Annotated in this window: 48 protein-coding genes, 3 rRNA genes and 4 pseudogenes (2 of these 55 only partly in view); 40 read left to right on the plus strand and 15 right to left on the minus strand. The window is 71.6% G+C overall.

The window, feature by feature from the left end; all coding sequences use genetic code 11:
• The 3 genes from AC5L3C_RS29855 to AC5L3C_RS29865 form a co-directional block, all read left to right on the plus strand.
• On the plus strand, positions 1–380 hold the 3' end of the coding sequence (locus tag AC5L3C_RS29855) for a GAF domain-containing sensor histidine kinase (protein WP_493652068.1). The gene continues 766 nt to the left of window position 1, outside the view; only the last 380 of its 1146 coding nucleotides appear in the window; the start codon falls outside the window, past its left edge; it ends in the stop codon at positions 378–380.
• Positions 373–1014 carry a response regulator gene (locus tag AC5L3C_RS29860; protein WP_493652070.1) on the plus strand — a complete coding sequence of 214 codons (642 nt, stop codon included), beginning with the start codon at positions 373–375 and terminating at the stop codon, positions 1012–1014. The genes AC5L3C_RS29855 and AC5L3C_RS29860 overlap by 8 nt, the downstream gene beginning before the upstream one ends.
• Before the next feature lie 158 nt (positions 1015–1172).
• Positions 1173–1418: a chaplin gene (locus AC5L3C_RS29865; RefSeq protein WP_103542920.1), complete on the plus strand. Its 246-nt coding sequence runs from the start codon at positions 1173–1175 to the stop codon at positions 1416–1418.
• Positions 1419–1743: 325 nt separating this feature from the next.
• Here AC5L3C_RS29865 and AC5L3C_RS29870 read toward each other — a convergent pair whose 3' ends face one another.
• Positions 1744–2535, minus strand: a complete 792-nt coding sequence (locus tag AC5L3C_RS29870) for an Rv1486c family protein (RefSeq protein WP_493652072.1) — start codon at positions 2533–2535, stop codon at positions 1744–1746.
• 163 nt (positions 2536–2698) lie between these two features.
• Between AC5L3C_RS29870 and AC5L3C_RS29875 the strand changes: the two are divergent.
• The 3 genes and pseudogenes from AC5L3C_RS29875 to AC5L3C_RS29885 all read left to right on the plus strand — a co-directional run.
• Positions 2699–3229: pseudogene (locus tag AC5L3C_RS29875) on the plus strand (ABC transporter ATP-binding protein); the annotation flags it as partial.
• Positions 3230–3588: 359 nt separating this feature from the next.
• Complete coding sequence (locus AC5L3C_RS29880; RefSeq protein WP_125507638.1) at positions 3589–4020, plus strand: NfeD family protein; 432 nt, start codon at positions 3589–3591, stop codon at positions 4018–4020.
• A 147-nt stretch (positions 4021–4167) separates the two neighbouring features.
• A complete protein-coding gene (locus AC5L3C_RS29885) occupies positions 4168–5124 on the plus strand; it encodes an SPFH domain-containing protein (protein WP_493652073.1) in 957 nt (318 codons plus the stop codon).
• Between the two features lie 101 nt (positions 5125–5225).
• On the opposite strand, the gene AC5L3C_RS29890 is transcribed toward AC5L3C_RS29885, so the two are convergent.
• From AC5L3C_RS29890 to AC5L3C_RS29900, 3 genes are all read right to left on the minus strand, one after another.
• Positions 5226–5732, minus strand: coding sequence for an HNH endonuclease (locus AC5L3C_RS29890; protein WP_493652074.1), 507 nt, complete (start codon positions 5730–5732; stop codon positions 5226–5228).
• 208 nt (positions 5733–5940) lie between these two features.
• Positions 5941–6480, minus strand: coding sequence for a YbhB/YbcL family Raf kinase inhibitor-like protein (locus tag AC5L3C_RS29895; RefSeq protein WP_493652075.1), 540 nt, complete (start codon positions 6478–6480; stop codon positions 5941–5943).
• 41 nt (positions 6481–6521) lie between these two features.
• Positions 6522–7304, minus strand: a complete 783-nt coding sequence (locus AC5L3C_RS29900) for a sporulation protein (RefSeq protein ID WP_493652076.1) — start codon at positions 7302–7304, stop codon at positions 6522–6524.
• Positions 7305–7459: 155 nt separating this feature from the next.
• On the opposite strand from AC5L3C_RS29900, the gene AC5L3C_RS29905 reads away from it, so the two are divergent.
• The 6 genes from AC5L3C_RS29905 to AC5L3C_RS29930 all read left to right on the plus strand — a co-directional run bounded on the left by AC5L3C_RS29905 (position 7460) and on the right by AC5L3C_RS29930 (position 15481).
• Positions 7460–8101, plus strand: a complete 642-nt coding sequence (locus AC5L3C_RS29905) for a DNA-3-methyladenine glycosylase (RefSeq protein ID WP_493652078.1) — start codon at positions 7460–7462, stop codon at positions 8099–8101.
• Positions 8102–8620: 519 nt separating this feature from the next.
• A 16S ribosomal RNA gene (locus AC5L3C_RS29910) occupies positions 8621–10148 on the plus strand.
• A gap of 308 nt (positions 10149–10456) precedes the next feature.
• Positions 10457–13579: ribosomal RNA gene (locus tag AC5L3C_RS29915) — 23S ribosomal RNA — on the plus strand.
• A gap of 107 nt (positions 13580–13686) precedes the next feature.
• Positions 13687–13803: ribosomal RNA gene (rrf, locus tag AC5L3C_RS29920) — 5S ribosomal RNA — on the plus strand.
• Together the 16S, 23S and 5S rRNA genes form the textbook arrangement of a ribosomal RNA operon.
• A gap of 209 nt (positions 13804–14012) precedes the next feature.
• Positions 14013–14867: a hypothetical protein gene (locus AC5L3C_RS29925; RefSeq protein WP_493654080.1), complete on the plus strand. Its 855-nt coding sequence runs from the start codon at positions 14013–14015 to the stop codon at positions 14865–14867.
• A complete protein-coding gene (locus AC5L3C_RS29930) occupies positions 14759–15481 on the plus strand; it encodes a tetratricopeptide repeat protein (RefSeq protein ID WP_206302354.1) in 723 nt (240 codons plus the stop codon). Before AC5L3C_RS29925 ends, AC5L3C_RS29930 begins: the two co-directional genes overlap by 109 nt.
• A 62-nt stretch (positions 15482–15543) precedes the next feature.
• On the opposite strand, the gene AC5L3C_RS29935 is transcribed toward AC5L3C_RS29930, so the two are convergent.
• Positions 15544–16890, minus strand: a complete 1347-nt coding sequence (locus tag AC5L3C_RS29935) for a DUF1015 family protein (RefSeq protein WP_493652079.1) — start codon at positions 16888–16890, stop codon at positions 15544–15546.
• Between the two features lie 72 nt (positions 16891–16962).
• On the opposite strand from AC5L3C_RS29935, the gene AC5L3C_RS29940 reads away from it, so the two are divergent.
• The 4 genes from AC5L3C_RS29940 to AC5L3C_RS29955 all read left to right on the plus strand — a co-directional run bounded on the left by AC5L3C_RS29940 (position 16963) and on the right by AC5L3C_RS29955 (position 21022).
• Positions 16963–17991, plus strand: a complete 1029-nt coding sequence (locus AC5L3C_RS29940) for an HAD hydrolase-like protein (RefSeq protein ID WP_493652080.1) — start codon at positions 16963–16965, stop codon at positions 17989–17991.
• A gap of 66 nt (positions 17992–18057) precedes the next feature.
• Positions 18058–19101, plus strand: a complete 1044-nt coding sequence (locus tag AC5L3C_RS29945; protein WP_493652082.1) for a FecCD family ABC transporter permease — start codon at positions 18058–18060, stop codon at positions 19099–19101.
• On the plus strand, positions 19098–20135 hold the full coding sequence (locus AC5L3C_RS29950) for a FecCD family ABC transporter permease (protein ID WP_493652084.1): 1038 nt from the start codon (positions 19098–19100) through the stop codon (positions 20133–20135). Before AC5L3C_RS29945 ends, AC5L3C_RS29950 begins: the two co-directional genes overlap by 4 nt.
• Positions 20132–21022 carry an ABC transporter ATP-binding protein gene (locus AC5L3C_RS29955; RefSeq protein WP_493652086.1) on the plus strand — a complete coding sequence of 297 codons (891 nt, stop codon included), beginning with the start codon at positions 20132–20134 and terminating at the stop codon, positions 21020–21022. The genes AC5L3C_RS29950 and AC5L3C_RS29955 overlap by 4 nt, the downstream gene beginning before the upstream one ends.
• A 3-nt stretch (positions 21023–21025) precedes the next feature.
• On the opposite strand, the gene AC5L3C_RS29960 is transcribed toward AC5L3C_RS29955, so the two are convergent.
• Positions 21026–21373, minus strand: coding sequence for an SCP2 sterol-binding domain-containing protein (locus AC5L3C_RS29960; protein ID WP_125507661.1), 348 nt, complete (start codon positions 21371–21373; stop codon positions 21026–21028).
• 42 nt (positions 21374–21415) lie between these two features.
• On the opposite strand from AC5L3C_RS29960, the gene AC5L3C_RS29965 reads away from it, so the two are divergent.
• The 5 genes from AC5L3C_RS29965 (at position 21416) to AC5L3C_RS29985 (ending at position 26879) form a co-directional block, all read left to right on the plus strand.
• Complete coding sequence (locus AC5L3C_RS29965; RefSeq protein WP_493652087.1) at positions 21416–21742, plus strand: hypothetical protein; 327 nt, start codon at positions 21416–21418, stop codon at positions 21740–21742.
• 7 nt (positions 21743–21749) lie between these two features.
• The gene (locus AC5L3C_RS29970; RefSeq protein ID WP_493652089.1) at positions 21750–22565 is read left to right on the plus strand and encodes a TlyA family RNA methyltransferase; all 816 of its coding nucleotides are present in this window, start codon (positions 21750–21752) and stop codon (positions 22563–22565) included.
• Entirely contained in the window at positions 22562–23467 is a 906-nt protein-coding gene (locus AC5L3C_RS29975) for an NAD kinase (RefSeq protein ID WP_493652091.1), read from the plus strand. Before AC5L3C_RS29970 ends, AC5L3C_RS29975 begins: the two co-directional genes overlap by 4 nt.
• Before the next feature lie 300 nt (positions 23468–23767).
• A complete protein-coding gene (gene recN, locus AC5L3C_RS29980) occupies positions 23768–25486 on the plus strand; it encodes a DNA repair protein RecN (protein WP_493654081.1) in 1719 nt (572 codons plus the stop codon).
• 271 nt (positions 25487–25757) lie between these two features.
• The gene (locus AC5L3C_RS29985; protein WP_125507670.1) at positions 25758–26879 is read left to right on the plus strand and encodes a glycosyltransferase family 4 protein; all 1122 of its coding nucleotides are present in this window, start codon (positions 25758–25760) and stop codon (positions 26877–26879) included.
• A 15-nt stretch (positions 26880–26894) separates the two neighbouring features.
• Here the strand turns inward: AC5L3C_RS29985 and AC5L3C_RS29990 are convergent, their stop codons facing one another.
• Complete coding sequence (locus AC5L3C_RS29990) at positions 26895–28526, minus strand: PucR family transcriptional regulator (RefSeq protein ID WP_125507672.1); 1632 nt, start codon at positions 28524–28526, stop codon at positions 26895–26897.
• An 83-nt stretch (positions 28527–28609) separates the two neighbouring features.
• Here AC5L3C_RS29990 and AC5L3C_RS29995 point away from each other — a divergent pair, with 83 nt between their 5' ends.
• Entirely contained in the window at positions 28610–29566 is a 957-nt protein-coding gene (locus AC5L3C_RS29995) for an LLM class F420-dependent oxidoreductase (RefSeq protein ID WP_125507674.1), read from the plus strand.
• 19 nt (positions 29567–29585) lie between these two features.
• Here AC5L3C_RS29995 and AC5L3C_RS30000 read toward each other — a convergent pair whose 3' ends face one another.
• Positions 29586–31388, minus strand: a complete 1803-nt coding sequence (locus AC5L3C_RS30000; RefSeq protein WP_493654082.1) for a glycoside hydrolase family 15 protein — start codon at positions 31386–31388, stop codon at positions 29586–29588.
• A gap of 461 nt (positions 31389–31849) precedes the next feature.
• Between AC5L3C_RS30000 and pyrG the strand changes: the two genes are divergently transcribed.
• The 12 genes from pyrG to AC5L3C_RS30060 all read left to right on the plus strand — a co-directional run bounded on the left by pyrG (position 31850) and on the right by AC5L3C_RS30060 (position 45971).
• Positions 31850–33517, plus strand: a complete 1668-nt coding sequence (gene pyrG / locus AC5L3C_RS30005; protein WP_125510451.1) for a CTP synthase — start codon at positions 31850–31852, stop codon at positions 33515–33517.
• 111 nt (positions 33518–33628) lie between these two features.
• Complete coding sequence (locus tag AC5L3C_RS30010) at positions 33629–34255, plus strand: NUDIX domain-containing protein (RefSeq protein ID WP_493652094.1); 627 nt, start codon at positions 33629–33631, stop codon at positions 34253–34255.
• 222 nt (positions 34256–34477) lie between these two features.
• Complete coding sequence (locus AC5L3C_RS30015; protein WP_493652095.1) at positions 34478–36667, plus strand: tetratricopeptide repeat protein; 2190 nt, start codon at positions 34478–34480, stop codon at positions 36665–36667.
• Between the two features lie 136 nt (positions 36668–36803).
• Positions 36804–37928 (plus strand): alanine dehydrogenase, encoded by a 1125-nt coding sequence (gene ald, locus AC5L3C_RS30020; RefSeq protein WP_493652097.1) that lies wholly within the window; start codon positions 36804–36806, stop codon positions 37926–37928.
• Positions 37929–38340: 412 nt separating this feature from the next.
• Positions 38341–39477 (plus strand): ParA family protein, encoded by a 1137-nt coding sequence (locus tag AC5L3C_RS30025; protein WP_125507684.1) that lies wholly within the window; start codon positions 38341–38343, stop codon positions 39475–39477.
• The gene (locus tag AC5L3C_RS30030; protein ID WP_125507686.1) at positions 39462–40013 is read left to right on the plus strand and encodes a hypothetical protein; all 552 of its coding nucleotides are present in this window, start codon (positions 39462–39464) and stop codon (positions 40011–40013) included. The genes AC5L3C_RS30025 and AC5L3C_RS30030 overlap by 16 nt, the downstream gene beginning before the upstream one ends.
• A 708-nt stretch (positions 40014–40721) precedes the next feature.
• Positions 40722–41699, plus strand: coding sequence for a segregation and condensation protein A (locus tag AC5L3C_RS30035; RefSeq protein WP_493652098.1), 978 nt, complete (start codon positions 40722–40724; stop codon positions 41697–41699).
• A complete protein-coding gene (scpB, locus tag AC5L3C_RS30040; RefSeq protein ID WP_493652099.1) occupies positions 41696–42361 on the plus strand; it encodes an SMC-Scp complex subunit ScpB in 666 nt (221 codons plus the stop codon). Before AC5L3C_RS30035 ends, scpB begins: the two co-directional genes overlap by 4 nt.
• Entirely contained in the window at positions 42361–43398 is a 1038-nt protein-coding gene (locus AC5L3C_RS30045) for a pseudouridine synthase (protein WP_493652101.1), read from the plus strand. Before scpB ends, AC5L3C_RS30045 begins: the two co-directional genes overlap by 1 nt.
• 78 nt (positions 43399–43476) lie before the next feature.
• Positions 43477–44196 carry an NUDIX hydrolase gene (locus tag AC5L3C_RS30050; protein WP_493654084.1) on the plus strand — a complete coding sequence of 240 codons (720 nt, stop codon included), beginning with the start codon at positions 43477–43479 and terminating at the stop codon, positions 44194–44196.
• Entirely contained in the window at positions 44193–45215 is a 1023-nt protein-coding gene (locus AC5L3C_RS30055) for an ADP-ribosylglycohydrolase family protein (protein WP_493652102.1), read from the plus strand. The genes AC5L3C_RS30050 and AC5L3C_RS30055 overlap by 4 nt, the downstream gene beginning before the upstream one ends.
• A 3-nt stretch (positions 45216–45218) precedes the next feature.
• Complete coding sequence (locus AC5L3C_RS30060; protein ID WP_493652104.1) at positions 45219–45971, plus strand: nucleotidyltransferase domain-containing protein; 753 nt, start codon at positions 45219–45221, stop codon at positions 45969–45971.
• Here AC5L3C_RS30060 and AC5L3C_RS30065 read toward each other — a convergent pair.
• Positions 45897–46640 (minus strand): nucleotidyltransferase domain-containing protein, encoded by a 744-nt coding sequence (locus AC5L3C_RS30065; RefSeq protein WP_493652105.1) that lies wholly within the window; start codon positions 46638–46640, stop codon positions 45897–45899. The genes AC5L3C_RS30060 and AC5L3C_RS30065 overlap by 75 nt on opposite strands.
• Before the next feature lie 22 nt (positions 46641–46662).
• Positions 46663–47088 carry a Rieske (2Fe-2S) protein gene (locus AC5L3C_RS30070; RefSeq protein WP_493652107.1) on the minus strand — a complete coding sequence of 142 codons (426 nt, stop codon included), beginning with the start codon at positions 47086–47088 and terminating at the stop codon, positions 46663–46665.
• Positions 47089–47306: 218 nt separating this feature from the next.
• Between AC5L3C_RS30070 and aroH the strand changes: the two genes are divergently transcribed.
• The 5 genes from aroH (at position 47307) to der (ending at position 52039) form a co-directional block, all read left to right on the plus strand.
• Positions 47307–47669, plus strand: a complete 363-nt coding sequence (aroH, locus tag AC5L3C_RS30075) for a chorismate mutase (RefSeq protein ID WP_493652108.1) — start codon at positions 47307–47309, stop codon at positions 47667–47669.
• Positions 47666–48751 (plus strand): prephenate dehydrogenase, encoded by a 1086-nt coding sequence (locus AC5L3C_RS30080; protein WP_493652110.1) that lies wholly within the window; start codon positions 47666–47668, stop codon positions 48749–48751. The genes aroH and AC5L3C_RS30080 overlap by 4 nt, the downstream gene beginning before the upstream one ends.
• Positions 48752–49142: 391 nt before the next feature.
• The gene (cmk, locus tag AC5L3C_RS30085) at positions 49143–49829 is read left to right on the plus strand and encodes a (d)CMP kinase (RefSeq protein WP_125507706.1); all 687 of its coding nucleotides are present in this window, start codon (positions 49143–49145) and stop codon (positions 49827–49829) included.
• On the plus strand, positions 49826–50473 hold the full coding sequence (locus tag AC5L3C_RS30090; protein WP_493652113.1) for a lysophospholipid acyltransferase family protein: 648 nt from the start codon (positions 49826–49828) through the stop codon (positions 50471–50473). Before cmk ends, AC5L3C_RS30090 begins: the two co-directional genes overlap by 4 nt.
• Before the next feature lie 75 nt (positions 50474–50548).
• Complete coding sequence (der, locus tag AC5L3C_RS30095; RefSeq protein ID WP_493652115.1) at positions 50549–52039, plus strand: ribosome biogenesis GTPase Der; 1491 nt, start codon at positions 50549–50551, stop codon at positions 52037–52039.
• Between the two features lie 69 nt (positions 52040–52108).
• On the opposite strand, the gene AC5L3C_RS30100 is transcribed toward der, so the two are convergent.
• Both AC5L3C_RS30100 and AC5L3C_RS30105 read right to left on the minus strand, forming a co-directional pair.
• Positions 52109–52558, minus strand: coding sequence for a hypothetical protein (locus AC5L3C_RS30100; RefSeq protein ID WP_493652117.1), 450 nt, complete (start codon positions 52556–52558; stop codon positions 52109–52111).
• A gap of 107 nt (positions 52559–52665) precedes the next feature.
• Positions 52666–53445 carry a DUF8842 C-terminal domain-containing protein gene (locus AC5L3C_RS30105; RefSeq protein ID WP_493652118.1) on the minus strand — a complete coding sequence of 260 codons (780 nt, stop codon included), beginning with the start codon at positions 53443–53445 and terminating at the stop codon, positions 52666–52668.
• Positions 53446–54001: 556 nt separating this feature from the next.
• On the opposite strand from AC5L3C_RS30105, the pseudogene AC5L3C_RS30110 reads away from it, so the two are divergent.
• Positions 54002–54657, plus strand: a pseudogene (locus tag AC5L3C_RS30110) (transglycosylase family protein).
• A gap of 11 nt (positions 54658–54668) precedes the next feature.
• Here the strand turns inward: AC5L3C_RS30110 and AC5L3C_RS30115 are convergent.
• The 3 genes and pseudogenes from AC5L3C_RS30115 to AC5L3C_RS30125 all read right to left on the minus strand — a co-directional run.
• A complete protein-coding gene (locus AC5L3C_RS30115) occupies positions 54669–55322 on the minus strand; it encodes an ABC transporter ATP-binding protein (RefSeq protein ID WP_493652120.1) in 654 nt (217 codons plus the stop codon).
• Positions 55319–56203, minus strand: a pseudogene (locus AC5L3C_RS30120) (ABC transporter ATP-binding protein); the annotation flags it as partial. The gene AC5L3C_RS30115 and the pseudogene AC5L3C_RS30120, both read right to left, overlap by 4 nt.
• Positions 56204–56779: 576 nt before the next feature.
• Positions 56780–57671, minus strand: a pseudogene (locus tag AC5L3C_RS30125) (ABC transporter permease subunit); its annotated part runs 1075 nt beyond the window's last position; the annotation flags it as partial.

A 57671-nucleotide genomic window follows, 5' to 3' on the forward strand; every position in this document is an offset into this window, starting at 1 on the left:
TCGCCACCCTCCGCACCCAGATCCAGGTCCTGGACCGCGCCCACAGCGCGCGCGTGACCTTCGCGGGACACGGCGTGCGCGCCCTGCCCGCCGCCCAGGAGGAGGCGGTGCTGCGGGTCGCCCAGGAGGCGCTGCACAACGCCCTGCGGCACTCCGGGGGCGACCACGTGGACGTCACCCTGGACCGCAGGGGCGGCGGAGTGGTGCTGCGGGTCAGCGACGACGGCAGCGGGTTCGACCCGCGGATCGTGCGTCGCGCGGGCCGTCATCTGGGCCTCGTCTCCATGCGGGACCGGGCGAGCGGGGTCGGCGGCATGCTGACCGTGGAATCGGCGCCCGGCAAGGGCACCACGATCGAGATGGAGGTCCCCGGTGGCTGACGCAATCAAGGTGCTGCTGGTCGACGATCACCAGGTGGTACGCCGGGGCCTGCGCACCTTCCTCGAGGTGCAGGACGACATCGAGGTCGTCGGCGAGGCCGCGGACGGTGCCGAGGGAGTCGCCCTGGCCCAGGAGCTGGGCCCCGACGTCATCCTCATGGACGTCAAGATGCCGGGCATGGACGGCGTCGACGCGCTGCGCCGGCTCCGCGAGCTCGGCCACCCCGCGCGCGTGCTGATCGTCACCAGCTTCACCGAGCAGCGCACCGTGGTCCCGGCCCTGCGCGCGGGCGCCGCCGGCTATGTGTACAAGGACGTCGACCCCGACGCGCTCGCCGGGGCCATACGCTCCGTGCACGCCGGGCACGTGCTGCTCCAGGCAGAGGTGGCCTGCGCACTGCTGTCACAGGAGGAGACCGGCTCGGGCCCGGGGCGCGCGGGCTCCCTCACCGAACGGGAGCGCGAGGTGCTCGGGCTCATCGCGGACGGCCGCGCCAACCGGGAGATCGCCCGCGCGCTGGTGCTCTCCGAGAAGACTGTGAAGACCCACGTCTCGAACATCCTGATGAAACTCGACTTGGCGGACCGCACCCAGGCCGCGCTCTGGGCCGTACGGCACGGGATCAGCGGCTGATGCCGGACGCCGCGGCCGGACGGAAGGTTCCCCTCCGGTCCGAGATTCATACCGTAGTGGGAATGTCCCCCGGACGGCCGTATCCATCGTCGGCGCCGACCGTTCTCCAGTGCACGCTGCGGCGCCTGCCGCAGTCATCGCAAGGAGGGCTTTCGAAAGTGAAGAACCTGAAGAAGGCAGCGGCCGTGACGATGGTGGCCGGCGGTCTGCTCGCCGCCGGTACCGGCATGGCCTCCGCCACCGAGGGCAGCCACGCGCACGGCGAGGCCGTGGGCTCCCCGGGCGTCGTCTCCGGCAACGTCATCCAGGTCCCGGTCGACGTCCCGGTCAACGTGTCGGGCAACAGCGTCAACGTCATCGGCCTGCTGAACCCGGCCTTCGGCAACACCGCCGTCAACCACTGACGCCCCCAGCACCAGCCCCGGCCGCCCACCCCACGAGCGCAGCCGGGGCTCCTGCGTACGCGCATGCCGCACGCCGCGCAATCCGCGGACAGCCGCGCCGCGCAATCCGCGGGCAGTCGTGCCTCCCCCAGAGCCTCAAGGGCCTGGGAGGTACCCCCATGGGCGATGGGGGTCCCCCCACTCATGGGGGTACCTCCCGCTCGAGCGAAGCCGAGAGTGGGGGAGGAGCCGAGAGTGGGGGAGGCACCCCGCAAGCGCCGGGCTGCGCAAACCACCCCCCGGCCCACCCCCACCCCGGCCACCGAAACAGCGCACCGGGCCGAACTCACCCCACCCCCCGCTCCTCCACAACGGAGTTGTACGCAGCGACCTGCGCCCGCCGAGCCGTCCGCTCCACCGGCCGCAACGCTCCCGCCCGCGCCGCCATCTCCGACGCACTCACCGCACCCCACGCGCCCCCATGCCCCCGCGCCCCCGCCAGCGACACCAACGCCCCCACCCGCTGCGCCAGCTCCAGCACCCGAACCGCCCGAGACGGATACCCCGGCGCCAGCACCTCCCGCCCCCGCATCGCCCGCGCCCGGTACGCCTCGACCGCCGCCTCCGCCACCGGCCCCGACCCGGCCACATCCAGCCGCGTCAGCACCTCCGTCGCCTCCCGCAGCGCCTCCGCCAGCTCCCGCTCCGCCTCCCCGAGCGACGGCACATCCGCCGGCGGCGCCTCCCGCACCGGCAGACAGTGCCAGACCACCTCGACATGCACATCACCCGAAGGCCCGGCCTCGTACACCTCCGGCACCAGCCCCAGCGCGGCACCGGAGCACACCACCGCCTCCTCCGCCTCCAGCGCCCGCGCATTGAACTCCGGCGGCCCGCTCAGCCCCAGCGGATGCCCCGGCGCAGGCAGCGCCACCCGCAGCCCGGTCACCCCGAGCGCCCGCAGCCGCCCCAGCGCCAGCGTGAGCCCCACCGGCGCGGACTCGCCCGGCAGCCCCTCCACCCGGTGCACCGCGTCCTCCCCGACGATGGCGGCCGCGGCGTCATCCGGAGAGACAAGTCCGGCAAGCAGGGCGTTTCCCCAAGCGGCAAGGAGTCCAGAGCGAGGTTCCGAGAGCATGCGTACACCCTAGACAGAGCCCAAGAACCGGACCGAGGCGATGCCCCGCCCGACCGGTGGCGTAGATTTCATGGAGGGCTGCGCCCACGGGTGCGGCGGACCAGCCCACAGGCGTACGCGACAGCCGAGACCCGGCCACACTGCAAGGGGAGACAACGCGCTCATGAGCGATGTTCTGGAGCTTCAGGACGTATCCGTGGTCCGCGAGGGCCGGGCTCTGGTGGACCAGGTCTCCTGGTCGGTCAAGGAGGGCGAGCGCTGGGTCATCCTCGGCCCCAACGGCGCCGGCAAGACCACCCTCCTCAATATCGCGTCCAGCTACCTCTACCCCAGCAAGGGAACCGCCACCATCCTCGGCGAGACCCTCGGCAGGCCCGGTACGGACGTCTTCGAGCTGCGCCCCCGCATCGGCATGGCCGGCCTCGCCCTGGCCGACAAGCTCCCCAAGAAGCAGACGGTCCTGCAGACCGTGCTCACCGCCGCCTACGGCATGACCGCGGGCTGGCAGGAGGAGTACGAGGACATCGACGAACAGCGCGCCCGCGCCTTCCTCGACCGCCTCGGCATGTCCGAGTACCTGGACCGCAAGTTCGGCACCCTCTCCGAGGGCGAGCGCAAGCGCACCCTCATCGCCCGCGCCCTGATGACCGACCCCGAGCTGCTGCTCCTCGACGAGCCCGCCGCCGGCCTCGACCTCGGCGGCCGCGAGGACCTCGTGCGCCGCCTCGGCCGGCTCGCCCGCGACCCGATCGCCCCCTCCATGATCATGGTCACCCACCACGTCGAGGAGATCGCCCCGGGCTTCACCCACGTCCTGATGATCCGTCAGGGCAAGGTTCTCGCGGCCGGCCCCCTGGAGCTGGAGCTCACCTCCCGCAACCTCTCCGTCTGCTTCGGCCTGCCGCTCGTGGTCGAACAGGTCGGCGACCGCTGGACTGCCCAGGGCCTCCCGATGACCTGAGGCCTCCCGGCAGCAAGAACCGCCGCAACACGGCGCGTTCAAACTGGTCGGCGCCCTGTCCGCGACCGGGTGCGCGGTTTTACCATGACCAGGTGGACATCGACGCATGGCTGTGGTGGCTGATCGGCGCGGCGGCACTCGGCATCGGGCTCGTGATCACCGCGATGCCCGAACTCGGCATGCTCGCGGTGGGCGCCGTCGCCGCGGCAGTGGTCTCGGGCTTCTTCGGTGGCGGCGCGGTCGCCCAGGTCGCGGTCTTCGCGATCGTCTCCACCGCGCTCATCGCCGTCGTACGGCCCATCGCCAACAGACACCGGGCCCAGCGGCCCCAACTCGCCACCGGCGTGGACGCCCTGAAGGGCAAACAGGCCGTGGTGCTGGAGCGCGTCGACTCCTCCGGTGGCCGGATCAAGCTGGCCGGCGAGGTCTGGTCGGCGCGCGCCCTCGACGCCGGCCGCGCCTATGACGTAGGCCAGGAAGTGGACGTCGTGGACATCGAGGGAGCCACCGCGATCGTCATGTGACCCCCGCGACACAACTGGGGCGAACAACCTCCCAGTTGCACCGATCGTCTGTCAGACTCGACCGGAAAGATCTTCAACGGCGGGATCCGTCACTGGTGCGGGATCCGCCGCAGGCGCCGAGGCGAAGAAGGGTTCGGGGAACCGACGATGCAACCGATCATCATCGTCCTGATCATTCTGGTGGTGTTGGTCTTCATCGCCCTGATCAAGACGATCCAAGTCATCCCGCAGGCCAGCGCGGCCATCGTCGAGCGCTTCGGCCGCTACACGCGGACACTCAACGCGGGCCTCAACATCGTCGTCCCGTTCATCGACACCATCCGCAACCGCATCGACCTGCGCGAACAGGTCGTGCCGTTCCCGCCGCAGCCGGTCATCACCCAGGACAACCTGGTCGTCAACATCGACACCGTCATCTACTACCAGGTGACCGACGCCCGCGCCGCCACCTACGAGGTCGCCAGCTACATCCAGGCCATCGAACAGCTCACCGTCACCACGCTGCGCAACATCATCGGCGGCATGGACCTCGAACGGACCCTCACCTCCCGCGAGGAGATCAACGCGGCCCTGCGCGGCGTCCTCGACGAGGCCACCGGCAAGTGGGGCATCCGCGTCAACCGCGTCGAACTCAAGGCCATCGAACCGCCCACCTCCATCCAGGACTCGATGGAGAAGCAGATGCGCGCCGACCGCGACAAGCGCGCCGCCATCCTCCAGGCCGAGGGCGTCCGGCAGTCCGAGATCCTGCGCGCCGAGGGCGAGAAGCAGTCCCAGATCCTGCGCGCCGAGGGTGAGGCCAAGGCGGCGGCCCTGCGCGCCGAGGGCGAGGCCCAGGCCGTCCGCACGGTCTTCGAGGCCATCCACGCCGGCGACCCCGACCAGAAGCTGCTCTCCTACCAGTACCTCCAGATGCTCCCGAAGATCGCCGAGGGCGATGCCAACAAGCTCTGGATCGTCCCCAGCGAGATCGGCGACGCCCTCAAGGGCCTCTCCGGAGCCGTGGGCAACTTCGGCTCCAGCCTGGGCGGCAACGGAGGCAACGGCGGCTCAGGAAGCACCGTCCCCGCCCAGGAACGCCGCGAGAAGCCCTCGATCGACTGACCGGGGGACCCGGGGAGAGCACGGGGTCCCCGTACCCTCTCAGGGGCGCGGGGATCCATCGATGCGGCTCCGCCGCGTGGGCGCGAGAAACGGCGAAGCCGTCACGCCGCGGCCGACGCCAGCCAATCGGGCAGCGCCTCGAACTCCTCCGTGCCAAGCGCCAGCAGCATCGCGTCCGCGGGCGTCGGCTCGAACGGCTCCCGCAGCAACGGCATACCGGCCTGCTCCGGCGTCCGGTTCGCCTTGCGGTGATTGTCCTCCGCGCACGCCGCCACCGTGTTCAGCCACGTGTCCTGCCCGCCGTGCGACCGCGGTACCACGTGGTCGACGGTCGTCGCCCGCCTCCCGCAGTACGCGCACCGGTGCCGGTCCCGTACCAGGACACCCCTCCGCGACCACGGGGCTCGTCTTCGGAACGGCACCCTCACGTATTGGCAGAGCCTGATCACCCGGGGCGCCGGTATGTCGACCGCGGCTCCGCGCATCCGCAGTTCGGGGTGGGCCTGCTCGACGACGGCCTTGTCCTGGAGCACCAGAACGACGGCTCGGTTCAGCGTCACCGTCGACAACGGCTCGAAGCTCGCGTTCAGTACCAGCGTGTCCCGCATACCAGCCCACCTCCCGTGTGCACCGGCCCACCCCTCGGCGGGCTGGGATCAACTCTGGCGGGGCACGCCGAGATGGACAACGCAATATCCGCTGCTCGTACGGGAGGTGACCCCCGCGACCCCCGGCAAAAAAATGCCCGCCCCTGATCAATTCCAAGACCAGGGGCGGGCAAACGTTCCATGAACGAACGGGGCCGCTCGGACGGGCTCAGGACTGAGCGGGCACCTCGTACTCGGCGATCAGATGGGCCCGGGCCAGCGTGTGGAACCGCAGGTTGAAGCCCACGACGGCGGGAGACGCGTCCTCATCGGGACCCAGCTTCTCCTGGTCCACCGCGTACACCGTGAAGACGTACCGGTGCGGCCCGTCCCCGGGCGGCGGCGCGGCACCGCCGAACTCCTTGCTGCCGTAGTCGTTGCGCGCGTGGACCGCGCCCTCCGGCAGCCCTTCGAACGAGCCGTTGCCCGCGCCCGCCGGCAGCTCGGTCACCGACGCCGGGATGTCGAACACCACCCAGTGCCAGAACCCGCTGCCCGTCGGGGCGTCCGGGTCGTAGCAGGTCACGGCGAAGCTCTTGGCCTCCGGCGGGAACCCCTCCCAGCGCAGGTGCGGTGAGGTGTTGCCGGCCGCGTGAACCTGAGCGTCCGGAAGCGTGGCCCCGTGCTTCATGTCGTCACTCGTGACCGTGAAGGACGGCACGGGCGGATGGAAGTCGTGGGGGAGCGGCCGGCGCTTGAGCTCGGTCACCTCGGTACCTCCTGATCGTCAGCGTTCGGTCGGAACCGAGCCTAGAACCAGTTGCGCTTGCTGCCGACCTCCGACAGCCACTGGTTGAGGTATGCCGTCCAGTCGGTCCCCTGGTAGTCGTTCAGGCCCACCTTGAACGACCGGAAGGTGTCACTGCCCTCGCTGAACAGACCCGGCTTCTTGTCCATCTCCAGCACGACGTCCATGGCCTGCTCGTCGGCCACGAAGCTCAGCTCGACCTGGTTCAGCCCACGGTACTGCTGCGGCGGGTGGAACTCGATCTCCTGGTAGAAGGGCAGCTTCTGCCGGGTGCCCCGGATGTGGCCGCGCTCCATGTCGGCGCTCTTGAAGCGGAAGCCCAGCTGGATGAAGGCGTCCAGAATCGCCTTCTGCGCCGGCAGCGGGTGCACGTTGATCGGGTCGAGGTCGCCCGAGTCCACCGCGCGCGCGATCTGCAGCTCGGTGGTCACACCGATGTTCATCCCGCGCAGCGCCTGACCGTCGATCATCGTGACCGGCGTCTCCCACGGAATCTCCAGGCCGAACTGCACCGCGTGCACCGCACCCGCCTGGAGCTCGAAGGCGCCCCCGAGCCGCGACTTCGTGAACTCGATGTTCTGCTTGTACTCCTGGTCGCCGCTCTCCACCTCGACCTTGGCCTGCAGCCCGACCGACAGACCCTCGATCTGCTGGTTGACGGACCCGCCCTGGATCCGCACCTCCCCCTGGACGACACCGCCCGGAACGACGTTGACCTCGTGCAGCACGGTCTCCACCGAGGCCCCGCCGGCACCCAGACTCGCCAGCAGCTTCTTGAACGCCATGTCTCTCCCTCTGTCGTCCTGTGTCGCCATCGCTTAGGGCTTGATCCCTAACAACGCAATCCGGCCGTGGCCGGTTCCACCGCCCCACACCCTGGCAAGTGCGGCGCCCGGTGACCACCCCACGGCACTGGCCGTCTCCAGTACCCTCGGACGGCATGATCGCGAGCCCTGACCGTACGCCTCTGCCCAGGGAGTTCTTCGACCGCCCCGTCCTCGAGGTCGCCCCCGACCTCCTCGGCAGAATCCTGGTTCGCAGCACCCCGGACGGTCCGATCGCACTCCGTCTCACCGAGGTCGAGGCCTACGACGGGGAGAACGACCCCGGCTCGCACGCCTATCGCGGCCGCACCGCCCGCAATGAGGTGATGTTCGGTCCGCCCGGCCACGTGTACGTCTACTTCACCTATGGCATGTGGTTCTGCATGAACCTGGTGTGCGGTCCCGAGGGCCGGGCGCGCGCGGTACTGCTGCGCGCGGGCGAGATCATCGAGGGTGCCGAACTGGCCCGCGCCCGTCGGCTCTCGGCCCGGAACGACAAGGAACTGGCCAAAGGCCCGGCACGCCTGGCGACAGCCCTCGGCGTCGACCGCGCCCTCAACGGCACCGACGCCTGCGCCGCCGGCGAGACGCCCCTCCGTATCCTCACCGGCACGGCCACACCCTCCGACCAGGTGAAGAACGGTCCGCGCACCGGAGTCTCGGGCGAGGGAGCCGTCCATCCCTGGCGCTACTGGATCGCCGACGATCCCACGGTCAGCCCGTACCGGGCCCATGTCCTGCGGCGCCGGCGAAGTTGACTTGGGGGTGCAAGGTGCGTAATGTAGCCCGAGCCGCTTGAACCGGGTACGGCGATCGCCTGCAGCCGGAAGCGGCCAACCCACTACCTACGATCACCCCTCAGCGGGGTCGAATTCGTCATGTGCGCATGCCTGAATTCAACGCCGCGGGGCCCGATTATGAATCGGGCGGGGGAATCGGCTAACGTAGCGAATGTCGAAAGGCCGGGCGGCGAAAGCCGCGGGCTCGACGGCAAAACCCGCCGACCGGGAATCGGGTCCGAAAGGGTCTGATAGAGTCGGAAACGCCGAAGGGAAGCGCCCGGAGGAAAGCCTGCGAGGGTGAGTACGAAGGAAGCGTCCGTTCCTTGAGAACTCAACAGCGTGCCAAAAGTCAACGCCAGATATGTTGATACCCCGTCTCCAGCTTCTGCTGGGGCGAGGTTCCTTTGAAAAAACACAGCGAGGACGCTGTGTGCGAGGGGAATATTCCTCCTCTCGCACCGCTCTCGTGGTGTTCATCCCGATTACGGGAAAACATTCACGGAGAGTTTGATCCTGGCTCAGGACGAACGCTGGCGGCGTGCTTAACACATGCAAGTCGAACGATGAACCACCTTCGGGTGGGGATTAGTGGCGAACGGGTGAGTAACACGTGGGCAATCTGCCCTGCACTCTGGGACAAGCCCTGGAAACGGGGTCTAATACCGGATACTGAACCGTCTGGGCATCCAGGCGGTTCGAAAGCTCCGGCGGTGCAGGATGAGCCCGCGGCCTATCAGCTTGTTGGTGAGGTAACGGCTCACCAAGGCGACGACGGGTAGCCGGCCTGAGAGGGCGACCGGCCACACTGGGACTGAGACACGGCCCAGACTCCTACGGGAGGCAGCAGTGGGGAATATTGCACAATGGGCGAAAGCCTGATGCAGCGACGCCGCGTGAGGGATGACGGCCTTCGGGTTGTAAACCTCTTTCAGCAGGGAAGAAGCGAAAGTGACGGTACCTGCAGAAGAAGCGCCGGCTAACTACGTGCCAGCAGCCGCGGTAATACGTAGGGCGCGAGCGTTGTCCGGAATTATTGGGCGTAAAGAGCTCGTAGGCGGCTTGTCGCGTCGGTTGTGAAAGCCCGGGGCTTAACCCCGGGTCTGCAGTCGATACGGGCAGGCTAGAGTTCGGTAGGGGAGATCGGAATTCCTGGTGTAGCGGTGAAATGCGCAGATATCAGGAGGAACACCGGTGGCGAAGGCGGATCTCTGGGCCGATACTGACGCTGAGGAGCGAAAGCGTGGGGAGCGAACAGGATTAGATACCCTGGTAGTCCACGCCGTAAACGGTGGGCACTAGGTGTGGGCGACATTCCACGTCGTCCGTGCCGCAGCTAACGCATTAAGTGCCCCGCCTGGGGAGTACGGCCGCAAGGCTAAAACTCAAAGGAATTGACGGGGGCCCGCACAAGCGGCGGAGCATGTGGCTTAATTCGACGCAACGCGAAGAACCTTACCAAGGCTTGACATACACCGGAAACATCCAGAGATGGGTGCCCCCTTGTGGTCGGTGTACAGGTGGTGCATGGCTGTCGTCAGCTCGTGTCGTGAGATGTTGGGTTAAGTCCCGCAACGAGCGCAACCCTTGTCCCGTGTTGCCAGCAGGCCCTTGTGGTGCTGGGGACTCACGGGAGACCGCCGGGGTCAACTCGGAGGAAGGTGGGGACGACGTCAAGTCATCATGCCCCTTATGTCTTGGGCTGCACACGTGCTACAATGGCCGGTACAATGAGCTGCGATACCGCAAGGTGGAGCGAATCTCAAAAAGCCGGTCTCAGTTCGGATTGGGGTCTGCAACTCGACCCCATGAAGTCGGAGTCGCTAGTAATCGCAGATCAGCATTGCTGCGGTGAATACGTTCCCGGGCCTTGTACACACCGCCCGTCACGTCACGAAAGTCGGTAACACCCGAAGCCGGTGGCCCAACCCCTTGTGGGAGGGAGCTGTCGAAGGTGGGACTGGCGATTGGGACGAAGTCGTAACAAGGTAGCCGTACCGGAAGGTGCGGCTGGATCACCTCCTTTCTAAGGAGCACTTCTCACCAACTCCGGTTGGTCAGAGGCCAGTACATCGGCGAACGTCTGATGCTGGTTGCTCATGGGTGGAACGTTGACTACTCGGCACACTTGATCGTCTTCTCCTGCTAGTACTGCTCTTCGGAGCGTGGAACGTTGAGGGAAGCGGGGAGTGTGTCGGGCACGCTGTTGGGTGTCTGAGGGCACGGCCGCATTGGTCGTCTCTCGGTGCCGGCCCCGGTGAAGCATCACGTGAGTGGTGTGTGACGGGTGGTTGGTCGTTGTTTGAGAACTGCACAGTGGACGCGAGCATCTGTGGCCAAGTTTTTAAGGGCGCACGGTGGATGTCTTGGCACCAGGAACCGATGAAGGACGTGGGAGGCCGCGATAGGCCCCGGGGAGTCGTCAACCAGGCTTTGATCCGGGGGTGTCCGAATGGGGAAACCCGGCAGTCGTCATGGGCTGTCACCCTTGCCTGAACACATAGGGCAAGTGGAGGGAACGCGGGGAAGTGAAACATCTCAGTACCCGCAGGAAGAGAAAACAACCGTGATTCCGGTAGTAGTGGCGAGCGAAACCGGATGAGGCCAAACCGTATGCGTGTGAGACCCGGCAGGGGTTGCGCATTCGGGGTTGTGGGATCTCTCTTTCATGGTCTGCCGGCCATGAGACGAGTCAGAAACCGTTGATGTAGGCGAAGGACATGCGAAAGGTCCGGCGTAGAGGGTAAGACCCCCGTAGTCGAAACGTCAGCGGCTCGTTTGAGAGACACCCAAGTAGCACGGGGCCCGAGAAATCCCGTGTGAATCTGGCGGGACCACCCGCTAAGCCTAAATATTCCCTGGTGACCGATAGCGGATAGTACCGTGAGGGAATGGTGAAAAGTACCCCGGGAGGGGAGTGAAATAGTACCTGAAACCGTGTGCCTACAAGCCGTGGGAGCGTCGCTGATGGGCTTGCCCATCAGTCGTGACTGCGTGCCTTTTGAAGAATGAGCCTGCGAGTTTGCGGTGTGTTGCGAGGTTAACCCGGGTGGGGTAGCCGTAGCGAAAGCGAGTCCGAAGAGGGCGATCTGAGTAGCACGCTCAAGACCCGAAGCGGAGTGATCTAGCCATGGGCAGGTTGAAGCGGAGGTAAGACTTCGTGGAGGACCGAACCCACCAGGGTTGAAAACCTGGGGGATGACCTGTGGTTAGGGGTGAAAGGCCAATCAAACTCCGTGATAGCTGGTTCTCCCCGAAATGCATTTAGGTGCAGCGTCGTGTGTTTCTTGCCGGAGGTAGAGCACTGGATAGGCGATGGGCCCTACCGGGTTACTGACCTTAGCCAAACTCCGAATGCCGGTAAGTGAGAGCGCGGCAGTGAGACTGTGGGGGATAAGCTCCATGGTCGAGAGGGAAACAGCCCAGAGCATCGACTAAGGCCCCTAAGCGTACGCTAAGTGGGAAAGGATGTGGAGTCGCAGAGACAACCAGGAGGTTGGCTTAGAAGCAGCCATCCTTGAAAGAGTGCGTAATAGCTCACTGGTCTAGTGATTCCGCGCCGACAATGTAGCGGGGCTCAAGCGTACCGCCGAAGTCGTGTCATTCACACAATAGGGCCAACGCCTGTGTGGATGGGTAGGGGAGCGTCGTCTGCCGGGTGAAGCAGCCGCGTAAGCGAGTTGTGGACGGTTGACGAGTGAGAATGCAGGCATGAGTAGCGATTCACACGTGAGAAACGTGTGCGCCGATTGACTAAGGGTTCCTGGGTCAAGCTGATCTGCCCAGGGTAAGTCGGGACCTAAGGCGAGGCCGACAGGCGTAGTCGATGGATAACCGGTTGATATTCCGGTACCCGCTGTGGAGCGTCAAACATCGAATCCAGTGATGCTAAGCCCGTGAAGCCGTCGGCTGAGTCTTCGGACGAGGTCGGAGTGGTGGAGCCGGTGACCCGAGCTGGTAGTAGGTGAGTGATGGGGTGACGCAGGAAGGTAGTCCATCCCGGGCGGTGGTTGTCCCGGGGTAAGGGTGTAGGACGTCAGGTAGGTAAATCCGCCTGGCAATAGTCTGAGACCTGATGCCGAGCCGATTGTGGTGAAGTGGATGATCCTATGCTGTCGAGAAAAGCCTCTAGCGAGTTTCATGGCGGCCCGTACCCTAAACCGACTCAGGTGGTCAGGTAGAGAATACCGAGGCGTTCGGGTGAACTATGGTTAAGGAACTCGGCAAAATGCCCCCGTAACTTCGGGAGAAGGGGGGCCACGCTCGGTGATCCGATTTACTCGGTGAGCTGGGGGTGGCCGCAGAGACCAGCGAGAAGCGACTGTTTACTAAAAACACAGGTCCGTGCGAAGCCGTAAGGCGATGTATACGGACTGACGCCTGCCCGGTGCTGGAACGTTAAGGGGACCGGTTAGCTCACTTTCGGGTGGGCGAAGCTGAGAACTTAAGCGCCAGTAAACGGCGGTGGTAACTATAACCATCCTAAGGTAGCGAAATTCCTTGTCGGGTAAGTTCCGACCTGCACGAATGGCGTAACGACTTCTCGACTGTCTCAACCATAGGCCCGGTGAAATTGCACTACGAGTAAAGATGCTCGTTTCGCGCAGCAGGACGGAAAGACCCCGGGACCTTTACTACAGTTTGATATTGGTGTTCGGTTCGGCTTGTGTAGGATAGCTGGGAGACTGTGAAGCCTGGACGCCAGTTCGGGTGGAGTCGTCGTTGAAATACCAGTCTGGTCGTGCTGGATGTCTAACCTGGGTCCGTGATCCGGATCAGGGACAGTGTCTGATGGGTAGTTTAACTGGGGCGGTTGCCTCCTAAAGAGTAACGGAGGCGCCCAAAGGTTCCCTCAGCCTGGTTGGCAATCAGGTGTTGAGTGTAAGTGCACAAGGGAGCTTGACTGTGAGACCGACGGGTCGAGCAGGGACGAAAGTCGGGACTAGTGATCCGGCGGTGGCTTGTGGAAGCGCCGTCGCTCAACGGATAAAAGGTACCCCGGGGATAACAGGCTGATCTTCCCCAAGAGTCCATATCGACGGGATGGTTTGGCACCTCGATGTCGGCTCGTCGCATCCTGGGGCTGGAGTCGGTCCCAAGGGTTGGGCTGTTCGCCCATTAAAGCGGTACGCGAGCTGGGTTTAGAACGTCGTGAGACAGTTCGGTCCCTATCCGCTGTGCGCGTAGGAGTCTTGAGAAGGGCTGTCCCTAGTACGAGAGGACCGGGACGGACGAACCTCTGGTGTGCCAGTTGTTCTGCCAAGGGCATGGCTGGTTGGCTACGTTCGGGAGGGATAACCGCTGAAAGCATCTAAGCGGGAAGCCTGCTTCGAGATGAGGACTCCCACCCACTTGATGGGGTAAGGCTCCCAGTAGACGACTGGGTTGATAGGCCGGATATGGAAGCACGGTAACGTGTGGAGTTGACCGGTACTAATAGGCCGAGGGCTTGTCCTCAGTTGCTCGCGTCCACTGTGTTAGTTCTGAGACAACGACCGTTGTCGGCTTTGAGCTAGAACACATACAAAAGAAGAGTGTGCTTGTTCGCTCGAAACCATTAGGGTTTCGGTGGTCATAGCGTAGGGGAAACGCCCGGTTACATTCCGAACCCGGAAGCTAAGCCTTACAGCGCCGATGGTACTGCAGGGGGGACCCTGTGGGAGAGTAGGACGCCGCCGAACAATCTTTGGAAGGACCCCTGGTCACCAGCGTTCAGCTGGGGCCAGGGGTCCTTTTTCTTTATGCTTGCGGTACCGAAGACAGGAGTCACCGATGTCCACCAACTCTCCCGACGACCGACCGGAGCGACGCGACCAGCGGCGACGGGACAGTGGTGAGCGGCCGAACCGCGCCGACCGTGGCGGCCAGCGTGGGGGCCCGCGCCGAGGTGATGACCGCGACCGTGGATTCCGCCGCGACGACCGTGCCGGTGGCCGGCCGGAGCGCGGTGGCTTCCGCGGCCGTGACGACAACCGCGGTGGCGAACGCGGTGGTTACCGCGGCCGGGACGATCGCAGGGATGACCGTCGTGACGACCGGCGCGACGATCGCAGGGACGACCGGCGCGACGACCGGCGCGACGGCCGCAGGGACGACCGGCGCGACGGCGACCGGGACCGTGGCTACGGCCGACGGGACGACAGCCGTGGCGGCGACCGGGACCGCGGTGGCTACCGCCGTGACCGTGACGACAGCCGTGGTGACCGTGGCGGCTACCGTGGCCGCGACGACCGTGGCGGCAGGGGCGACCGTGGCGAGCGCGGAGGCTTCCGCAGGGACGACGACCGTGGCTACGGCCGACGGGACGACAGCCGTGGCGGCGACCGGGATCGGGGCGGCTTCCGCCGTGACGACCGCCGTGACGACCGGCGCGACGATCGCAGGGACGACCGCCGTGACGATCGCAGGGACGACCGACGCGACGGCGACCGGGACCGTGGCGGCTACCGCCGTGACCGTGACGACAGCCGTGGTGACCGCGGCGGCTACCGCGGCCGCGACGACCGAGGACGCGGCCCCCGCCGGGACGACCGCGGTGGACGCCCCGGTGGCTTCCGCGGCCGGGACGACCGGCGCGGCGGCGGGCGCTTCCGTGACGACCGTGACCGTGACCGTGACCGGGAGCCCATCAAGCGGCTGCCCCTCCCTGAGGACGTCACGGGCGAGGAGATCGACAAGGACGTACGGCAGGAGCTGCAGAGCCTGCCCAAAACGCTCGCGGACGACGTGGCCAAGAACCTGGTGATGGTCGCCCGGCTGATCGACGAGGACCCCGAGACCGCCTACGGCTACTCCAGGGTGGCCCTGCGGCTGGCGTCGCGTGTCGCCGCCGTGCGGGAGGCCGCCGGGTTCGCCGCGTACGCCAACCAGAAGTACTCCGAGGCGCTCGCCGAGTTCCGGGCCGCGCGGCGGATGACCGGGAGCGCGGAGCTGTGGCCGCTCATGGCCGACTGCGAGCGCGGGCTCGGGCGGCCGGAGAAGGCGCTGGACATGGCCGGGGCGCCCGAGGTGCAGAAGCTGGACAAGGCCGGCCAGGTCGAGATGCGGCTCGTCGCGGCCGGAGCCCGGCGTGACCTGGGACAGCTGGACGCGGCGATCGTGACGCTGCAGAGCTCGGAACTGGCCTCCCACTCCGTCCAGCCGTGGACCGCGCGGCTGCGCTACGCGTACGCGGACGCGCTGTTGGCGGCCGGCCGGAGCGGTGAGGCGCGCGAGTGGTTCGCCAAGGCCGTCGAGGCCGACCGGGACGGCAGCACCGACGCGTCCGACCGGCTCGCCGAGCTGGACGGCGTGGAGTTCATGGACGCCCTCGCCGAGGACCGGGCCGACGACGCGGTGAACGAGGACGACAAGGACTGACTGACGTCCCGGCGCAGCACCGGAACGGACGGGGCGGGTCTCTGCGGAGGCCCGCCCCTTCGTCACAGGTCGAGCGCGCGCAGCACCAGACCGGACGCCGGCTTCGGGCCGAAGGACGTCGACTTGCGCGGCATCGTGACACCCTGCCGTGCGAGGTCGCGGACGACGTCCTCGTGCACCGGGTGCAGCAACACGCCCGTGCCTCCGTCGCGTTCCGCCTTCGCGACCGTGGCGGCCGTGTCATGGATGTACGCGATGTGTGCGGGGGTGTCCGGGACCTGCCAGACGTGGTCGAGGAGCGTGGCGTGCAGCACCGTAGCGTCCAGGGTGCGCCAGGCCTCCGGGCGGTCGGCAGGGACCGTGCGCGCCAGCAGTGCGGGGTCCGGCCGGTCGACGAGGTGGAAGGCGCCGTCTCCGGCGAGGAGGAAGGCGTTGCCGGCCGAGGCGGCCCCGGCGAGGAGGTCCATCGCCTCGGCCAGCGGTACGTCGAGACGGCGGACGCGGAAGCGGCCGTCGAGCGCTGCCACGGCGTCCGCGACCGGCACGTGGTGCAGCAGCCGGTGGATGGCGCGGACCCGCAGGGGGTAGCGGGCGGTGTCGACGAGGAGCACCAGGCCGTGGTCCCAGGGGCCGGGGGAGGGGTGCTCCGCGCGGAGGCGGCGGTAGGTCGCCCACCGGTGGTGGCCGTCGGCGATGAGCGCCTGGTGCCCGGTCAGTTCCTTCTGCACCGTGGCCAGTTCGGAGGGGTCGGTGACGGACCACAGCCGGTGGTGGACGCCGTCCTCCGTGGTGGTGGCGAGGAGGGGCGGGCGCAGGGCTGTGCGTTCGATCAGATCGGCCGTGGCGGTGGCCCCGCCGTCGCCGCCCCGGTAGGTGAGCAGCAGGGGTTCCAGGTTGGCGGAGGTGGCCTGCATGAGGTCCGCGCGGTCGGCGACGATGTGCGGCATGACGTCCTCGTGCGGCAGTACCACCTGCTCGTCGGGGTCGGAGACCCGCAGGAGGCCGATGAGACCGCGCTGCACCATGCCCTCGCCGCCCTCGCCGCCCTCGCCGCCCTCGCCGCCCTCGCCGCCCTCGCCGCCCTCGCCGACGCGCTGCTCGTAGACGTACAGGCCGGGTTCGGGGTCGGCGGTCAGGACGCCCTCGCAGCGCCAGCGGCGCAGTGTCGCGGCGGCCTGGGCGTTGCGCTTCTCGGGCGTGGCGGCCTCGGGGAGGATCAGCCGGACGATGTTGTGGGGGTCGGCGGACTGGAGGTGGTGCAGGCCGTCGGGGCGAACGACGACGTCGTACGGCGGGGATGTCACGGCGGCGAGGCTGCCGACCCGGTCGGGGTCGTATCGAAGGCCGCGGAACGGGGTGAGTTCCAGGCCTCGGGGCGCCTTTGCTTCCGAGTGACCTGCAGTGTTCATCCCGGCATCGTACGGGTGCCGGCGGCATGGGGGATGATCGGGGGAAAGCCGTCGAACGAGGAGCGATGCGGAATGAGCCGGAGCGTCAGGACGAGGCCCGAGGGCAGTGGGCGGGCCCTGAACGAGGCGTACGACACGGCGCTGCTCGACCTCGACGGTGTGGTGTACGCGGGCGGGAGCGCCATCGTCCACGCGGTCGAATCGCTCGCCGCGGCCCGCGAGGGCGGCATGCACCTCGCCTATGTGACCAACAACGCGCTGCGCACCCCGGACACCGTGGCCGCGCACCTGACCGAGCTGGGGATACCGGCGCGGGCCGAGGACGTCATCACGTCCGCCCAGGCGGTGGCGCGGCTGATCAGTGAGCAGGTGCCGCCGGGTTCCAGGGTGCTGGTGATCGGGGGCGAGGGGCTGCGGGTGGCGTTGCGGGAGCGCGGCCTGGTGCCGGTGGACTCGGCCGACGACGATCCGGCGGCGGTCGTGCAGGGCTACGGGGGGCCCGAACTGCCGTGGGGGCGGTTCGCGGAGGCGTCGTACGCCGTGGCCCGCGGGGTGCCGTGGTTCGCGTCCAACACCGACCTGACGATTCCCAGCGACCGGGGCATCGCGCCGGGCAACGGGGCGGCGGTGGAGGTGGTGCGGATCGCGACGGGCGGCGAGCCGCAGGTGGCGGGCAAGCCGCTGCCGCCGATGCACCGGGAGACGATTCTGCGGACGGGCGCCGAGCGGCCGCTGGTGGTGGGCGACCGGCTGGACACGGACATCGAGGGCGCGTTCTACGGCGAGGTCGACTCGCTGCTGGTGCTGACCGGGGTGACGGACGGCGCGCTGTTGCTCGCCGCGCCGCCGCAGCACCGGCCGACCTACGTCGACACCGATCTGCGCGGGCTGCTCACCGGTCAGCCGGAGGTCGTCGCGGCCGGCGACGGGTTCCGGTGCGGCGGCTGGACGGCGACGGCCGGGGCCGCACAGCTGGAGCTCGACGGGGAAGGTGCCGCGACGGACGGGCTGCGGGCGCTGTGCGCGGCGGCGTGGACGGCGGCCGGCGACGGGGTGTGCGCGCTGGACGGCGGGAAGGCGCTGGCCCGGCTCGGGTTGTGAACCCCTGCGTCGGCGGGGGCGGACCTGCGGAGTCGACCAAATGGGAGGGTAGGCTAACCTAACTGCGTGTTGGTCGAGAGTCCCCCCGAAGAGCGCGCGCGGCGTGCGTCCGCGCCCCCGAACCGCCGGGCGGTGCGCGTCCTCGGGCTGCTGGTCTCCGCCGGGGTCCTGGTGCTCGTCGCGCTGGCCAGTATCGCCGTCGGGGCGAAGGAGCTGTCCCTGGGCGAGGTCTGGCACGGCCTGTTCGGCGCGTCGGGCACCTACGGTGACGTCGTCGTGGCCGACCGGCTGTCACGTACCGTCCTGGGGCTGCTCGCCGGCGCCGCGCTCGGGCTGGCGGGAGCGGTCCTCCAGGCGCTGACCCGCAACCCGCTGGCCGACCCCGGCCTGCTCGGCATCAACGCGGGCGCGTCGGCGGCCGTGGTCACCGCCATCACCTTCTTCGGGGTCACCTCGCTGTCGGGGTATGTGTGGTTCGCGTTTCTCGGCGCCGCGGCGGTCGGCGCGCTGGTGTGGTTCCTCGGCGGCAGCAGGGGCGCGACCCCGGTACGGCTCGTGCTCGCCGGTATGGCCATCAGCGCGGCGCTCTTCGGCTATCTCCAGGCCATCATGATCCTGGACGACGCGGCGCTCGGCCGGATGCGGTTCTGGACGGTGGGTTCGCTGGCCTCCGGCAGTGACGCGGCCGTCAAGCAGGTGGTGCCGTTCCTGCTGGCCAGTTCCCTGCTGGCGCTGGCGCTCGCCCGGCCGCTGAACGCCGTGGCGATGGGCGACGACACCGCCAAGGCCCTCGGCGCGAACCTGAACCGCACCCGGGGGCTGTCCATGCTGGCCGCGACCGTGCTGTGCGGGGCGGCGACCGCCGCCTGCGGGCCGATCATGTTCGTCGGCCTGATGGTGCCGCATGTCGTGCGCTCCTTCACCGGGCCCGACCTGCGCTGGATCCTGCCGTACGCGGCGGTGCTGTCGCCCGTGCTGCTGCTGGGCGCCGATGTGCTCGGCCGGGTCGTGGCCCGGCCCGCGGAGGTCCAGGTCGGCATCGTCACCGCGATCCTCGGCGGCCCGGTCTTCATCTTTCTCGTACGACGGCGGAGGACGGCCCAGCTGTGAAGAGCAACCGCGCGGTGCGGCTCCCCGGCGGCCTGTCGTTCCGGCTGGACGTGCGCGCCCTGACCGTCGTCGTCGGGCTGCTGGCCGCGGCGCTCGCCGCGAGTGTCGTGCTGATCGGCACCGGCGACTTCCCGATGTCCGCCGCCGACGTGCTCAGGACGCTGGCGGGGGAGGGCGACGCCGGGCAGGAGCTGATCGTCAACGAGCTGCGGCTGCCCCGGGTCCTGGTCGGGCTGCTGGTCGGCGCCTCCCTCGGGCTCGGCGGCGCGCTGTTCCAGTCCGTCTCCCGCAACCCGCTGGGCAGCCCCGACGTCCTCGGCCTCGGCCAGGGGGCGACCGCCGGGGCGCTCACGGTGATCGTGCTGTTCTCCGGCACCGCCGACCAGGTCGCGCTCGGCGCGCTCGCCGGCGGGCTGCTGACCGGGTTCGCCATCTACGTCCTCGCCTGGAAGCGGGGCGTCCACGGCTACCGTCTGGTCCTGGTCGGCATCGGAGTCTCCGCGATCGTCACGGCCGTCAACGGCTATCTGCTCACCAAGTCCGACATCGTCGACGCCGCCCGCGCGGTGGTCTGGATGACCGGGTCGCTCAGCGGCCGCGACTGGGACCAGGTCTGGCCGCTGCTCGCCCTGTGCGCCGTGCTCGTCCCGCTGGTCCTCGCCCACTCCGGGGCGCTCCGGATGATGGAGATGGGTGACGACGTCGCCTACGCCCTCGGCGTGCGCGTCGAGCGCGTACGGCTGGTGCTGATGCTGTCGGCCGTCCTGCTCACCGCGTCCGCGACCGCCGCGGCCGGGCCGGTCAGCTTCGTCGCGCTCACCGCGCCGCAGCTGGCCCGGCGGCTGACCCGAGCGCCGGGGCCGAACCTGGTCGCCTCGGTGTGCATGGGCGCCGCCCTCCTGGTCGCTGCCGACTGGATCTCGCAGCGGGCGTTCGGTGCCGACCAGCTGCCCGTCGGAGTGGTCACCGGCGTGCTGGGCGGGGTCTATCTGCTGTGGCTGCTGGTCACCGAGCGCAGGGCGGGCCGGATATGAGCGCCGGACGCGCCGGACGCGCCGACCGCAGCGGGCCGAACCACCGAAGGAGCACCGTGAACCGACTGTCCGCCGAGAACGTCACCCTGGCCTACGACCAGCGGGTCATCGCCGAACAGCTGTCGGTGGAGATACCGGACAACTCCTTCACCGTGATCGTCGGTCCCAACGCCTGCGGCAAGTCGACCCTGCTGCGGGCCCTGTCCCGGATGCTCAAGCCGGACGAGGGACGGGTCCTGCTGGACGGCCAGGTCATCCAGTCGATGCCCGCCAAGAAGGTCGCCCGCACCCTGGGATTGCTGCCCCAGTCGTCCATCGCGCCCGACGGCATCACGGTCGGCGACCTGGTCGCCCGCGGCCGCTACCCGCACCAGGGCCTGCTGCGCCAGTGGTCCGCCGAGGACGAGCGCGTCGTACGGGAGTCGATGGCCCGCACCGGCGTCGGCGAGCTGGCGGAACGTTACGTCGACGAGCTCTCCGGCGGTCAGCGCCAGCGCGTGTGGATCGCCATGGCGCTGGCCCAGCAGACCCCGCTGCTGCTCCTCGACGAGCCGACCACCTACCTGGACATCCAGCACCAGATCGACGTCCTGGACCTTTGCGCGGACCTGCACGAGGAACACGGGCGCACCCTCGTCGCCGTCCTGCACGACCTCAATCACGCCGCGCGGTACGCCACCCATCTCATCGCCCTGCGCGAGGGACGGGTCATCGCCCAGGGCGCGCCGAAGGACATCGTCACCGCCGCCCTGGTGGAGGAGGTCTTCGGGCTGCGCTGCCAGGTCATCGACGACCCCGAGACGGGCACCCCGCTCGTGGTGCCGGCCGCCCGCACGGCACGGACCGGAGACAAGGGGCATAAGACCGGCACCGCGAGGGCCTCCTGAGCGTCACAGCAGCTTGCGGAGGCGGAACAGGTCGCGCAGCCCCGCCTCGAGACGCACCCGGCCCGATCCCCAGGCCTTGGCGAAGTTCAGCCGGCCGTCGACCAGGGCCACCAGGTCGTCACCCGTCATGGCGAGCCGTATCTGCGCCTTCTCGCGCGGCGGGCCGGACAGCGTGTCGCGGACCTCGATGCGGCCGCCCGTGAGCCGGCCGACGAAGGTCGTCTCCAGGTCGGTGAGGTGACAGCTGACGGAGCGGTCCATGGCTGCGGCCGCGCGGACGTCCCCCTCGGCGCCGCCCATGCTGTCCGAAAGCTTGTCGAGTGCGGCTCGGCACTCCTCGATCGTGGCCATCGCGCACGACGGTACCGCAGCCGTTCGCGGTAGCGTCGAGGCATGAACGACGCAGTGCCGCAGGCCGCGGCCACGGAGCCGGGCCCCGAGGAACCGGACCACGCCGCGGCGCCCGAGGACGGGCCGCCGCCCGACGACGGCCCCGCCGCCCCCGCGCCCCTGGGCGTCCCGCGCACCCCCACCGGGCACCCCGAGGTGGACGCCCATATGGAGCGGCTGGCCGATGCCGACCACCTCACCACGGACGGCCATCTCGAGGTGTACGAGGATGTACACCGGGGGCTGCGCGACGCGCTCACCGCGCTCGACGCCCGCCCGGGACCTCCGGGACCTCCAGGGCCCCCGTCGGCACACGGACACAGGAGCTGAACCGAACGTGGCAGGAGTCGCACGCCGCCGTCTCGACGCCGAGCTGGTCCGCCGTAAACTCGCGCGCTCGCGCGAGCACGCCGGACAGCTGATCGCCGCCGGCCGGGTCACCGTCGGCAGGACGGTCGCGACCAAGTCCGCCACCCAGGTGGAGACGGCCGCCGCGATCGTCGTCGCCGAGGACGCCGGTGACCCGGACTACGTCTCGCGCGGCGGGCACAAGCTGGCCGGCGCCTTCGAGGCCTTCGTCCCGCGCGGCCTCGAGGTCAAGGGGCGGCGGGCGCTCGACGCCGGCGCCTCCACCGGCGGCTTCACCGACGTGCTGCTGCGGGCCGGGGCCGCGCACGTGGTCGCCGTGGACGTCGGATACGGACAACTCGCCTGGAGTCTGCGCAACGATGAACGCGTCACCGTCAAAGACCGTACGAACGTACGGGAGTTGACGCTCGAGGTCATCGATGGGGAGCCTGTGGATCTTGTCGTGGGGGATCTGTCCTTCATCCCGCTCGGACTGGTGCTGCCCGCCCTGAAAGGGTGCGCGAAACCGGACGCCGACCTGGTGATGATGGTGAAACCGCAGTTCGAGGTGGGCAAGGAGCGGCTGGGCAGCGGCGGTGTCGTCCGCAGCCCCCAGCTGCGTGCCGAGGCCGTGCGTGGGGTGGCCGCGAAGGCCTGGGAGCTGGGGCTCGGGGCGAAGGGCGTGACGGCGAGTCCGCTGCCCGGGCCCTCGGGGAACGTCGAATACTTCCTGTGGCTGCGGGCCGGTGCTGAGGAACTGGACCCGGCCGATGTTGACCGTGCTGTGGCGGAGGGGCCGCGTTGACACAGAACCGAGCTCGTACTGTTTTCCTGCTGGCCCACACCGGGCGGCCCGCGGCCATCCGCAGCGCCGAGCTCGTGGTGAGAGGACTGCTGCGCAGCGGCCTCGGCGTGCGGGTCCTGGAGGACGAGGCCCAGGACCTGCCGCTGCCGGACGACGTGGAGACCGTCAAGGAGGCCACACCGCAGTGCCTGGACGGCTGTGAGCTGCTGATCGTGCTGGGCGGCGACGGCACGCTGCTGCGCGGCGCCGAGTTCGCCCGCGCCTCCGGGGTGCCGATGCTCGGCGTCAACCTCGGCCGGGTCGGCTTCCTCGCGGAGGCCGAACGCGACGACCTCGACAAGGTTGTCGACCGGGTGGTGAGCCGGGCGTACGAGGTCGAGGAACGGATGACCGTCGACGTCGTGGTGCACCGCAACGGCGACATCGTGCACACCGACTGGGCGCTGAACGAGGCGGCCGTGCAGAAGGTGTCCGCCGAGCGGATGCTGGAGGTCGTGCTGGAGATCGACGGCCGGCCGGTCACCGGGTTCGGCTGTGACGGCATCGTCTGCGCCACCCCGACCGGGTCCACGGCGTACGCCTTCTCCGCCGGCGGGCCCGTGGTGTGGCCCGAGGTCGAGGCGCTGCTGATGGTGCCGATCAGCGCGCACGCCCTGTTCGCCAAGCCGCTGGTGACCTCGCCCGACTCGGTACTGGCGGTGGAGGTGCTGCCGCACATCCCTCCGGGGGTGCTGTGGTGCGACGGGCGGCGCACGGTCGAGCTGCCGGCGGGCGCGCGGGTCGAGGTGCGCCGGGGGGCGGTGCCGGTGCGGCTGGCGCGGTTGCACCATGCCTCGTTCACCGACCGGCTGGTCGCGAAGTTCGCGCTGCCCGTGTCCGGGTGGCGGGGGGCGCCGCACTAGTGCCGCGGCAGGCAACGTTTGCCCGTCAAGGAGCGGCGTCCGGTGCGTGCTCTCGGCGTGCCGGCCGGAAGTCCTCGTACTGGACGTACTTGGGCTTTCGGCCGGTGCGGCGAGAGTGCGTGCCGGGCGTCGCGACGGGGCGAACGTTGCCTGTCGGGGCACTAGACCGCGCCCACGCGGCGGAGCCGCACAGCGACACGGCCCCGCGCCCCCGCGAAACCGCTCCTCCGTGGGTGACAGGCGTGGGCCGGTCGCACTCCCGGGCCTCGACCTCGTAAGGTCTAGTTCGTGTTGGAGGAGATGCGGATACGGTCGCTCGGTGTCATCGACGACGCTGTTGTCGAGCTGTCGCCCGGGTTCACCGCCGTCACCGGTGAGACCGGCGCGGGCAAGACCATGGTGGTCACCAGCCTGGGCCTGCTGCTGGGCGGACGCGCGGACGCGGCCCTGGTGCGGATCGGCGCGCGCAACGCGGTCGTCGAGGGGCGGATCGCCGTGCCCGAGGCGTCCGCGGCGGTCGTGCGCGCCGAGGAGGCCGGGGCCGAGCTCGACGACGGGACGCTGCTGGTGAGCCGCACCGTCTCCGCCGAGGGGCGCTCACGGGCGCACCTGGGCGGGCGGAGCGTGCCGGTGGGGCTGCTCGCGGAGCTCGCCGACGAGCTCGTGGCGGTGCACGGGCAGACCGACCAGCAGGGGCTGCTGAAGCTGTCCCGGCAGCGGCAGGCGCTCGACCGGTACGCCGGGTACGCGGTCGCCGGCCCGCTCGGCAAGTACGGCGAGGCGTACAAGCGGCTGCGCGCCGTCAGCGCGGAGCTTGAGGAGATCACCACACGCGCGCGTGAGCGGGCGCAGGAGGCCGATCTGCTGCGCTTCGGGCTCGAGGAGATCGCCGCCGTGGAACCCCGCGCGGGTGAGGACGTGGAGCTCGCGGAGGAGGCCGAGCGGCTCGGGCACGCCGAGGCGCTGGCGTCCGCCGCCGCGGTCGCGCACGCCGCGCTGGCCGGGAATCCGGAGGACCCGGAGGGCGTGGACGCCGGGACGCTCGTCGCGGGCGCCCAGCGGGCCCTGGAGGCCGTGCGGGCCCACGATCCCGCGCTGGCCGCGCTGACCGACCGGATCGGCGAGATCGGCATCCTGCTGCGGGACGTCGCCGGGGAGCTGGCGGGGTACGCCGACGACCTCGACTCCGATCCGCTGCGGCTGGCGGCGGTCGAGGAGCGGCGGGCCGCGCTCACCGGGCTGGTCCGCAAGTACGGAGAGGACGTCTCCGCCGTGCTGGCGTGGGCCGAGCGCAGCGCCGCGCGGCTGACCGAACTGGACGGCGACGACGAGCGGATCGGTGAGCTCACCGCCGAGCGGGACGCGCTCCGTGCCGAACTGGGCGCCCTGGCCCAGGAGCTGACCGACGCGCGGACGGAGGCGGCGGAGCGGTTCGCGGCGGCCGTGACCGCGGAGCTGGGCTCGCTGGCGATGCCGCACGCGCGCGTGTCGTTCGACATCCGGCAGACCGAGGACCCGGAGGGCGTCGAGGTCGGCGGCAGGACGGTCGCCTACGGGCCGTCGGGCGTGGACGAGGTCGAGCTGCTGCTCGCCCCGCACCCGGGAGCGCCGCCCAGGCCCATCGCCAAGGGCGCCTCCGGCGGTGAGCTGTCGCGGGTGATGCTGGCCGTGGAGGTCGTGTTCGCCGGCACGGACCCGGTGCCCACCTACCTCTTCGACGAGGTCGACGCCGGTGTGGGCGGCAAGGCGGCGGTGGAGATCGGACGGCGGCTGGCGCGGCTGGCCAAGACGGCGCAGGTCGTGGTCGTCACGCATCTGCCGCAGGTGGCCGCGTTCGCCGACCGGCAGCTGCTGGTGGAGAAGACCGACGACGGATCGGTCACCCGGTCCGGTGTGAAGGTCCTCGAGGGCGAGGACCGCGTGCGGGAGCTGTCCCGGATGCTCGCCGGACAGGAGGACTCGGAGACGGCCCGGGCGCACGCGGAGGAACTGCTGGCCACGGCACGGGCGGACGTGTAACCGCCGCTTGTGTGACGCCTCCCGGCCCCGTTGTGCGGCGCCTCCCGGCCCCGCTCGGCGTCCGGGAGGCGCGGGCGGCACCCGCGTCACTCGTCCGGGTGAACCGGTGGTGGGGGTGGACCGGTGATACTGCTCCGGTGGTTCCCGGAACGGGTGTGCGTCCTGGCATGCTTGACGCAGTACGCGTAGGGAACCGCGCGGTACACCCCTCCGCACGGTCCTTCTGTACGTTCTTCGTGACCGTCCGACCCGAACCAGGAGCCCCGGCCACGTGACCCCCGTGAGCAGCCACTCGCCGATGCGCACCGTACAGGTGCTGGGCGGTGGCAACGCCGCCGGCAGCGCCCATGTGCGCTCGCTGGCCGCGGGGCTCGTGGCCCGGGGCGTGCGGGTCACGGTGTGCGCCCCCGTGGAGGCGGATCACACCTACGACTTCACCGGCGCGGGCGCCGAGCTCGTGCCCGTGCCGCGCAGCAGCGACCCGGCGTCCGTGGCCGCCCTGCGGGCCGCCTGCACGGGCGCCGACCTGGTGCACGCGCACGGGCTGCACGCCTCGTTCCGTACCGTCCTGGCTCTCAGCGGACGGCGCACACCGCTCGTCGTCACCTGGCACGACCGGGCGCACGCCGACGGTCCGCGCGCCCACTTCCTGCGCGTGCTGGAGCGCCGGGTCGTCAAGGCGGCCACCGTGGTGCTCGGGACGACCTCCGTCCTCGTGGACCGGGCGCGCACCACGGGCGCGCGGGACGCGCGGCTGGCCGCCGTCTCCGCCCCCGGGCCGCGTACGCCCCCGGAGCCGGACGACCCCGACCGGCTGCGGTCCAAGGTGCGGGCCGAACTCGGCGCCGTCGGACGCCCGTTGCTCATCGCCGTCGGCCCCCTCGAACAGCACCGGGGCCACGACGTGCTGCTGGACGCCGCCCACGGGTGGCGGCGTCTGGACCCCGTGCCGCTGGTGGTGGTCGCGGGGGAGGGGCCGCTGCGCGGCGAACTCCAGCGCAGGATCGAGGACGAGGAGCTGCCCGTCAGGATCGTGGACCGGCGCGAGGACGTCGCCCAACTGCTCGCCGCCGCCGACATCGCCCTGCTGCCGAGCCGGTGGGAGGCGCGCTCCGCCCTCGCCCAGGAGGCGCTCCACGCGCGCGTGCCGCTCGTCGCGACCCGCGTGGGCGGCATCCCCGAACTCGTCGGCGACGCCGCCGAGCTCGTCCCGTACGGCAACGCGCGGGCGCTCGCCGACGCCGTCGTCCGGCTGCTGGCCGACCCCGCACGGCGGGAGCTGCTCAGGGAGCGGGGCGTGCGCCAGGCGGCCACCTGGCCGACCGAGGACGAGACGGTCGCCCAGGTGCTCAGCGTGTACGACGAGTTGACGCGGCCCCTGCCGCTGATCTGACCCCGGTTCGCGCGCTCAGGGCACGTGCCGCCGGGCCCGCAGGGCCAGGCTCAACGCCAGGACGGTCTGCGGGTCGTCGAGGTCGGTGCCCAGCAACTCCCCGATGCGGGCGAGCCGGTTGTAGAGCGTCTGCCGGTTCAGATGCAGCTCGCGGGCCGTCTCCGCCTTGCGTCCCGCGTGCGCCAGATAGGTCTCCAGAGTGGGCAGCAGCGGCGGCCGGGAACGCCGGTCGTGCTCGAGCACCGGCCCGATCGCACGGTCCACGAACGCCGCCAGGTCCGGGTGGCCGCGCAGCCGCCACAGCAGCAGGTCGATGTCCAGCCGGCGGGCGTCGTACCAGGGACGGTCGGGCAGCCCCTGCGCCGCGGTGGCCGTCTCCGCCGCGTGCCGCAGCCCCGCGGACGCCGCCGCCCAGCCGCCGCAGGGCCCGGCCACCACCACGGGCGGCCCGCCGCCCGGCCGCAGCATGCCCGCGCGCTCCACCCCGGCCCGCAGCGCGGCCGCCACCCGGTCAGCGACCGCCGGCCGGTCCGCCTCCGCGCGCAGCCCCAGCAGCAGCACCACCCGCCCCTCGACCGGCCGCACACCGAGCAGCACGGGCACCCCGAGCGAGGCCAGCTCCTCGCCCACCGCGCGGGCCAGCACCGCCCAGCCGCCCCCCTGCGGGGACAGCGCGTCGCCGAGCCGCATCACCACCGGAAGCAGCGGCCCGGCCCCCGGCCTGAACCCCAGCACCCGAGCCTGCGCGGGCGCGTCGTCCGCGCCGACCCGGCCCTCGGCGAGGTCGGTGAGGAAGTCCCCGCGGCCGCGCGCCGCCAGCTCCTCCTCCTGACGCGCCTGCATCAGCACCACCGCGAGGATCCCCGCGGCCCGCTCGGCCGCCATCCGGTGCACCGGCTCCGGCGCGCTGCGCACCGGCAGCAGCACCAGACGCGCCCGTACGCCGCCGCTGCCGGGGCCGCCGCCGGGCACGTCCACCAGGGCCGAACCGGCCGGCGGGTCGTCCCGGTGCCGGTCGCGCAGCCCTTCCCACACCTGGAGCGGGTCGGCGCCCTCGGGCCCCTCGCCGGCCGCGTACAGCAGCTGTCCTTCGGTCGTCTCCAGGAACACCGGGTTGCCGGTGAACCCGGCGAGGATCTCCAGGACCTGGGGGACCCCGCCACCGCCCAGCAGCGCCTCGGTGCAGCGGCGGTGCACCTCCTCCGCGCGCTGAAGCAGCGCGTAATGGCCGTTGACGATCTCGGTGTGGATCTCCTCGGTGACCGTCACGAACGGCACCTCGCGGTGCAGCTGGACCAGCGGCAGACCCGCCGTCCGGGCCGCGTCGACGAGCGCGGCAGGCAGCCGCGTGAAGCGCGGGCCCAGCTCCACCACGAGCGCCGCGATGCCCCGCTCGGCCAGCGTCCGCACGAACACCCGCTGCTCCGCCGGGCGGGTGCCCAGCCCGTACCCGGTGGTCAGCAGCAGTTCGCCGCCCTTGAGCAGCGAGGCGATGTTCGGCACCTCGCCCGCGTGCACCCAGCGCACGGTGCGCCCCAGCCGGTCGGCGCCCGCCACGACCTCCGGCAGCCCGCTGCGCAGCCCCGGCAGCTCCAGCGCCCGCCGGACGGTGATCGAGGCACCCCGGCTCCCGTATCCGCTGTCCATACCGGGACGCTACCTGCGCGGATGCCCCCGGTACATCCGAGGTCCGGGGGTTGGCGCCGGGACGGCCGGGTAGGGGCGCCGCCATGAGGATCAGCGTGGTGGCGGCAGCGCGTGAGGACGACAGCCCGCTGGAGGAGCCGTTGCGGGTGGCGGCGGTCGCCGACCGGCTCGGGTACCCGGAGGTGTGGCTCGGCGAGGGGCCGACATGGGACGCCTTCGTGCTGGCGACGGCCGTCGGACGGGCCACCGGGAGAGTCGCCCTCACGGCCGGTCCGCTGGCCGTGTCGGTGCGGGACGCGTACGGCCTCGCCCGGGGAGCGGCCTCCACGGCCGCGGTCACCGGCCGCCCGGTGGGCGTGGCGCTGGGCACGTCCAGCAAGCGGGTCGTCGAGGGCGTGCACGACCGGCCCCGGGTCCGCCCCGCGGCCGTGCTGGAGGAGACGGCCGCCGCGCTGCGGGTGCTGCTGCACGGACGGCCCGGCGAGCCGGTCGTGCCCGGCAGCGGCTTCCGGCGCCGGCACGCGCCGCCCGGAGGGCCGCTCACGGTGGCGGCGTTCGGCGACCGGGCGATCGCCACGGCCGCCGCGCACGCCGACCGGATGCTCCTCGACGTGGTCTCCCCGGAACAGGTCCGGGCGCTGCGCGCGAAGCTGCTCGCCGCGGCCGAGCGGGCCGGCCGCACCCCGCCGCGGCTGGCCGCCTGGCTGCCGGCCGCCGTGGACCCGGACCCGGCCTCGCTCACCCAGGTCCTGCGCAGCCTCGTCGGCTACCTCACCGTGCCCGGCTACCGGGAGATGTTCGCCGCGGCGGGTTTCACGCGGGCGGTCGACCTGGCCCGCACCGGCGCCGGCCCCGGGGACCTGCTGCGCGTCCTGCCCGCCGAGGCGGCGGCCACGGTCGGCCTGGTCGGCTCCGCCGAGGCCGTACGGGCCCGGATCGACGCCTACGCCGCAGCCGGGCTCGACGAGATCGCGCTGGTGCCGGCGACGGCCGGTGACCCGGCGGGCGAGCGGACCCTCACGGCCCTCGCGCCCGCCTGACCCGGCCCGCCGGGGCGGCTCAGCCCCCGTACGCCCCCGAGGCCGTCAGGCGCAGGGCCGTGTCGATGAGCGGCACGTGGCTGAAGGCCTGGGGGAAGTTGCCGACCTGGCGCTTCAGGCGCGGATCCCACTCCTCGGCGAGCAGACCGAGGTCGTTGCGCAGGGCCAGGAGCTTCTCGAAGAGCTTGCGCGCCTCGTCGACGCGGCCGATCATCGCCAGGTCGTCGGCCATCCAGAACGAGCAGGCGAGGAACGCGCCCTCGTCGCCCGGCAGGCCGTCGACGCCCTGGTGCTCCCCCTCGGTCGGGTAGCGCAGGATGAAGCCGTCGGAGGTCGACAGCTCGCGCTGGATCGCCTCGATGGTGCCGATCACCCGCTTGTCGTCCGGCGGCAGGAAGCCCATCTGCGGGATCAGCAGCAGCGAGGCGTCCAGCTCTTTGGAGCCGTAGGACTGGGTGAAGGTGTTGCGCTCCTTGTCGTAGCCCTTCTCGCACACGTCCCGGTGGATGTCGTCACGCAGCTGCTTCCACTCGTCCAGCGGGCCGTCGGCGTCGCCGGACTCGATGAGCTTGATGGTGCGGTCGACGGCGACCCAGGCCATCACCTTGGAGTGCACGAAGTGGCGCCGCGGGCCGCGCACCTCCCAGATGCCCTCGTCCGGCTCCTGCCAGTGCTTCTCCAGGTAGCGGATCAGCTTCAGCTGGAGCAGCGAGGCGTAGTCGTTGCGGGCCAGACCCGTCATGTGGGCCAGGTGCAGGGCCTCGGTGACCTCGCCGTAGACGTCGAGCTGCAACTGGTGCGCCGCGCCGTTGCCCACCCGGACCGGGGCGGAGTTCTCATAGCCGGGCAGCCAGTCCAGCTCCGCCTCGCCGAGCTCGCGCTCACCGGCGATGCCGTACATGATCTGCAGGTTCTCCGGGTCGCCCGCCACCGCGCGCAGCAGCCACTCGCGCCAGGCGCGGGCCTCCTCGCGGTAGCCGGTGCGCAGCAGCGAGGACAGGGTGATCGCGGCGTCCCGCAGCCAGGTGTAGCGGTAGTCCCAGTTGCGGACCCCGCCGATGTCCTCGGGCAGGGAGGTGGTGGGCGCGGCGACGATGCCGCCGGTCGGCGCGTAGGTGAGGGCCTTCAGCGTGATCAGGGAGCGGATCACGGCCTCGCGGTAGGGGCCGTGGTACGTACAGTGCTCCACCCACTCGCGCCAGAACTCCTCCGTGGCCTCCAGCGACTGCTCCGGCTCCGGCAGTCCCGGGGGCCGCTTGTGGGACGGCTCCCAGGACACGGTGAACGCGATCCGCTCGCCCTGCGCGACGGTGAAGTCGGAGTACGTCGTCAGCGCCTCGCCGTAGGTCTGGGCGGTGGTGTCGAACCACACGGAGTCCGGGCCGGCGACGGCGACCGTGCGCCCCTCGTGCCGGTGCACCCACGGCACGATCCGGCCGTAGGAGAACCGCATCCGCAGCGCCGAGCGCATGGGCACGCGGCCGGAGAGTCCCTCCACGATGCGGATCAGCTGCGGGGCGCCGTCGCGCGGGGGCATGAAATCCGTCACCCGGACCGTGCCGCGGGGGGTGTCCCACTCCGACTCCAGGATCAGCGAGTCGCCGCGGTAGGCGCGCCGGGTGGCGGCCGGCGGTTCGGCGTCGGCGGCGTGCGCCGGGCCCAGCCGCCAGAAGCCGTGTTCCTCAGTGCCCAACAGGCCGGCGAAGATGGCGTGCGAGTCGAAGCGGGGCAGGCACAACCAGTCCACGGTGCCGTCCCGGCAGACCAGCGCAGCGGTCTGCATGTCTCCGATGAGTGCGTAGTCTTCGATGCGCCCGGCCACGTGCATCTCCAGTCGAACGGCCACGTCACCCCTCAAGGGGGTTGTCGCTGGTGCGGTCAAGGGTTATTGCAATACGTCGTTGAGCTGTGAAGCAAAGCAGTCGCTCAGCCGTGAATGCAAAGCGCCAATTGTTGCTCAACGAACTGACGAGCTCACGTTGTTCCGGAACTTACGGGCGGGGGTGGTGCCGTTCGGCCGGCCGGGCTCGGCAGCGAGTGTCCGAGCAGGATACGACGCACGTAGATGATCTGTGTGCCGCTCGCGACAACGCGACTCCGCCGAACGAGTGGCCAAGGGGTGAAGGTCCGGTGTGCCGTGCATCCTTCGTGCCGGCGCGTGCACGGAGCGTGGCCGTGAGCCATCGCCGCGCGGCGCTGATACGCTGGTAGCCCGTGGACCGGTGGGCGAGAAACCCCGGAACCGCACCCACAGACCGCGACCACGGGAGCCCCCCTTTGGCCATGCCGCCCGCTGCTTTTCGAAACAGCACAGCTTCGACGACCAAGCACATCTTCGTCACCGGGGGTGTCGCCTCCTCGCTCGGCAAGGGTCTGACCGCCTCCAGCCTCGGCATGCTGCTCAAGGCCCGCGGCCTGCGCGTGGTGATGCAGAAGCTGGACCCGTATCTCAACGTCGACCCGGGCACGATGAACCCCTTCCAGCACGGTGAGGTGTTCGTCACCAACGACGGCGCGGAGACCGACCTGGACATCGGGCACTACGAGCGCTTCCTCGACCGCGACCTGGACGGCTCGGCCAACGTCACCACTGGCCAGATCTACTCCACGGTCATCGCCAAGGAGCGGCGCGGCGAGTACCTGGGCGACACCGTGCAGGTCATCCCGCACATCACCAACGAGATCAAGCACCGGATCCGCCGGATGGCGACCGACGAGGTCGACGTGGTGATCACCGAGGTCGGCGGCACGGTCGGCGACATCGAGTCGCTGCCGTTCCTGGAGACCGTCCGGCAGGTGCGGCACGAGGTCGGCCGGGACAACGTGTTCGTGGTCCATATCTCTCTCCTGCCCTACATCGGCCCCTCGGGTGAGCTGAAGACGAAGCCGACCCAGCACTCGGTTGCGGCGCTGCGCAACATCGGTATCCAGCCGGACGCGATCGTGCTCCGCTGCGACCGCGAGGTGCCCACCGCCATCAAGCGGAAGATCTCGCTGATGTGCGACGTCGACGAGGCCGCCGTGGTCGCCTGCCCCGACGCCCGCTCCATCTACGACATTCCCAAGACCGTGCACGGCGAGGGCCTGGACGCCTACGTGGTCCGCAAGCTGGACCTGCCCTTCCGCGACGTGGACTGGACGACCTGGGACGACCTGCTCGACCGGGTCCACAACCCCGACCACGAGATCACCCTCGCCCTGGTCGGCAAGTACATCGACCTGCCCGACGCCTATCTCTCGGTCACCGAGGCGCTGCGCGCCGGCGGATTCGCCAACCGGGCCCGGGTGAAGATCAAGTGGGTCACCTCGGACGACTGCAAGACCCCGGCCGGCGCCCAGGCGCAGCTCGCCGATGTCGACGGCATCTGCATCCCCGGCGGCTTCGGCGACCGCGGGGTGCTCGGCAAGGTCGGCGCGATCAAGTACGCGCGCGAGAACCGGATCCCGCTGCTGGGCCTCTGCCTGGGTCTGCAGTGCATCGTGATCGAGGCCGCGCGCGGCCTGGCGGACATCTCCGACGCCAACTCCACCGAGTTCGACCCGGCCACCTCCCACCCGGTCATCTCCACCATGGCCGAGCAGCTGGACATCGTCGCCGGCGAGGGCGACATGGGCGGCACCATGCGGCTCGGCATGTATCCGGCCAAGCTGGCCGAGGGATCGATCGTGCGCGAGGTGTACGACGGCAAGGAGTACGTCGAGGAGCGCCACCGGCACCGCTACGAGGTGAACAACGCCTACCGCGCGGAGCTGGAGAAGAAGGCGGGCATCGTCTTCTCCGGCACCTCCCCGGACGGCAAGCTCGTGGAGTACGTCGAGTACCCGCGCGACGTCCACCCGTACCTGGTCGCGACCCAGGCGCACCCGGAGCTGCGCTCGCGGCCGACCCGTCCGCACCCGCTCTTCGCGGGCCTGGTGAAGGCCGCGGTCGAGCGGAAGATCTCGAAGTAACACGCCCAGTTGTACGGTTGCCGGGGTGCGAACCCTCAAAGGGGTGCGCACCCCGGCCCCATTTTTTACCCGGGGCCGGCGCACGACCCCTGTACGTCGGGAAGGACAGGCATGACGATCAAGGACACCCCGGAAGAGTGGGAGATCCGCGCCAGCGCGACCCCGTTCACGGGCAACAAGACCTCCGTCCGCACGGACGACGTCGTCATGCCGGACGGCACCGTGGTCCGCCGCGACTACCAGGTCCACCCCGGGTCCGTGGCCGTCCTCGCCCTCGACGACGCCGACCGGGTCGTGGTGCTGCGCCAGTACCGGCACCCGGTGCGCCAGAAGCTGTGGGAGATCCCGGCCGGCCTGCTCGACGTCGTCGGTGAGAACCCGCTGCACGCCGCCCAGCGGGAGCTGTACGAGGAGGCGCACGTCAAGGCGGAGGACTGGCGGGTGCTGACCGACGTCTACACCACGCCCGGCGGCTGCGACGAGGCCGTACGGATCTTCCTCGCGCGGGGGCTGTCGGAGGCCGAGGGCGACCGGTTCGCGGTCGAGGACGAGGAGGCGGACATGGAGCTGGCGCGGGTCCCCGTCGCGGAGCTGGTGCGCGGGGTGCTGGCCGGCGAGCTGCACAACAACTGCCTGGTGGTGGGCGTCCTCTCGCTCGCCGCCGCACGGGCCGGGGACGGCCTGGACGCGCTGCGCCCCGCGCAGGCACCGTGGCCGGCGCGGCCCTTCGAGGCCTGACGCCGGCGGCGGCGCCGCTGCCGCGCGCCGTCCACCGTCCCGCGCCCCTTCACCGGCACCGTGCAGCCGTTGGTCTGACGATCTGTTGATCCGATCGGGCGAGTCTCGTTCCCCGCGCCGCGCTCCTCACGGAACGTCGCAGAGAGTGAACTAGGCTTCGAAAAACGCCCGATCCGGAAGACCCGGCGGGCCTGCGCGTGCGGTGGGACGGGAGTGTGGCCCGTGACGGATCAGGCGGTGGACCCGGACGGAGTGCGGCCCCCTCGGGAGGCTGCCCCGGAAGGTCGATTCCTGGGCCGTACCAGGGAGTTGAAGGAGCTGCGCGCCGACATCGAGCGCGCGGGACTGGACACCCTCTCCGGCCGCAAGGCCCCCCGCGCGCGCGTGCTGCTCATCGCGGGCCGGCCCGGCTCGGGCCGAACAGCCCTCGCCGAGGAACTCGTACGCCAGGTCGCCGACCGCTACCCCGACGGGGTGCTGCGCACGCGCCTGAGCGAACCCGACGGCACCCGCGTGCCCGTAGGGCGTGCCGCGCGCGGACTGCTCGACGCGCTGGCGGAGCCCGCCCCGGCCGGAGCCCCCGAGGACGACCTCACCGAGGCGCTGCGCACCGCCCTGGCCGACCGCCGGGCGCTGCTCCTGCTCGACGACGCGGCCGACGCCGAACAGGTCGACGCCCTGCTCCCGGACAACCCCGACTGCCTGGCCGTCACCGTCTCCTCGGGGCCCCTCACCGGCATCGCCGACGTCCGCCCCTGCACCCTCGGCGGCCTCGACACCAAGTCCGGGGTGGAGCTGCTGTCCCGGTTCACCGGATCGGTGCGCATCACCGTCGACCCGCGGGCCGCCGAACGGCTCGCCGAGCAGTGCCAGGGCCAGCCGGCCGCCCTGGTGCTGGCCGGCGGCTGGCTCGCCGCCCGGCCCAAGGCCGCCGTCGCCGACCTCGCCAAGCAGCTGCACACGGAGACCGGCAATGGCTCCGTCGTCGACCGGGCCGCCCGGCTGGTGCACGACGCGCTGCCCTCGACCGCCGCCCGGATGCTGCGCCTGCTGAGCCTCGCCCCGGCAGGCCTGACCGACCCGCACACCGCCGCCGCGCTCGCCGGGTGCTCCGTGGAGGCCGCCCGCACCACCCTGGACGACTTCGCCGCCCAGGGCCTGCTGCACTCGGTGGGCACCGCCGTGCCGCAGTACCGCGTGCCCTGCTGCCTGCACCCCTCGCTGCACGACCTCGCCCGGACCCACGAGCGGCCCGGCGAACTCCAGCTGGCCCGCGCCCGCATGCTGGAGCGGACGGTACGGCTGCTCCAGTCGTGCAGGGCGATCACCGAGACGGACAACCCCCAGGCCCACGAGAAGCTCCTCGGCATGCCGCGCGCCCTGCGCTTCCCCAGCCCCCGGGCCGCCGCCGACTGGCTCCGCCTGCGCCGGCCCGCCCTGCTGGCCGCGGCCCGGCTCGCGGTCGCCGACGGGGAGCTGGACACCCTGGCCAGGCGGCTGATGTCCCAGCTGGTGCGCGCCCTGGTCGCCCACTTCGGCACCCGGGCCGCCGCGAGTGACCTGTACGACATCCACGGACTGGTCCTCGACGTCGCCGAACGCCGGGAGCTGCCCCGGGAGCGGGCCGCGGCCCTGCTCAACCTCGGCGACCTCGACGCCCACACCGGCCGCACGGCGGACGCCCTGCAGCGCTACCGGGCCGCGCTGGACGCCGGACGCGAGGCGAACGACCCGTACGCGACCGGCCGCGCGATGGAATCCGTAGGCGGCGCCCATCTCGAGCTCGGGGACTACGACCGGGCCGCGGACTGGTTCGGCCGGGCCCTGACCGAGCGGCTCGCCCGTGGCGAGCGCCCCGAGGCCGCCCGGCTCTACGGACGGATCGGCGCCGCCCACACCTACGCGGGCCGCTACGGCGAGGCGCTGCGCAACTGGCGCGCGGCCGTCGCCGGACACCGCAGATGCGGGGACGTCGCGGCACAGGCGCGGGCCCTGAGCGAACTGGCCCGGGTGCAGGAGTACGCGGGCCGGCCGGACGAGTCGCTGCGCACCTGCAGGGAGGCCGTGGAGTGGGCGCGACGGGCCGAGGACGCCCGTCTGCAGGCCGCGCTGCACCTGCGGCTCGCCGACCTCTTCGACCACCTCGGCGACCCCGCGTCGGCCACGCTGCACCGGGGCGCGGCCGGGCGGATGCTCGCCGGGGAGGCCCCGGAGGACGGCTTCGAAGACGTCCCCGGGAACGGCCCCGGGAACGGCCCCGGGAACGGCCCCGGGAACGGCCCCGGGAACGGCCCCGGGAACGGCCCCGAGAACGGCCCCGAGAACGGCCCCGAGAACGGCCCCGAGGACGACTTCCAGGCGGAACACGGTGATAACGCCTGCGAAATCCGTAGCGCATCCGCGGAAGATTGATGCAAAGGAAGGCTAGACAGCGAGAACGCCTTCATTAGACTGGCTCTGCCGCACCATCTCCTGCGGTCTCTCCCGGTGTGCACGCGTGTGCCCGGGTATGTGTAGTGATACCCCCATACCCTCTGAGCCAAGGACCGTGATCGACGTGAAGGTCGGCATCCCCCGCGAGGTCAAGAACAACGAGTTCCGGGTGGCCATCACCCCCGCCGGCGTGCACGAGCTGGTGCGCCACGGCCATCAGGTCGTCATCGAGCGCGGCGCGGGGGTCGGCTCCTCCATCCCGGACGGCGAGTACATCGCCGCGGGCGGGCAGATCCTGGACACCGCCGACGAGGTCTGGGCCGCCGCCGACCTGCTGCTCAAGGTCAAGGAGCCGATCGCGGAGGAGTATCACCGACTGCGCAAGGACCAGATCCTCTTCACCTACCTGCACCTGGCGGCGTCCAAGGAGTGCACGGACGCCCTGCTGGAGTCCGGCACCACCGCGATCGCCTACGAGACCGTCGAACTGCCCAGCCGCGCGCTGCCGCTGCTCGCCCCCATGTCCGAGGTCGCGGGCCGGCTGTCCACCCAGGTCGGCGCCTACCACCTGATGCGCGCCCACGGCGGCCGCGGTGTCCTGCCCGGCGGTGTCCCGGGCGTGCTGGCCGGCCGGGCCGTCGTCATCGGCGGCGGCGTGTCCGGGTGGAACGCCGCGCAGATCGCCATCGGCATGGGCTTCCACGTGACCCTGCTCGACAAGGACATCAACAAGCTCAAGGAGGCCGACAAGGTCTTCGGCACGAAGATCCAGACCGTCGTCTCCAACGCCTTCGAGCTGGAGAAGGCCTGCCTGGAGGCAGACCTCGTGATCGGCGCGGTGCTCGTGCCCGGCGCCAAGGCCCCCAAGCTCGTCACCAACAAGCTGGTCTCGCGGATGAAGGCCGGAAGTGTCCTTGTCGACATCGCGATCGACCAGGGCGGCTGCTTCGAGGACTCCCACCCGACCACGCACGCCGAACCGACCTTCAAGGTCCACGAGTCGGTCTTCTACTGCGTCGCCAACATGCCCGGCGCGGTGCCCAACACCTCCACCTACGCGCTGACCAACGCCACGCTGCCGTACATCGTGGAACTCGCCGACCGGGGCTGGGTGGACGCGCTGCGCCGCGACCCCGCGCTCGCCAAGGGCCTCAACACGCATGACGGCAAGGTGGTTTACAAGGAGGTCGCCGAGGCGCACGGCATGGAGCACGTCGAGCTCGCCACGCTGCTCGGCTGATCCGCCCGGACGGTAAGTCGACCAAGTCACCGACCGGCAAAGGCGACACGTCAACATGCGTCGTCAACACCGCGTACCCGGCCGGACCTTGCCCGACAAGGTCCGGCCGGATGTGTGTATGGTCACTCCTTGATTCCCGGACAACTCCCCTCGAACGTAGCCCTTCCGTCGATTCGCACACCCGTGAAACCTGCCGTGCGACGGCCGTACGCCCTTGACAGAGGGATGTTTCATTGCCGACACATCGGGCCGGGTCCGGCGGATTGTGTTGCTGCGGACGGCCGACACGCCATAGAGTCGCCAAACGTCGGCATGGTGCCACGCTGACCTGTCTAGAAGTTTCCTGGTCACCAAGGAGGTAAGACGACTTGTGAATGAGTCGACATTTACTCCCGGGGGTGGTCAACCAGGAATGCCTGCGCCGGGCCAGGGGTCCGCGGGATTCGCTGCTGTCGGCTCCGTCGCTGTGCGCACCTTCGCAGCCCACCAGAGTCACCGGACTCCTGGGGTGACTCACCCAGCACACCAGAGCATGGATGGCCATCACGTGAACGCCATGGCCGGCGACGGAAGTGGCGCGCCCCACAACCATTTCGCCGACTACGACGAACTGCCCGAGGGGCACTTCTACGATCCCGACGCCGAGTACGAGCCGGATCCCGAGTACGCGGCCACGCTCGCGCCCGACGCGGCACGCCAGCGCCGTGAGCGCATCGGCCCGACCGGACGCCCGCTGCCGTACTTCCCGATCCCGGGCCCGCTGACCGACCACGGTCCCGCGAAGATCATCGCGATGTGCAACCAGAAGGGCGGCGTCGGCAAGACCACGTCGACCATCAACCTGGGTGCCGCGCTCGCGGAGTACGGACGCCGGGTGCTGCTCGTCGACTTCGACCCGCAGGGCGCGCTGTCGGTCGGCCTCGGCGTCAACCCGATGGAACTCGACCTCACCGTCTACAACCTGCTCATGGAGCGGGGCATGGCGGCCGACGAGGTGCTGCTGAAGACCGCGGTCCCCAACATGGACCTGCTGCCCAGCAACATCGACCTGTCGGCGGCCGAGGTGCAGCTCGTGAGCGAGGTCGCGCGCGAGTCCACGCTGCAGCGGGCGCTGAAGCCGCTGATGGACGACTACGACTACATCGTGATCGACTGCCAGCCCTCGCTCGGTCTGCTCACGGTCAACGCGCTGACCGCCGCGCACAAGGTGATCGTGCCGCTGGAGTGCGAGTTCTTCGCGCTGCGCGGTGTGGCGCTGCTGACCGAGACCATCGAGAAGGTCCAGGAGCGCCTCAACCCCGACCTGGAGCTCGACGGCATCCTCGCCACCATGTACGACTCGCGCACGGTGCACAGCCGTGAGGTGCTCGCGCGGGTGGTCGAGGCGTTCGACGACCACGTCTACCACACGGTCATCGGGCGCACGGTCCGCTTCCCGGAGACCACGGTCGCCGGTGAGCCGATCACCACGTACGCGTCCAACTCCGTCGGTGCCGCCGCCTACCGCCAGCTCGCCAGGGAGGTGCTCGCCCGGTGTCACGCCGAGTGAGTCTGCCGGGGGCCGACGAACTCTTCCGTACGACAGGGGGGATGGCGCTCCAGGCGTCCACTCCCCGGCGCGCCAACGGCGACGCCCGGGTTCCCGCTCCGGCGGGGGAGGGCGACGCGGCCGCGGCCGCCCAGGAGGACGCGCCGCAGTCGGTGCCCGCGCAGGGCGGCGACGGCGAGGGCGCGGAGCATGTCGCGGCGGACGCGGAGCCGGCCGACGCCGGCGAGTCCCGCAGCCGGGGCGTGGCGGGCTCCGGGCGGCGTCCGGCGGCGCAGGAGGGCGCGGCACCGCGCAAGCGGGGACGAGCGGCGGCACGGCGGCCCAGCGGCCGGGAGCGGCATGACGAGAAGATCACCGTGTACGTCTCCGCCGAGGAGCTGATGGACCTCGAGCACGCGCGTCTGGTCCTGCGCGGCGAGCACGGCCTCGCCGTCGACCGCGGCCGGATCGTCCGCGAGGCGGTCGCCGTGGTCCTCGCCGACCTGGAGAGCCGGGGGGACGCCAGCATCCTCGTACGACGCCTCCGTGGACGGTAGCGGTAGCCTGCGGAGGCCATGACCTCGAACGACGCACCCGCCCCCACGCCCGGCGACCGGCCGTCCCGCCGCCGCCCCCTGGGCCGGGGCCCGGGCGCGACGCCGACGTCCCCCGCGCTCGACCCCGAGCCGCCTCGGCCCCCGGAAACCCCGGCGCCCGAAGACGCGGACGCCCCGGACGTGGCCGAGGAACCTTTCACGCCCCCGCCACCCGCAGCCACGGGCCCCGGTGCACCGGACGCGACGTCCGTGGATGCGGCGGGCGCGGCCGGAGAAACCTCCGCGTCCTTGCCGCCGGCCCGAGCTACGGGTCTCGGTGGCCCGGCTGCGGTGTCGGCGGAGACGGCGGGCGTGGTCGGGGAGACCTCCGCGGCGCGGACGGCTGGAACAACCGGTGCCGGGCCGCCGGGTGCGGCCTTCGGGACCGCGGCCGGAGCCACGGGTCCGGGTGGCCCGGCTGCGGTGTCCGTGGATGCGGCGGGCGTGGCCGGGGGGACCCCCGCGTCTTCGCAGGCGGCCGGGACCGTCGGTGCCGGGCCGCCGGGTGCGGCCTTCGGGACCGCGGCCGGAGCCACGGGTCCGGGTGGCCCGGCTGCGGTGTCCGTGGATGCGGCGGGCGTGGCCGGGGGGACCCCCGCGTCTTCGCAGGCGGCCGGGACCGTCGGTGCCGGGCCGCCGGGTGCGGCCTTCGGGACCGCGGCCGGAGCCATGGGCACCGGTCGGCCTGCCGGGGTTCCCGCGGGGGCGCCGGGGGCGGAGCCCACGGTCCCTTCCCGCACGTCGCCGCCGGGGGAGGGCGTGGCGGTCGCCCTGGCAGGGGAGGCGCCGGGTGGCGGAGGCGTTGTCGCGGTTGCCTCGGAGGAGGGCGAGGACGGCGACGGGCGGTTCAAGGTTCGGCTGGCGAACTTCGAGGGGCCGTTCGACCTGCTGCTTCAGTTGATCGCCAAGCACAAGCTGGATGTCACCGAGGTCGCCCTGTCCAAGGTGACCGACGAGTTCATGGCGTACATCCGGGCCATGGGGCCGGACTGGGACCTGGACGAGACGACCGAGTTCCTCGTCGTGGCCGCCACGCTGCTCGACCTCAAGGCCGCCCGGCTGCTGCCCGCCGCCGAGGTGGAGGACGAGGCCGACCTCGCCCTCCTCGAGGCCCGCGACCTGCTCTTCGCACGGCTGCTTCAGTACCGCGCGTACAAGCAGATCGCCGACATCTTCAGCCGGCGGCTCGACGACGAGGCCCGGCGCTACCCCCGTACCGTCGGACTCGAACCGCACCACGCCGAGCTGCTGCCCGAGGTCGTCATCAGCATCGGCGCCGAGGGCTTCGCGCGTCTCGCCGTCAAGGCGATGCAGCCGAAGCCCAAGCCGCAGGTCTACGTCGACCACATCCACGCACCGCTGGTCAGCGTGCAGGAACAGGCCGGGATCGTCATCGCGCGGCTCAAGGAGCTCGGTGAGGCCGGCTTCCGGGAGCTCGTCGCGGACACGGACGACACCCTGACCGTCGTGGCACGGTTCCTCGCCCTCCTGGAGCTGTACCGCGAGAAGGCCGTCGCCCTCGACCAGGAGACCGCGCTCGGCGAACTGACCGTGCGCTGGACCGGAGGGCACGGCGAGACCGCACCGACGGTGACCGACGAGTTCGACCGGCCCCCCGAGCGGCCCCAGGAGGAGAGGAAGCCGTGAGCGAGGAGACCACCGAGACCCCCGCCGGGCTGCGCACGGTCGCGGACCTCGACCTCCGGCCCGCCCTCGAGGCGGTCCTGATGGTCGTGGACGAGCCGGCGACCGAGGAGCACCTGGCCAAGATCCTGGAGCGCCCCGAGCGCCAGGTCGCCGACGCCCTGCGCGCGCTCGCCGACGAGTACACCGTGCAGGGCCGCGGCTTCGAGCTGCGCCTGGTCGCGGGCGGCTGGCGCTTCTACACCCGCCCCGAGTACGCCGCCGCCGTCGAGCGCTTCGTCCTCGACGGCCAGCAGGCCCGGCTCACCCAGGCCGCCCTGGAGACCCTCGCGGTCGTCGCCTACCGGCAGCCGGTCAGCCGCAGCCGCGTGTCCGCCGTCCGCGGGGTCAACTGCGACGGTGTGATGCGCACCCTGCTGCAGCGCGGTCTGATCGAGGAGGCGGGCACGGAACCCGAAACAGGTGCGATCCTGTACACGACGACGAACTACTTCCTGGAGCGGATGGGCCTGCGCGGCCTGGACGAGCTCCCGGAACTCGCGCCCTTCCTCCCGGAGGCGGAGGCGATCGAGGCCGAGACACAGGAAGGCGTGCCGTCGTTCGATCCGGACGCCCCGGACCCGGACGACGGTCCCCCGACGAACACGACGACGACGGAATTCTGATGCGAAGCAGCGGCAGCGGAAAGAGCGGCGGACGCGGTAACCACCGTGGCGCCGGCAACAACAGGGACCAGAAGCAGGGGCAGGGCCGCCCCCGCAAGCCCCGCCCCGAGGAGCGCCGCTACGACGTCGGTCCCGGGGGTACCAAGGACGGCCCGAAGTCCGGGCGCGGCGGCGCCAAGCCGTCGTCCCGGAAGGGCGGCCGCACCGCTCCCGGGCGTTCGCGCGAGTACGAGACGCGGATGGAGGAGCGCAACCGCGACCGGTACGCGGGCAGGAAGGACGTGAAGCTCCCCACGACCTTCCCCGGCGCCGAGCAGGAGGGCGAGCGGCTGCAGAAGGTGCTCGCGCGCGCGGGCTACGGCTCCCGGCGCGCCTGCGAGGAGCTGATCGAGCAGGCCAGGGTGGAGGTCAACGGCGAGATCGTCCTGGAGCAGGGCAGGCGGGTCGACCCGGAGAAGGACGAGGTCAAGGTCGACGGCCTGACCGTCGCCACGCAGTCGTACCAGTTCTTCTCGCTGAACAAGCCCGCCGGTGTGGTGTCGACCATGGAGGACCCGGAGGGACGCCAGTGCCTCGGTGACTACGTCACCAACCGCGAGACCCGGCTCTTCCACGTCGGCCGGCTCGACACCGAGACCGAGGGCGTCATCCTGCTCACCAACCACGGCGAGCTCGCGCACCGGCTGACCCACCCTCGGTACGGCGTGAAGAAGACCTACCTCGCGCACATCGTCGGCCCCATCCCGCGCGACCTGGGCAAGCGGCTCAAGGACGGCATCCAGCTGGAGGACGGATACGCGCGTGCGGACCACTTCCGGGTCGTCGAGCAGACCGGCAAGAACTACCTCGTCGAGGTGACCCTGCACGAGGGCCGCAAGCACATCGTGCGCCGCATGCTCGCGGAGGCCGGGTTCCCGGTCGACAAGCTGGTCCGCACCGCCTTCGGCCCGATCACCCTGGGCGATCAGAAGTCGGGCTGGCTGCGGCGGCTGTCCAACACCGAGGTCGGGATGCTGATGCAGGAGGTCGACCTCTAGCCGGTCACAGAGGCTTGTGCTTCGGCACCCCACCCCCTTTAATAGTCACACCGACTATTAAAGGGGGTGGGGATCGTCATGGACGGCTACGACAAGCACGCCTTCGAGCCCTTCGCCGTCACCGTCGACCTCGCCGTGTTCACCCTCCGCGCGGGCGCCCTGCACGTGCTGCTCGTCGAGCGCGGCGAGGAGCCGTACGCCGGACGGTGGGCGCTGCCCGGAGGTTTCGTCCGGCCGGACGAGTCCGCGGAACGCGCCGCGCGGCGCGAACTGGGCGAGGAGACCGGGCTGACGGACGTCTCCGGTCCGCACCTGGAACAGCTGCGGACCTACAGCGAACCCGGCCGCGACCCCCGCATGCGGGTCGTCTCCGTCGCCTTTGCCGCCCTCCTGCCCGACGCCCCCGAGGCACGCGCCGGCAGCGACGCCGCGCGGGCCCGCTGGACGCCGTACGACTCCGCGCGGGGGCTCGCCTTCGACCACGACCGGATCCTGGCCGACGCGCGGGAACGCGTCGGCGGGAAGCTCGAGTACACCTGCCTCGCCACGGCCTTCTGCCCGCCCGAGTTCACCCTCGGGGAACTGCAACAGGTCTACGAGACCGTCTGGGGCACGACCCTGGACCGGCCCAACTTCCGCCGCAAGGTGCTCGCCACCCCGGGCTTCGTCGAAGCCGTCCCCGGCGCCGCCCGCCTCACCGGCGGCCGCGGCAAGCCCGCCGCGCTCTACCGCGCGGGCCCCGCCACCGCCCTTCACCCGCCTCTGCTCCGGCCGACCCCGGAAGGACGCCCCGCATGACCACGACCACCGTCACCAAGCGCGCCGCGACCGGCGCGCTGACCGGCCTCGCCCTCGGGGACGCGCTGGGCTTCCCCACCGAGTTCAACGACGTCCCCTCGATCCTCGCCAAGGCCGGCCCCTGGCGGGAGATGGACCTGCCCAGGCCGGCGATCGTCACGGACGACACCCAGATGACCCTCGCGCTCGGACGGGGCCTGCGCACGGCGATGGACCGCGGTCCGCTCACCCCGAAGCGGCTGGAGCGGCCGGTGCGCGAGGAGTTCGTGGAGTGGTACCGCTCGCCCGAGAACAACCGGGCGCCCGGCAACACCTGCCTCAAGGCCTGTCACCTGCTGGCCCGCGAGGAGCGGCGCTGGCAGGACGCGAGTCAGGTCCACTCCAAGGGCTGCGGCGCCAACATGCGCGTCGCGCCCATCGGACTGGCCCCCGGTCTGACCGACGAACAGCGCGCGGGCTCCGCCCAGTTGCAGTCGGCCCTCACCCACGGCCACCCCACCGCGCTGGCCGCCTCCGACCTCACCGCCCACGCAGTACGGCTGCTCGCCGAGGGCGCCGAGCCGACCGGCCTGGTCGGACTGCTGCGCTCCTACGCCTACGACAACCGCACCCGGTACCACGAGTCCTGGCTCGGCGACCTGTGGACCCGCGCCGGGGACGCCTCCCCGGAGCAGTTCATCGCGCGCGGCTGGGACGAGTGCCTGGAGATCCTCGGACGCCTTCAGGAGGCCGTACGCACCGTCTCCCCGGAGACCGACCCCTGCCTGGCCACCGGCGAGGGCTGGATCGCGGAGGAGGCCCTGGCGACCGGCCTGCTCTGCTTCCTCCTCTTCGTCGACGAACCCCTCACGGCCCTGCGCCGCGCCGCCTGCACCGCCGGCGACTCCGACTCCATCGCCTGCCTCACCGGCGCCTTCGCGGGCGCCCACCTGGGCGCGGACATCTGGCCCGCCGCATGGGCGGACCGCATCGAGTACCGGGGCGAGCTGCGGGAGCTGGGCACGCTCTGGGACGCTTGAGCGATGATCGACGCCCTGGACCTCGACCTGAGCCCGGTGATCGCCGAACAGCCCGACCCGGTGCTCTTCGCCACGGTCTCCGGCGCACACCTGTACGGCTTCCCGTCCCGCGACTCGGACGTGGACCTGCGGGGCGTCCACCTGTTGCCGGCCGCCGGTCTCGTCGGGCTGCGCGAGCCCGACGAGACCTGGTCCAGGATGTGGTTCCGGGACGGCGTCGAGATGGACCTGGTCACCCACGACCTGCGCAAGTTCGTCCGCCTGATGCTGCGGCGCAACGGCTATGTGCTGGAGCAGCTGCTGTCCCCGCTGGTCGTCCACACCACCGACGCCCACCGGGAACTGACCGCGCTCGCCCCCGGCGTCCTCACCAGCCACCACGCCCACCACTACCGCGGGTTCGCGCGGACCCAGTGGCGGCTGTTCGAGAAGACCGGCGAGCTCAAACCGCTGCTCTACACCTTCCGGGTGCTGCTCACCGGCATCCATCTGATGCGCTCGGGTGAGGTGCAGCCCCATCTGCCCACCCTCGCCGGTGAGGTCGACGCCGCCCCGAAGTGCCTGACGGAGCTGATCGCGGCCAAGACCGAGCGCGAGCACGGGGAGGCCGTCGTCGACCGCGCCCGCGTGGCGGCCGACGTGGAGCGCCTGCACGGCGTCCTCGACGAGGCGCAGGCGGCGTCAGCGCTGCCCGACGCCCCCACCGTGTACGACGCCCTGCACGACCTCGTCGTACGGATCCGCCTGGAGGGCTGAGGCGCGGCGGGTGCGGACGAGGAAGTCCTCCACGCGGCGCCGGTCCGGCTCCTCGGGCAGCGGACTGCGCCGGGCGGCCTCGGCGCCCTCCTCCGCCAGCCGGCCCATCCGGGACTCCACCTCCGGCCAGGGCACCTCGCCCCGCTTGACCGCGAGCAGGGACTCACGCTGCTCACCCACATCGATCGTCAGGGTGCCCGTGCGCAGCAGGTCGCGGGCGGTGGTCAGGAGGCGCAGCAGATGCATGGCGTGCTTCCAGCGCGGGGCGCCGTGGGCGCGGACATGGGCCTCCAGCTTGCGGCGCTGGCCGTGGGCGTACCGGGTGAACGTCTCGTGGACCTTGCGGGAGAGGAAGGCCCCGCGCAGGGACAGCAGCTCACGGCCGGTGGCGTCGGCGTGTTCCACCAGCGGGGAGTGCAGGCACTCCAGGATGTTGGGGTTGGCGCGCAGCGCCAGCTCGCAGAAGCGTTCCAGCTCCCAGCTGAACTGTTCCTCGGCCGGGCCCTCGACATGGGTCGGCGGCTTCTCGAAGCGCCAGAACAGGGCCGTGGGCGCGAGGAAGACGCCCCGGCGGTCGGTGTCGCTGCCCTCCGTGGCCAGGCCGAAGGCACGCGAGCCCATGACGCAGGCGTAGATCGTGTGGTCGCGAACCAGGGTTTCGGGGCGCATGCCCGGGAGCGTACGCGGGCTTTCACGCCCGCCGGACGGAATTTCCCTCCACCGTGATCCGCTCCTCGGGCAGTGGCCTGGTCGCCGGGCCCCGCTCCACCGAGCCGTCGGCGATCCGGAACCGGCTGCCGTGACAGGCGCAGTTGATGGTGCCGTCCGCGACATCGGCCACGACACAGTTCTGGTGCGTGCAGATCGCCGAGAAGGCCTTGAAGTCGCCCTCCCCGGGCTGAGTGACCACGATCTTCTCGTCCTCGAGGATCGTGCCCCCGCCCACCGGCACGTCGGCGGTCGCGACCAGCACCTGCCCGGCGGGACCGTCCGGGGCGGCGGTGCCCGACGTGGTGCCGTCCCCGCCACCGTCCCCGCCGTCCGAGCCGCAGCCGGTGGCCAGCGCCGCCGCGCCCGTCGCGAGCAGCACGGTGCGGCGCGTCGTGCGAGGGGTCATGTCGTCACTCCCGGGGTTCGCGGTCTTCGCAGCGTGGCACCGAACGCATCCTGGCACCGAACGCGCCGAATGCGCCGAACATCAAGCAACCTGTCATGAATCACCAGGAAACGTACACTCCGCCCGTCTCAGCGGGCGAGCGCGCGAGGCCCGCCCCGGGCGGTCTGACTACGCTGGACGACCGAAACAGCACACGCACCTCAGCAAGGAGCATCGTCGTGGCGGTACGCGCGGTCCGTGGGGCCGTCCAGCTGGAACGGGACGAGCCCGGGCACATGGCGGAGCAGGTCGGCGCGCTGCTCACCGCCGTTCTGGAGCGCAACGGTCTGCACACCGACGACCTGATCAGCATCTGGTTCACGGCCACCCCCGACCTGCACAGCGACTTCCCGGCGGCCGCCGCCCGCAAGCTCGGCATCGTCGACGTCCCGCTGATCTGCGCCCAGGAACTCGACGTCGAGGGCGCCATGCCCCGCGTCGTGCGGGTGCTCGCGCACCTCGAGTCCGACAAGCCCCGCGCCGACATCGCGCATGTGTACCTGGGAGCCGCGGCCGCCCTGCGCAAGGACATCGCCCAGTGAGAACCGCACTCGTCATCGGCACCGGACTCATCGGCACCTCGGCCGCCCTCGCCCTGTCCCAGCGGGGCGTCGTCGTCCACCTCGCCGACCACGACCCGGAGCAGGCCCGGACGGCCGCCGCGCTCGGCGCCGGCACCGACGAGGCACCCGAGGGACCGGTGGACCTGGCGATCGTCGCCGCCCCTCCCGCCCATGTGGCCGACGTGCTCGCCGACGCGATGCGGCGCGGCGCGGCGCGCGGCTACATCGACGTGGCCAGCGTCAAGGGCGGACCGCGCCGCGACCTCGAGGCACGCGGGCTGGACCTGTCGTCCTACCTCGGCACGCACCCCATGTCCGGCCGTGAGAAGTCCGGACCGCTGGCCGCCGGCGCCGACCTCTTCGAGGGCCGCCCCTGGGTGCTCACTCCCACCCGCGACACCGACACCGAGGTGCTGAACCTCGCCCTGGAGCTGGTCTCGCACTGCCGGGCCGTGCCCGTCGTCATGGACGCCGACGCCCACGACCGGGCCGTGGCCCTCGTCTCCCACATGCCCCACCTGGTGTCCAGCATGGTCGCCGCGCGTCTGGAGCACGCGGAGGAGACCGCCATACGGCTGTGCGGGCAGGGCATCCGGGACGTGACCCGGATCGCCGCGTCCGACCCCGGGATGTGGATCGACATCCTCTCCGCGAACCCCGGACCGGTCGCCGACCTGCTCACGGACGTCGCCGGAGACCTGGAGGAGACCGTGCGGGCCCTGCGCGCGTTGCAGTCCTCCGACGAGGGCAAGCGCCGGGAGGGCAGCACCGGCATCGAAGACGTCCTGCGCCGGGGCAACGCCGGCCAGGTCCGCGTCCCCGGCAAGCACGGGGCCGCGCCGCGGGTCTACGAGGTCGTGGCCGTGCTCATCGACGACCAGCCGGGCCAGCTGGCCCGCATCTTCGCCGACGCCGGACGGGCCGGGGTCAACATCGAGGACGTCCGCATCGAGCACGCCACCGGACAGCAGGCCGGTCTGGTACAGCTCATGGTGGAGCCCAAGGCGGCACCGCTCCTCACCGCGGGCCTGCGCGAACGAGGCTGGTCCATCCGCCAGTGACAGCCTCGCGCCCCGTCCAGGAGCCGGGCACCCGGGGCCCCGGGGCGCGGTGGCCCCGGACCCAGGGGGTCCGTGGCGGGCGGTCAGGGGTTCACGCGGTCTTCGGGGGTCCGGTGGTGAGGGGCTTTGAGGGCTGGGGGCCAGGGGCCCGGGGTGCGGTGGCTCTGGATCCAGGGGGTCCGGCGGTCGGCGGTCGGCGGTCGAGGGCCCATGCCGTCCCCGGGGGACCCGGCGCCCCGGTGTTCCGGCGGTCCGGGCCGCCCGGGCGGTGCCGTCGCCCGGAGGGATGGATCGTCCGCTTGTCGGAAGGGTCCCGGGGGGCCGGTAATCTGGTGCGGGGCGTGTCCGCGCCCCTCCACCCCACTCCACCGCACCAGGAAGGTGTTCCCCCGTGGAAAACGGCGCCGCCCAGCCCGTGATTGTCGCCATCGACGGCCCCTCCGGCACGGGCAAGTCGAGCACCTCGAAGGCCGTGGCGGCGCAGCTCGGCCTGAGCTACCTGGACACCGGCGCCCAGTACCGGGCGATCACCTGGTGGATGGTGAACAACGGCATCGACATGGACGACCCCTCCGCGATCGCCGCCGTCGCCGGCAAGCCGGAGATCCTCTCCGGCACCGACCCCCGCAACCCCACCATCACCGTCGACGGCGTGGACGTGGCCGGTCCGATCCGGGAGCAGGACGTCACCTCCAAGGTGAGCGCGGTCAGCGCGGTGCCCGAGGTGCGCGCCCGGATCACCGAGCTCCAGCGCACCATCGCCTCCGCCGCGGCCAACGGCATCGTCGTCGAGGGCCGTGACATCGGCACCACCGTGCTGCCCGACGCCGATCTGAAGATCTTCCTCACCGCCTCCCCGGAGGCCCGCGCCGCCCGCCGCAGCGGCGAGCTGAAGGGCGCCGACCTGCACACCACCCGCGAGGCCCTGATCAAGCGGGACGCCGCCGACTCCGGCCGCAAGACCTCGCCGCTGGCCAAGGCCGGCGACGCGGTCGAGGTGGACACCACCGACCTGACCCTGCAGCAGGTCATCGAGTGTGTCGTCACGCTCGTCGAGGAGAAGCGGGCGGCGAAGTGACCGACGTCCCATCGGCGCGGGGCGCCGAGGTCGGGCGGCGCATCGGCGTCGGCCTGATGTACGGGCTGTGGAAGCCGCGCGTGCTGGGCGCCTGGCGGGTGCCCGCGAGCGGCCCGGTGATCTTCGCCGTGAACCACTCCCACAACATCGACGGCCCGATGGTCATGGGCGTGGCCCCCCGGCCGACGCACTTCCTGATCAAGAAGGAGGCGTTCGTCGGCCCGCTCGACCCGTTTCTGCTCGGCATCGGCCAGCTGAAGGTGGACCGCTCGACCGCCGACCGGACCGCCATCACCCAGGCGCTGGGCGTCCTGGAGAACGGCGGCGCGCTGGGCATCTTCCCGGAGGGCACCCGGGGCGAGGGCGACTTCGCGGCCCTGCGCGCCGGCCTCGCGTACTTCGCGGTGCGCAGCGGCGCGCCGATCGTCCCGGTCGCGGTGCTGGGAAGTTCCGACCGGCCGGGACGGTTGATAAAGACGCTGCCTCCGCTGCGCTCGCGGGTCGACGTCGTCTTCGGCGACCCCTTCGAGGCGGGTGACGGCAGCGGCAGACGTACGCGCAAGGCGCTGGACGAGGCGACCGAGCGCATCCAGAAGCAGCTCACCGCGCACCTGGAAAACGCCAGGCGCCTCACCGGGCGTTAGGCGAGACTCGAGTAGTGGATCCCGCCCCGCGCGGATTCCACCGATCACCACGATGAACGACGAGGTACGGACTTCATGAACGACCACATCCAGCCCGACGGCTCGGACGCGTACGAGGGTGCGCACGAGCACGACCACGGGGCGCTGGGCGATGCCGAGTTCGCGGAGTTCATGGAGCTCGCCGCGGAGGAGGGCTTCGACCTCGAGGACGTCGAGGGCGCCATCGAGGCCGCGGGCCACGGCCCGCTGCCGGTGCTCGCCGTCGTCGGCCGGCCCAATGTCGGCAAGTCGACCCTGGTGAACCGCATCATCGGCCGCCGCGAGGCCGTCGTCGAGGACAAGCCCGGCGTCACCCGCGACCGCGTCACCTACGAGGCCGAGTGGGCGGGCCGCCGCTTCAAGGTCGTCGACACCGGTGGCTGGGAGCAGGACGTCCTCGGTATCGACGCCTCCGTGGCCGCCCAGGCGGAGTACGCCATCGAGGCCGCCGACGCGGTCGTCTTCGTCGTGGACGCCAAGGTCGGCGCCACCGACACCGACGAGGCCGTCGTGCGGCTGCTGCGCAAGGCCGGCAAGCCGGTCGTGCTCTGCGCCAACAAGGTGGACGGTCCGAGCGGCGAGGCCGACGCGGCCTACCTGTGGTCGCTGGGCCTCGGCGAGCCGCACCCGGTCTCCGCCCTGCACGGCCGCGGCACCGGCGACATGCTGGACCGCGTCCTGGAGGCCCTCCCGGAGGCGCCGGCGCAGACCTTCGGCACCGCGCTCGGCGGCCCCCGCCGCGTCGCCCTGATCGGCCGCCCCAACGTCGGCAAGTCCTCGCTGCTGAACAAGGTCGCGGGGGAGGAGCGGGTCGTCGTCAACGAAATCGCCGGCACCACCCGCGACCCGGTCGACGAGATCATCGAACTGGGCGGGAAAACCTGGAAGTTCGTCGACACGGCGGGCATCCGCAAGCGCGTCCACCTCCAGCAGGGCGCCGACTACTACGCCTCGCTGCGCACCGCCGCCGCCGTCGAGAAGGCCGAGGTGGCCGTCGTCCTCATCGACGGCTCGGAGTCCATCTCCGTGCAGGACCAGCGCATCGTCACCATGGCCGTCGAGGCGGGCCGCGCGCTCGTCCTCGCGTACAACAAGTGGGACACCCTCGACGAGGAGCGCCGCTACTACCTGGAGCGGGAGATCGAGACCGAGCTCGGGCAGGTCGCCTGGGCGCCGCGGGTGAACGTCTCGGCGCGCACCGGCCGGCACATGGAGAAGCTCGTCCCGGCCATCGAGACGGCCCTGGCGGGCTGGGAGACCCGGGTCCCGACGGGCAGGCTCAACGCCTTCCTCGGTGAGCTGGTCGCCGCCCACCCGCACCCCGTGCGGGGCGGCAAGCAGCCCAGGATCCTGTTCGGCACCCAGGCGGGCACCAAGCCGCCGCGGTTCGTCCTGTTCGCCTCCGGCTTCATCGAGGCGGGCTACCGGCGCTTCATCGAGCGCCGCCTGCGCGAGGAGTTCGGCTTCGAGGGGACGCCGATCCACATCTCCGTGCGGGTGCGGGAGAAGCGCGGCAGGAAGAAGTAACGCACCACGGACAGGACGGACACGACGGAGGGGCGGTCCCGGGTGGGACCGCCCCTCCGTCGTGCCCGGTCAGGCGCCTCTGCGCGGGGCCGGGGGCAGTCCGGCCGGCACGTGGTGCATCCCCGAGGCGGTCCGGCCCACCGTGCCGACCCGCTGCCACTGCGGCGGCCGGGCCTCGCCGTGCCGGGTGTCGCCGTGCCGGGTGTCGCCGTGCCGGGCCTCGCCCGCCTCCGCGCCGTAGGAGCCGTACGCGCCGCTCGCCAGGGAGGCGCCGAACGATCCGGGGCTGTGGCCGCCGTAGGAGCCCGTACTGTGCGGGATGTTCCCGAAGGCGGTGAAGCCCAGTTCCTCCTCGCCGCTGCGGTCGCCCGGCAGCGAACGGAAGGACTTGACGTACTCGGTGTAGAGGGCGTCGTAGATCGGCGTGGCCGAGAGGCCGCTCCGGGAGTCCTGCGCCGGGCGCACGGGGGCGGGGACCGAGGCGAGGGACTGGCGGCGGGGAACGTCATATGCGTGCACGTATGTCCAAACGACCCCGCTCACCAACGGATGCGGCCCTTTCGGGGCTTTCGCCGGTTGAGCGGGGGTCGTGCCCCGGCCGCTTCGGCCGCGCCCCGGCGGGCCGGTCAGATACCGGCGAGCGGCAGCGCGGCGGCGACCAGCTTGCCGTTCGCCGCCGCCTTGTCCAGCGCGTCGCGCAGCAGGTCCTCGCGCGGCTGACGGCCGATGGAGCCGACCGGGGCGGCGAACATCAGCACCTGCTGGAGCTTGTTGGCGGCCGTCCGCCAGCCGTCGGTGACCTGGAGCGGCTGGTGGGCCTGCCACCAGGCCACCGGACGGCCGCCGCTCGGATTCGGCTGGAGCACGGCGTGCAGCTGGCCCGCGGCGAGCAGCACCGACCAGCCGTGCAGCGCCGGAGGCACGGCCGCCAGCTCGGTCAGGGGCATGAAGCCCTGCTCGATGAGCAGCGGCAGGAAGTCGTCACCGGCGCCGAGCGAACCGGGCCGCGCGACCGGCGCGGTCGGCTCGACGACGAGCGCCGGGTGCAGCTCGTCGGCGATCAGGACCAGTCCGCTGGTCACCCCGAGCACGGCCTGCTCGGGGGTGACCTTCGCGGGCTCCGGCTGGGCGGCGCCGCCGATGGCCCGCACGGCACCCTGGAGCTGCTCCTCGGTGACCTGCACGACCTGCGAGGGCAGACAGGTGGAGTGGGCGAAGGCGAGCACGGCGGTCTCGTCCCCGATGAACAGAACGGTGCTGGTGCGCTCCTGCTCCGGGTCGCCCGGGGTGCGGCAGGAGGTGCAGTCGTAACTGCCCGGGGCGGACTCTCCGGCGAGCAGGCGGGCTGCTTCTTCGTCGCCGATCTCGGCGCGTACCTCGTCGCTGACGTCGAGCATGCGCGGCACGGGTGGCTCCCTCGGGATGCGGTGCGTGGCGAGACCGGGTGGCTCCCGGCCCGTGGTCCGGGTGGGTCCCCGGCTCATGAAGAAGACAACGGGCGATCTGTGGCGGGAGTCACGCCCCAGGGCGAACGGAATCGAACCATCCGGCGCACAGGGTCACGTCCGGTGCGGAATCCGGCACTCATCGTCAACTGCGTGTGGACGCAAGGGTGTTGAACGAGTGAGGTGGCTCACAGGCGGAGCGGCGCGCTGGTCGACAAATCCGGAAATCAAGGAATGAAGTGGGTGGCCGGAAATCGCCGATACCCGGGGTAAGGGCCAACTGGCCTGGCACGACGGGGCATTGGTTGATCCCGGCCGCGGGGGCTCCATAGATTCCTCCGCCGTGTGCAGCGAGCACCGCTCGGGTACGTCCGCCGACCGCACGAACCGCACCACCGCACGAACCGCACCACCGCACGACCCCGCAGGCGGACGGGGCGAACGCGGGTCACGCGCCCCACGGCGCGGGGAACCGCGCTGCGCCCGGGGACCCCCGAGTCCGTGAGGAAGGACCCTCATGTCCGAATGTGCCGATAACACCGCAACCACCTCCGCACGGCCCGTACGGCGACCGTCCTGGCCGGAGCGGCACTGCTCGCCCCGCTGGGACTGCTGGCTGCGACGGGCAGCTCCACCGCGGCGGACAACGGAGTGTGGGACCGCATCGCCCAGTGCGAGAGCGGCGGCGACTGGCACATCAACACCGGCAACGGCTACTACGGCGGACTGCAGTTCGCCGCCTCCACCTGGCGCGACTACGGCGGCACGGCCTACGCGCCGACCGCCGACCGGGCCACCAGGTCCCAGCAGATCGCGGTCGCCGCCAAGGTGCAGCGCGCGCAGGGCTGGGGAGCCTGGCCGACCTGCTCGGTCCGCGCGGGAGCGTTCGGCCCCGCGCCCGGCGCGGCCCCGGCGACCACGGAGCGGGCCCCCGCGCGGCAGCGGTCCTCGAAACCGGCGGCGTCCGCCACGCCGGACACCGCGGCAGGCCGGGCGGACCGGCACACGGACCGGGGCACGTCCCGCGGTGACTACACCGTCCGCGCGGGAGACACACTGAGCCAGATCGCCGCGCGGCACGGCACGAGCTGGCAGCGGCTCCACGAGGCCAACCGGTCCGTCATCGGCGACGATCCCGACATGATCCTCCCCGGGCAGCGGCTCCGCGTCTGATCCGCCCCTCGCTACGAAGCACGCGACCGGGCGAGTTCGCCCGCCTCACCGGCGAACACCACCGAGCCCCGGCGCAGTTCGTACACGAAGGCGGGGCGGCCGTGCAGGGCGGGCGGCAGCCGCTGCTCGGCGAGGACCACGCACGCGTCGAGCCCGGCGAGAAGCTCGTACGTCCGCGCCGCCACCGCCGGTGACATGCCCTGGGCGGGCTCGTCGACGAGCACCACGCGGGGGCGTGCCAGCCACACCCGGGACAGGGCCAGCATGCGCTGCTCCCCGCCGGAGAGCGTGCCGGCCCGGCGCTCCAGCAACGGCTCCAGCCGTGGGTAGGCGGTGAGGGCGGGCGCCGGGTCGGAGGCGGTGAGGGCGAGGTTCTCGCGCACGGTGAGCGAGCCGAACACGGCCCGCCGCTCCGGCACCAGGCACATTCCGCGCCGGGCCCGCTCGTACGCCGGTACGTCCGTCACGTCCCGCCCGTCCCACCACACCGAACCGCCGGACAGCGGTACGGCACCGGCGAGCGCCCGCAGCACGGTCGAGCGTCCGGAGCCGTTGCGGCCCAGCAGCACGGTGAGGCCGGGGCCCGGGGCGGTGAGGCCGACGCCGTGCAGGGCCTCCAGCGGGCCGTAGCGCACGCGCGCGTCGCGCAAGGAGACGGTGGTCACGGTCCGCTCGCCTCCCCGAGGGTGTCCAGGACCCGCCCCGGGGGCCCCGAGGCGACGATCCGCCCGGCCGTCATCACATGGACGACATCGGCGAGATCGGCGACCAGATCGAGGTCGTGCTCGACGACCAGGAGCGCCGTGCCGTCGGCGGCCAGCGCCTTCAGGATCCGCGCCAGGGCGGCGATCTCGGCGGTGTCGAGGCCGGCGGCGGGTTCGTCGAGCAGGAGCACGCGCGGGGCGGTGGCGAGGGCCCGCGCGAGCTCCACCCGGCGCAGGGCACCGGTGGGCAGCCCGGCCGCGGGCCGCGCGCGGGCGGGCCCGTCCAGTCCGAGGAGCCGCAGCATCCGCTCCACCACGCCCGGCCGGGCCCGGCGGCCCTGCTCGGCGCCCACCCGCACGTTGTCGGCCACGGTGAGCGTCGGGAAGACCGCCAGTTGCTGGAACGTCCGTGCGACACCGAGCCGGGTGCGGGCCTGCGCGGGCAGCCGGGTGATGTCCCGGCCGTCCAGCAGGACGGCCCCCCGCGCGGGGCGCACGGTTCCGGCCAGACAGTGGAACAACGTGCTCTTCCCGGCTCCGTTGGGCCCGACAACGGCGGTCACCCGCCCCGCCGGAACCCTGATGTCCACCCCGTCCAACGCGGTGAACCCGCCGTAGCGCACATACAGCCCCCGTGCCTCGAGCACGCCCCCGCCGTCGTCGAAGGTGCCGGGCCCCCCGAACGCCCCGCCGGCGCCCGCGCGCCCCGTGCCCTCAGGACCCCCGCCCCTTGCCGCACGCCCCCGGGCCGCCCTGCCGGGCGCCCGCCCGGCGGCACCCTGCGGGGGCCCGACACGCCCACGCCCCCCGCCCCCCGCGTCCCGGCCACGTGGCCCCCGCCTCGACAACCCCTCCTCCGCCACTTCCCCGGCATCGGCCCGCTGGTCGCCGGGGAGGGCGGGGCGTCGGTCTCCGGTCGCTGTGTCCGGCCCACCGTCGTGTCGTGGGGGGTGGGTGGGGTGTGTCTCTCCGGTGTCGGCGGGGTGGTCGGCCGGGTGGGACGGGGGGCGGTGCGCTGGAGCCGTGCCGGGCTGGTTGTCCCGGCGCTCGGAGCGGCCGGCGGGTGTCGGCGGGGTCTTGTCGGTGTCGGTGGGCTGGTCGCCGGGGAGGGCGGGGCGTCGGTCTCCGGTCGCTGTGTCCGGCCCACCGTCGTGTCGTGGGGGGTGGGTGGGGTGTGTCTCTCCGGTGTCGGCGGGGTGGCCGGCCGGGTGGGACGGGGGGCGGTGCGCTGGAGCCGTGCCGGGCTGGTTGTCCCGGCGCTCGGAGCCGCCGGCCCGTGTCTGCCGGGTCTCGCCGGCGTCGGCGGGGTGGCCGGTCGGTGTGGTGCCGGGAGCGCTGTCCTGGCGTTGCGCGGCGGGCCGCGGCTGCGGTGTGCCGCCGGTGGACGCGGGACGGAGCTCGGCCGTACGGGGCCGGGGCCCGGGGCGAGGTTCGGCCGTGTGCGGGCGAGGTCCTGGTGAGGGACGCGGGCGTCGGCGGAGGGGCGTACCTCCGTCGGTGTGCGTGCCCGTGCCCGTCGCCGTGGCCCCCGTGAGAGCCGGGACCGGGGCCGGTGCGGGGTCCGGACCACGCAGGCGGTGGCGTACTCGGGCGCCCAGGGGCGTCAGCGCCGGGCGGCGGGAGAGGCGGCGCAGGCGGTCGTAGGGACCGTCGGGGAAGCGGCCCGTCAGGACCGCCAGGACGCCGATCACGGCCGCCGCCACACCCCCGCGCGTGCCCGCGTCCAGACCGACCAGCAGCGCCGCCCCCAGCAGCGCCCCCAGCGCGCTGTCCGCCCCCAGGACCACCACCGCGGTGAACCACAGCAGACCCCGCACGGGGTCGTACGCGGCGGGGTCGAAGGCGCGCAGCCCCATGCCGAGCATGCCGCCCCCGAGCGCGGCCAGCGCGGCGCCGGCGACGAAGGCCCAGAGCTTCAGCGACGGCACCCGCACCCCCGCCGCCCGCGCCCCCGCATCGCGGCCAGCGCACGCCCCGTACGGCCCCGGCGCAGCGCCCAGACCGCCGACAGCGCGAGCGCCAGCAGCACCAGCTCCAGGACGTAGTACGCGCGGTCCCCGTCGAAGCCCGCCGGCCGGCCCAGACCCAGCCCCGCCGTGGCGTACGGCTGGTCGAAGACGAAACGGCTCACGCCGACGCCGACCGCGAACGTCGCGAGGGCCAGCGCCAGCCCCCGGCGGCGGATCGCGGGCCAGCCCGTCAGCAGGCCGAGCGGAGCGACCAGGGCGACCGCCACCACCAGCGCGGCCAGCTCCTCGAGCGCGGGCAGGCCGGGGAAACGCCCGGCCGCCAGCAGCGCCGTGAACAGCG

The sequence above is a fragment of the Streptomyces speibonae genome (assembly GCF_984686075.1).

Coding starts and splice junctions, on each gene's coding strand:
- AC5L3C_RS29870 (WP_493652072.1), bottom strand. CDS start 2,535: ATGCTCTCGGAACCTCGCTCTGGACTCCTTGCCGCTTGGGGAAACGCC.
- AC5L3C_RS29885 (WP_493652073.1), top strand. CDS start 4,168: ATGCAACCGATCATCATCGTCCTGATCATTCTGGTGGTGTTGGTCTTC.
- AC5L3C_RS29890 (WP_493652074.1), bottom strand. CDS start 5,732: ATGCGGGACACGCTGGTACTGAACGCGAGCTTCGAGCCGTTGTCGACG.
- AC5L3C_RS29900 (WP_493652076.1), bottom strand. CDS start 7,304: ATGGCGTTCAAGAAGCTGCTGGCGAGTCTGGGTGCCGGCGGGGCCTCG.
- AC5L3C_RS29905 (WP_493652078.1), top strand. CDS start 7,460: ATGATCGCGAGCCCTGACCGTACGCCTCTGCCCAGGGAGTTCTTCGAC.
- AC5L3C_RS29925 (WP_493654080.1), top strand. CDS start 14,013: ATGACCGCGACCGTGGATTCCGCCGCGACGACCGTGCCGGTGGCCGGC.
- AC5L3C_RS29935 (WP_493652079.1), bottom strand. CDS start 16,890: ATGAACACTGCAGGTCACTCGGAAGCAAAGGCGCCCCGAGGCCTGGAA.
- AC5L3C_RS29940 (WP_493652080.1), top strand. CDS start 16,963: ATGAGCCGGAGCGTCAGGACGAGGCCCGAGGGCAGTGGGCGGGCCCTG.
- AC5L3C_RS29955 (WP_493652086.1), top strand. CDS start 20,132: ATGAGCGCCGGACGCGCCGGACGCGCCGACCGCAGCGGGCCGAACCAC.
- AC5L3C_RS29960 (WP_125507661.1), bottom strand. CDS start 21,373: ATGGCCACGATCGAGGAGTGCCGAGCCGCACTCGACAAGCTTTCGGAC.
- AC5L3C_RS29965 (WP_493652087.1), top strand. CDS start 21,416: ATGAACGACGCAGTGCCGCAGGCCGCGGCCACGGAGCCGGGCCCCGAG.
- recN (WP_493654081.1), top strand. CDS start 23,768: ATGCGGATACGGTCGCTCGGTGTCATCGACGACGCTGTTGTCGAGCTG.
- AC5L3C_RS29990 (WP_125507672.1), bottom strand. CDS start 28,526: ATGGACAGCGGATACGGGAGCCGGGGTGCCTCGATCACCGTCCGGCGG.
- AC5L3C_RS29995 (WP_125507674.1), top strand. CDS start 28,610: ATGAGGATCAGCGTGGTGGCGGCAGCGCGTGAGGACGACAGCCCGCTG.
- pyrG (WP_125510451.1), top strand. CDS start 31,850: ATGCCGCCCGCTGCTTTTCGAAACAGCACAGCTTCGACGACCAAGCAC.
- AC5L3C_RS30010 (WP_493652094.1), top strand. CDS start 33,629: ATGACGATCAAGGACACCCCGGAAGAGTGGGAGATCCGCGCCAGCGCG.
- AC5L3C_RS30025 (WP_125507684.1), top strand. CDS start 38,341: ATGCCTGCGCCGGGCCAGGGGTCCGCGGGATTCGCTGCTGTCGGCTCC.
- AC5L3C_RS30035 (WP_493652098.1), top strand. CDS start 40,722: ATGGGCACCGGTCGGCCTGCCGGGGTTCCCGCGGGGGCGCCGGGGGCG.
- AC5L3C_RS30045 (WP_493652101.1), top strand. CDS start 42,361: ATGCGAAGCAGCGGCAGCGGAAAGAGCGGCGGACGCGGTAACCACCGT.
- AC5L3C_RS30050 (WP_493654084.1), top strand. CDS start 43,477: ATGGACGGCTACGACAAGCACGCCTTCGAGCCCTTCGCCGTCACCGTC.
- AC5L3C_RS30055 (WP_493652102.1), top strand. CDS start 44,193: ATGACCACGACCACCGTCACCAAGCGCGCCGCGACCGGCGCGCTGACC.
- AC5L3C_RS30060 (WP_493652104.1), top strand. CDS start 45,219: ATGATCGACGCCCTGGACCTCGACCTGAGCCCGGTGATCGCCGAACAG.
- AC5L3C_RS30065 (WP_493652105.1), bottom strand. CDS start 46,640: ATGCGCCCCGAAACCCTGGTTCGCGACCACACGATCTACGCCTGCGTC.
- AC5L3C_RS30070 (WP_493652107.1), bottom strand. CDS start 47,088: ATGACCCCTCGCACGACGCGCCGCACCGTGCTGCTCGCGACGGGCGCG.
- der (WP_493652115.1), top strand. CDS start 50,549: ATGAACGACCACATCCAGCCCGACGGCTCGGACGCGTACGAGGGTGCG.